32 protein-coding genes and 2 pseudogenes (1 of these 34 running past the window's edge) are annotated in these 45323 nt (G+C 46.5%); 10 read left to right on the top strand and 24 right to left on the bottom strand.

The annotated features are described in order from the left end of the window. Window positions 1-252 precede the first annotated feature (252 nt). From LC073_RS06625 to LC073_RS21905, 4 genes are read left to right on the top strand one after another with little or no spacing between them, the layout of a single operon-like run. Window positions 253-408 (top strand): hypothetical protein, encoded by a 156-nt coding sequence (locus tag LC073_RS06625; RefSeq protein ID WP_226645242.1) that lies wholly within the window; start codon window positions 253-255, stop codon window positions 406-408. Further along, window positions 345-587 carry a helix-turn-helix domain-containing protein gene (locus tag LC073_RS21910; RefSeq protein WP_413231436.1) on the top strand — a complete coding sequence of 81 codons (243 nt, stop codon included), beginning with the start codon at window positions 345-347 and terminating at the stop codon, window positions 585-587. The genes LC073_RS06625 and LC073_RS21910 overlap by 64 nt, the downstream gene beginning before the upstream one ends. Continuing rightward, entirely contained in the window at window positions 554-715 is a 162-nt protein-coding gene (locus tag LC073_RS06620) for a helix-turn-helix domain-containing protein (RefSeq protein WP_226645238.1), read from the top strand. Before LC073_RS21910 ends, LC073_RS06620 begins: the two co-directional genes overlap by 34 nt. Next, window positions 716-1018, top strand: coding sequence for a transposase (locus LC073_RS21905; protein WP_413231435.1), 303 nt, complete (start codon window positions 716-718; stop codon window positions 1016-1018). A gap of 262 nt (window positions 1019-1280) precedes the next feature. Here LC073_RS21905 and LC073_RS06610 read toward each other — a convergent pair whose 3' ends face one another. Then, entirely contained in the window at window positions 1281-2135 is an 855-nt protein-coding gene (locus tag LC073_RS06610; RefSeq protein WP_226645234.1) for a transposase, read from the bottom strand. A 235-nt stretch (window positions 2136-2370) separates the two neighbouring features. Between LC073_RS06610 and LC073_RS06605 the strand changes: the two are divergent. Continuing rightward, window positions 2371-2796 (top strand): annotated as a pseudogene (locus LC073_RS06605) (transposase). A gap of 182 nt (window positions 2797-2978) precedes the next feature. Further along, window positions 2979-3191 (top strand): hypothetical protein, encoded by a 213-nt coding sequence (locus LC073_RS06600; RefSeq protein WP_226645231.1) that lies wholly within the window; start codon window positions 2979-2981, stop codon window positions 3189-3191. A 44-nt stretch (window positions 3192-3235) separates the two neighbouring features. Here the strand turns inward: LC073_RS06600 and LC073_RS06595 are convergent, their stop codons facing one another. Together LC073_RS06595 and purU are read right to left on the bottom strand one after the other, a co-directional pair. Next, a complete protein-coding gene (locus LC073_RS06595; RefSeq protein ID WP_226645228.1) occupies window positions 3236-3658 on the bottom strand; it encodes a hypothetical protein in 423 nt (140 codons plus the stop codon). A gap of 66 nt (window positions 3659-3724) precedes the next feature. Beyond that, window positions 3725-4561, bottom strand: coding sequence for a formyltetrahydrofolate deformylase (purU, locus tag LC073_RS06590; protein WP_226645225.1), 837 nt, complete (start codon window positions 4559-4561; stop codon window positions 3725-3727). A gap of 83 nt (window positions 4562-4644) precedes the next feature. On the opposite strand from purU, the gene pepQ reads away from it, so the two are divergent. Next, window positions 4645-5958, top strand: coding sequence for a Xaa-Pro dipeptidase (gene pepQ, locus LC073_RS06585; RefSeq protein WP_226645222.1), 1314 nt, complete (start codon window positions 4645-4647; stop codon window positions 5956-5958). A gap of 91 nt (window positions 5959-6049) precedes the next feature. Here the strand turns inward: pepQ and LC073_RS06580 are convergent, their stop codons facing one another. After that, entirely contained in the window at window positions 6050-6235 is a 186-nt protein-coding gene (locus LC073_RS06580; RefSeq protein ID WP_226645219.1) for a hypothetical protein, read from the bottom strand. A 14-nt stretch (window positions 6236-6249) separates the two neighbouring features. Here LC073_RS06580 and LC073_RS06575 point away from each other — a divergent pair, with 14 nt between their 5' ends. Beyond that, window positions 6250-8301, top strand: coding sequence for an amidohydrolase family protein (locus tag LC073_RS06575; RefSeq protein WP_226645216.1), 2052 nt, complete (start codon window positions 6250-6252; stop codon window positions 8299-8301). Between the two features lie 80 nt (window positions 8302-8381). Here the strand turns inward: LC073_RS06575 and metE are convergent, their stop codons facing one another. Then, window positions 8382-10613, bottom strand: a complete 2232-nt coding sequence (gene metE, locus LC073_RS06570) for a 5-methyltetrahydropteroyltriglutamate--homocysteine S-methyltransferase (protein ID WP_226645213.1) — start codon at window positions 10611-10613, stop codon at window positions 8382-8384. A gap of 187 nt (window positions 10614-10800) precedes the next feature. Between metE and LC073_RS06565 the strand changes: the two genes are divergently transcribed. Beyond that, a complete protein-coding gene (locus LC073_RS06565; RefSeq protein WP_226645257.1) occupies window positions 10801-11733 on the top strand; it encodes a LysR family transcriptional regulator in 933 nt (310 codons plus the stop codon). 105 nt (window positions 11734-11838) lie between these two features. Further along, window positions 11839-12378, top strand: a complete 540-nt coding sequence (locus LC073_RS06560; protein WP_226645208.1) for a cytochrome b — start codon at window positions 11839-11841, stop codon at window positions 12376-12378. Window positions 12379-12460: 82 nt separating this feature from the next. On the opposite strand, the gene LC073_RS06555 is transcribed toward LC073_RS06560, so the two are convergent. From LC073_RS06555 to LC073_RS06455, 19 genes and pseudogenes are all read right to left on the bottom strand, one after another. After that, on the bottom strand, window positions 12461-14242 hold the full coding sequence (locus LC073_RS06555) for a DEAD/DEAH box helicase (RefSeq protein ID WP_226645206.1): 1782 nt from the start codon (window positions 14240-14242) through the stop codon (window positions 12461-12463). 221 nt (window positions 14243-14463) lie between these two features. Then, window positions 14464-15717: a capsule biosynthesis protein gene (locus tag LC073_RS06550; RefSeq protein ID WP_226645203.1), complete on the bottom strand. Its 1254-nt coding sequence runs from the start codon at window positions 15715-15717 to the stop codon at window positions 14464-14466. 712 nt (window positions 15718-16429) lie between these two features. Beyond that, window positions 16430-17497, bottom strand: coding sequence for a phytanoyl-CoA dioxygenase family protein (locus tag LC073_RS06545; protein ID WP_226645200.1), 1068 nt, complete (start codon window positions 17495-17497; stop codon window positions 16430-16432). Window positions 17498-17647: 150 nt separating this feature from the next. Further along, window positions 17648-19660: a capsular polysaccharide biosynthesis protein gene (locus LC073_RS06540; RefSeq protein WP_226645197.1), complete on the bottom strand. Its 2013-nt coding sequence runs from the start codon at window positions 19658-19660 to the stop codon at window positions 17648-17650. Between the two features lie 29 nt (window positions 19661-19689). Continuing rightward, on the bottom strand, window positions 19690-20610 hold the full coding sequence (locus tag LC073_RS06535; protein WP_226645195.1) for a glycosyltransferase family 1 protein: 921 nt from the start codon (window positions 20608-20610) through the stop codon (window positions 19690-19692). 34 nt (window positions 20611-20644) lie between these two features. Next, entirely contained in the window at window positions 20645-22375 is a 1731-nt protein-coding gene (locus LC073_RS06530; protein ID WP_226645191.1) for an SLC13 family permease, read from the bottom strand. 717 nt (window positions 22376-23092) lie between these two features. Next, window positions 23093-24042, bottom strand: a pseudogene (locus LC073_RS21900) (IS5 family transposase). Window positions 24043-24262: 220 nt separating this feature from the next. After that, window positions 24263-24520 carry an IS30 family transposase gene (locus LC073_RS06510; RefSeq protein WP_226645184.1) on the bottom strand — a complete coding sequence of 86 codons (258 nt, stop codon included), beginning with the start codon at window positions 24518-24520 and terminating at the stop codon, window positions 24263-24265. Between the two features lie 768 nt (window positions 24521-25288). Continuing rightward, window positions 25289-27505, bottom strand: coding sequence for a glycosyltransferase family 2 protein (locus LC073_RS06505; protein ID WP_226645181.1), 2217 nt, complete (start codon window positions 27503-27505; stop codon window positions 25289-25291). A 975-nt stretch (window positions 27506-28480) separates the two neighbouring features. Continuing rightward, window positions 28481-29827: a hypothetical protein gene (locus LC073_RS06500; RefSeq protein WP_226645177.1), complete on the bottom strand. Its 1347-nt coding sequence runs from the start codon at window positions 29825-29827 to the stop codon at window positions 28481-28483. A gap of 37 nt (window positions 29828-29864) precedes the next feature. Continuing rightward, entirely contained in the window at window positions 29865-32834 is a 2970-nt protein-coding gene (locus tag LC073_RS06495) for a glycosyltransferase (protein ID WP_226645174.1), read from the bottom strand. A gap of 23 nt (window positions 32835-32857) precedes the next feature. Beyond that, window positions 32858-36469: a hypothetical protein gene (locus LC073_RS06490; RefSeq protein WP_226645172.1), complete on the bottom strand. Its 3612-nt coding sequence runs from the start codon at window positions 36467-36469 to the stop codon at window positions 32858-32860. Window positions 36470-36523: 54 nt separating this feature from the next. Then, window positions 36524-37207, bottom strand: coding sequence for an O-methyltransferase (locus LC073_RS06485; RefSeq protein WP_226645169.1), 684 nt, complete (start codon window positions 37205-37207; stop codon window positions 36524-36526). 516 nt (window positions 37208-37723) lie between these two features. Next, a complete protein-coding gene (locus LC073_RS06480; protein ID WP_226645164.1) occupies window positions 37724-39358 on the bottom strand; it encodes a hypothetical protein in 1635 nt (544 codons plus the stop codon). Between the two features lie 591 nt (window positions 39359-39949). Beyond that, complete coding sequence (locus LC073_RS06475; protein ID WP_226645161.1) at window positions 39950-40492, bottom strand: sulfotransferase family protein; 543 nt, start codon at window positions 40490-40492, stop codon at window positions 39950-39952. A gap of 166 nt (window positions 40493-40658) precedes the next feature. Next, on the bottom strand, window positions 40659-41405 hold the full coding sequence (locus tag LC073_RS06470) for a sulfotransferase family protein (protein WP_226645158.1): 747 nt from the start codon (window positions 41403-41405) through the stop codon (window positions 40659-40661). A gap of 15 nt (window positions 41406-41420) precedes the next feature. Beyond that, on the bottom strand, window positions 41421-42992 hold the full coding sequence (locus LC073_RS06465; protein ID WP_226645155.1) for a heparinase II/III family protein: 1572 nt from the start codon (window positions 42990-42992) through the stop codon (window positions 41421-41423). Between the two features lie 124 nt (window positions 42993-43116). After that, window positions 43117-45126 (bottom strand): glycosyltransferase, encoded by a 2010-nt coding sequence (locus LC073_RS06460; RefSeq protein WP_226645151.1) that lies wholly within the window; start codon window positions 45124-45126, stop codon window positions 43117-43119. After that, window positions 45092-45323: the end of a glycosyltransferase gene (locus LC073_RS06455; RefSeq protein WP_226645146.1), read on the bottom strand. 2966 nt of this gene lie beyond the right edge of the window; the window shows 232 of its 3198 coding nt (coding positions 2967-3198); the start codon falls outside the window, past its right edge; it ends in the stop codon at window positions 45092-45094. The genes LC073_RS06460 and LC073_RS06455 overlap by 35 nt, the downstream gene beginning before the upstream one ends.

The following is a 45323-nucleotide window of genomic DNA, read 5'->3' as shown; positions in this document are numbered from 1 at the left end:
ATGGCCTCCTTATAGAACTTGCCGGTTCATGGAGGCCATATTTTTACTCTGCACGCCGGAACGGCAGAGCCCTGTCAAGTCTCACCGCCAGAGGCGGTGGTTTACCTATGTGTTAATTACAATTATTCATCAACAAATTCATCCCCCAAAAAAATAAATCAATAATTTTCACTTAACTCGGAGGAAACCTAATTTTTGCGGAAAAATTACATTATTAACTCGGCGATAATATAATTCTGTTATAATATCCAAATGGATATTATTGATGCAAGAAAATTACCCACTTCCGCGCTGGAAGAGAACCGCTGTGAAGCTTTGGAAGAAGTCAGGCTCTATAAGCAGAAATTGCGCGAACTCTGGACGTTTCCAGCCGAGCAATACAAAACTGGATCAATACTTATAAAGTAGGCGGCTTTAAAACATTAACTTCTACATTAACTTCTAAAAGGCGCGGCCGACCTGAAGGCATAAACCACAGGTTAACACCAGAGCAGGAAAAAATCTTCAAAAACAAATCGCAGACAAACAGCCAGATCAGATCAAGCTTGACTACGTGCTGTGGACACGCAAGGCAGCCATGGAGCTGATTGAGCACGAGTATGGCAAAAAGATGCCAATTCGTACCGTCGGTGATTATCTGAAGCGCTGGGGTTTTACACCACAGAAGCCCGCCAAACGGGCCTATGAGCAAAACCCTAAAGCCGTTAAAAAATGACTGGAAGAAGGCTATCCAGGCATTAAGCATCGCGCGAAACAGGAAAATGCGGAGATTTACTGGAGCGACGAAACAGGAATTCACAGTGATTACCAACATGAGCGCGGCTATGCACCAAAAGGAAAAACGCTTATTGTAAAAATGAACGCCAAGCGTGCTTCACTAAATATAATTTCTGCGATTACGAATCAAGGAACTGTCTGGTTTCAAATATATGAGGGGAGTATGAATGCTGACCAATTAATCGATTTTTTTCAAGCGACTGACCAAAACAACACTTCGGACAGTTTCATGCAGCTATAGCCGCGTAGTCACTGTACCGTTCGTAAATGCCTGTAACTTTTCCACATCTTAGGTTCAATTATAACTCTTTGAAAAGTCTGCCCATGAGATACTGGTTGAACTTGCGGCGCTACCAGCTGGCAATTGAAATAACCGTTGCTTCGTCTGCTTTTTTCATTTTTCTATCCTCAATTTTTAATAAAATTAGGACCGTTAATGATGCATTTACATGCAGATTGATCGCCTCTTTTCGAGTTGACCGGCAGTGAGTTAGATCTGTGTGCTACTTTGTATCCCTGAATAAAAATTCTACTTGAAACCTTGACTTGTAATAGGCGATCAGTGTCATCGCATCCAGTTCTGTGTCCGTCGAATACAGCAGTGCGTGACTCTCTTTGTCGCCGTTAGTCGACCTCAGCATCACAACGCGAATAACCCTTTTCAAAAAACTGGCATAGACAGCCTTTGTATAAACCTCAGTCGAATCATCCAGAGCGCCAACATGTTCAAAACGATCCGAGTCGGCAACAAAGTCAACCTTTCCATCGTGTTTACAGGGGCATCCAGTGCCGCTGTAAACGCCTTCATATAGCCACAACGGATTTGCATCAGCTCGCAACTTGCCAACGATGTGTAACCCCGCTGGAATGATGGCCGAAATGAATTTCACCTTGGTATAGTAGGCATCTGCAGCAAGATATCTAATATCAAGATCAAGGAGTGTTGGTGCAAGTTTAACGGCTTGGTTAGCATATAGCTCAATTCGTGATCGGCCTTCTTCGTCTATTGTCTGCTGAGCATCCAAAACATAGGCAGTATTCGACTTCAGGTCAGTGATGCTGATCATAGAGATTTCAAGGCCACGTTGTGAGACTCCGACACTACCATTGTAATACCTGCAGCCCAGGCCCTCCGTCTTTTTCCCTGACTTATTGATAAAACTGGCATCTATAGCAGCTACGCATTCATGATCGTTTGGGAACGTCTGCATAAACAATTCTGCATTGAACTTAACGAAGTCAAAATTCCGACGAGACCATCGACGATAGCGCTTCTCACTGGATAGACTGTACCGCTCCATGTTCAGAAATGTCGCCTTCCCCTGGAAAACCATCAGTACAGCAAATAGTGTGAGCATGAACTATCTTTGTGGTTTTTTGATATTGGACATTCGAACGAAAATAGCTTTTACTACGTCTTCCATGGGCAGGTACTGCGTTAATTAGATTTGAGAACCTTATTTTCTCAGCACCTGCCCATGGTTCCTACCCATTTCACTTCTTAAAACTGTCCGAAGTATTGATTAAGAATAAAAATAAGAAACGCGATCCAGAAATGTACCAACCAAGAAAGGGAATCAGCGGTATTTTGGAATGAAGATGCACATTGGTACAGATGATACTCTAGGGCTCATTCATAGTATCGATACAACAGCCGCTAATGAGCACGACATAACTGCGACAGGTAAATTGCTGCATGGCAAAGAAAAATGAGTCTGGGACGATTCTGGTTACACCGGTGCAGAGAAACGCGAAGAACTGAAGTCAAGAAATATGGAGTGGCACATTGCAGAGAAGCCAAACCTTTTAAGGCATCGTCCAGGACAGGATGAGTTACGAGCAATGGAAAAAAACAAAGCCCACATTAGGGCAAAAGTAGAGCACCCGTTCCGATATATAAAAAATATTTTTGGATATGGGAAGGTACGCTACCGGGGTTTAAAGAAAAACACCCAACGCATGAGCCTGCTGGCTGGCTTTACCAACCTGTTGATTGGGAAAAAATACCTGCTGAGCTAGGGCCAATGTGGCTGAAATCCGCAAGATGCGGATTTCAGGCAAGGAAAATAGCGTAAAATTCGGTTGAAAACTTGAATTTCGGCTAAAAGCAGTCATTTTTTTCCTGCGTGAAACGTAATCTAGGCGTAGATGCCTATTTTTCAGAGTTTCCCTAAGTCCTTTTTTGTGAAAATGGATATTCAATGGAGATTCCAAACACCTGGGCACCACTACTAATTTCTGCCGTTAGAGATGCCACCTTATATCAAGAAGGTTTTCTAAACAGTGAAACAATTCGGGATAAAACGGATTATGAAGAGCACCACCTGCAACTCACTCAGCTTCTTGAATTCCTCAAAGAGGAGTATAAAGAGGTTGAAAAAGAGGTAGGAATACCGCTGGAAAAAATTCTCTGAATGCATCATTTGTGGCGGGTATCTAACCGCCACAAATATTGTTCTTATTCCCCAGCTCCCTCACGGCATTCACCACGCACTTCACCCCCATATTCAGATATAACCCGCTCAATCTCAAAATAACCGCGTTTGCAGAAACCGGTTTCCAGCATCTTCTGCTCCAGAGCCCAATCGAAGTAAGCCTCCACCCGACGACTCGAAGGGCCTCCACTATCCATAGGCCCTCGCGGCATACGGGACTGCGCACTGGAGCCTGCCACTACCGGTGCCGGAATATCGCGTTGCTTTCCTTTTAGGGTGAAAGTAAAACGCTTGGCGCCATTAGGAGCAACTTCAGTTTCGAAGGATTCCTTCATCCCCGGTATCGGACTGTTACTGGTGCAGCCTGTCAATATCAGGACAAACGTCAGGCAAAATGACAACGGCAATAGGAATACGGAAAAGTTAAATTTATTATTATTCAGCACAACTAGCCCTCTTTGGCCCATAAATAGCTTCCACGAAAGGCAACTCGCCTCCGTAGACTTAATGAATTATTTGAAAACCACCGTTTTATTGCCATGGATAAATACCCGCTCCTGCAACACCAACTGCAGTGCGCGGGACAGAACCAGTTTTTCCACATCGCGGCCCGCATCCGCCATGGATTCCGCCGAATAGGCATGATCCACATGAATCACATCCTGCTCAATAATCGGCCCCTCATCCAGGTCATCGGTTACGAAGTGGGCGGTGGCACCGATAATTTTCACTCCGCGCTCATAGGCTTGCTGATAGGGCTTGGCCCCGATAAAGGCCGGCAGGAAGGAGTGGTGGATATTGATGATTCGGCCAGGATAACGGGCGACAAACTCCGGGGTGAGTACCCGCATATACTTGGCCAGTACCAGGTAATCCGGGTTGTACTCATCCACCAAAGCGGCCACTTTTTGTTCGTGCTCGCTGCGCTCCAGATCTTGTGCCGGTACACAGTGAAAGGGGATATCAAACTTCTCTACCAGTCCGCCCAGATCTAGATAATTGCCAATCACTGCGGCAATCTCCACATCCATTGCACCCGAGTAGCACTTCATGAGGATATCTCCCAGGCAATGGGGCTCTCGTGTCACCATTAGTACTAAGCGCTTGCGCTCAGCGGACACCAGGCACCGCTCGGCCCCCTGCGGTAGGGCCATATCCAAGTCTTCCAGGAATGTCGTGTCATTGAAGATACCTTCGAGGGCAGTGCGCATAAAAAAGCGGCCTTCGGCGCGGTCTACAAACTCATCATTTTTGATGATATTGAGCTGGTGCTTGTAGCAAATATTGGTAATCTTCGCGATCAGGCCCTTATCATCAGGGCAGTCGGTTAGCAGTATCTTCTTTTCCATGGTCGAATTTCAGGCCAAATATCCAGAGTTCAGACTATACACTATGCCGTCTTATCGATTCAGCGATCCATTCCGGGGAGAACATGGATAAAAACCTTTACGCAGATCATATGGCCACCCTGTGCCGCCGCTACGATGACATATTGGAGTCCTGCGGCTTCGACACTCTCAATGTGTTTAGCGGCGCACCCAGGATGCAGTTTCTGGATGACAACCCCTACCCTTTTAAGGTCAATCCCCAGTTCAAAGCCCTGGTACCGATCACGGACAACCCCAACAGCTGGGTGATCTATAGGCGCGGGCAGAAGCCCAAGCTATTGTTCTACCGCCCAGTGGACTTCTGGCACTATGTCCCGCCCGCTCCGCAGACTTTCTGGAGTGAGTTCTACGATATCGAGCTGTTGAGTATGCCAGCGGATGCTCGGGAATTCCTAAACGCGGATAACGCCGCCTTTATTGGCGAGGCCGACAGGTTCCAGGAATGGCCACTCGGCGAGATGAATCCCGAAATCCTAATCAACCGCCTACATTGGGCGCGCGCCTACAAGACTCCTTATGAAGTGGCCTGCCTGCGTGAGGCCAACCGCATTGCGGTAGCAGGGCATCAAGCCGCTGAACTGGCTTTTCGCGGCGGCGCCAGCGAGTTCGAGATCAATCAGGCTTACCTGAGTGCTACCGGCCAGGGCGAGAACACCATGCCGTACGGCAATATCGTGGCCCTCAACGAACACGCAGCCATTTTGCACTACACGCACCTCTCCACCCAGCGGCTACCCGGCACAGAATTAAAGACCTTTCTGATAGACGCCGGGGCCAATTGCAACGGTTACTGCGCGGATATCACCCGCACCTATAGCTATGCCGACAGTGAATTCGCCCAGCTGGTGGCAGCAATGGATGAAAAGCAGCTGCAGCTGGTGGACGGCCTCAAGCCTGGCCTGCCCTACCCGGATCTACACCGCCAGTGCCATCTGAAAGTCGGCGAGCTGCTGGCCCAGTTCAATATCATCAAGACCTCTGCCGAGAGTGCGGTGGAATCCGGGTTAACCCGACCTTTTATGCCTCACGGCCTGGGCCACTTCCTCGGTCTGCAGGTACACGATGTGGGTGGCCACCAGAGTGGCCCCGATGGCGGCACCACGCCCCCACCTGCGGAGTACCCCTTCCTGCGCACCAGCCGTACCATTGAGGAAAATCAGGTATTTACTATTGAGCCGGGGCTCTACTTTATCGATAACCTACTGACGGAATTGAAAGCCTCTCCACTTGCCAGCGAAGTGAACTGGAATAAAGTGGAGGAATTCCGCCCTTACGGCGGTGTGCGTATCGAGGACAATATTGTGGTGGGCACCGAAGCAAATGAGAACCTCACCCGTGCTTGCGAAGCGGAACATTGATACCTTAGGCAAGCAGACACTCTAATTCGCCCTGGTTCTCGCTCCCACCAAAAGTGCAACAGTCAGGCAGGTCTTGTTACCTGCCTGACTGTCAAATTCCCACGGATTTTCCTACACTATCAGCTAATAAAATAAAAAACCCGTAAGGTTTATTCCAACGCCCTATCGCCCCAATTAATCCTTCTGCCGAATTTACTCTAAAAGCGCCCATCCAGCGTTTCGACATCTCTTGCCTGAACATAAAAAAACAGCCAATCTCCCCTGCGTAAAATAACAAGCAGGGTTCACCCTATGAAAAAATCCAAGCTAGCAACACTGGTCGCCGCCGCAGTATTTACCGCTGCCAATTCCACCTATGCGAAATCGATCGAATATGTCTTTTACGACAAAGAAGGTATCGCTGGCAGCGAGGTGATCGAACAAAAAGGTTCGAAAATTTCCGGGGAATTAAAGCTCGGCTGGAATAATCGCCGACTGAACCTTAAAGAGAGTTTCACCATCGGCGCAGCCAAAATGCCCGAGCAAGTCCACATTGAAGGTATCAGCCCTTTTGGCGCACCCGTTAACGAAGAATTTACAATTAAAGATGGTGTAGCCACTTGGCAAGGCTCCGATGAACACGGTAGTGCAAAAACTTCCGAAGCGCAGTTTTATATTCCCAAAAATTCGACCCTAGCCGTGCAAACCCAGCTGGTAAAAGCGCTACTCGCCGACAAGGATCACAGCATAGGTTTGCTACCCCAAGGCCAGGCCCAGCTACACAAACTTGATCAACTCACCCTTAAGCAGGGTGATGAGGAAAAAACTGCATATCTCTACGGTGTGAGTGGTCTCGGTTTTACTCCTGGTCTCGCTTGGTACGACGAGTCCGGAGATCTGTTTGCCGCCGATGAAGGAAGCTGGTTCGCTATATTGCGCAAGGGCTGGGATAAATCCCATCTGCAACAGCTCAAAGAGCGCCAGGTTGCCGCTTCCGATCAATATTTGCAGGATATCGCCAAAAAATACACCCATGCCTCCATCCAGCCGATCCTGATTAGCAACGTCAATCTGGTGGATGTGGAAGAAGGCAAGCTGCACAAGCGCCGCCACCTACTGGTGGAAAACGGCAAGATCACAAAAATCAGCCGCCGCCCAATCAAAGTCCCTAATGCCACCCATATCGATGCCAAAGGACACACCCTTATTCCCGGGCTGTGGGATATGCACGCACATCTGTCACCCACTGATGGCACCCTGAATATGGCCGCCGGTATTATCAATGTACGCGATATCGGTAATACCCACGAAAATATTATGCGCATCTCCGAAATGTATGAGTCTGAACAGATTATTGGCGGCGACTTGTTCCGCGCGGGCTTTATGGACCGGGAAAGCGAAAATGCTATGCGCATGGGTAAAACCGCGAATAGCCTGGAAGAAGCCAAGGAAATCGTAGACTGGTATGCGGAGCGCGGCTACCAGCAGATAAAAACTTACAGTTCCATGGAACCTGAGTGGATCGCTCCCTTAGCCAAACACATCCATGAAAGCGGTTTGCGTTTATCTGGACATATTCCCGCCTTTATGACTGCGGAGGAAGCGGTGGATTCCGGCTTTGATGAAATCCAGCATATCAATATGCTGTTCCTCAATTTTATGGGCAAGATCGACACCCGCAAAAAACTGCGTTTTACCGAAATTGGCGAACATGCCCACGAGCTTGACTTGGAAAGTGCGGAAGTTGGTGAATTCCTGGATAAACTCGCAAAAAAAGGCACGGTAGTAGATGCCACCACCACCGTATTTAGCTCTATGTTGCTGCGCCAACCAGGCAAAGTGGATCCTGAGTTTGCAGATATCGCCGACCATTTACCGGTGAATATTCAGCGCTCATTTGTCGGTGCCGAGTTGGATGTGAAACCGGAGCACCGGGATGATTACGATCTCTCTGCCGATGCCCTGCTGAAAATGATGCGTAAACTGCATGAGCACAAAGTAACTATGGTAGCGGGTTCCGATGGTATTCCCGGATTTACCCTGCTGCGCGAATTGGAGCTCTATGCCAAGTCTGGTATTCCCGCAATGGATGTTCTGCGCACTGCCACATTGATTCCCGCCCAAGTCATGGGAGCCGATCAATATACCGGCAGTATCACCGTGGGTAAAAATGCGGACCTGGTTTTACTTGAGGGTAATCCACTGGAAGATATCAGTGCACTGCGTCGCACCGCATTGGTTATTGAGGGGCAAAACCTCTATCGCCCGGATGAGCTTTATCAGGCCCTGGGTATCAAGCCATTCCACCCCTCAGTGCCATTTGAATTAAATGGTACTACCACCATTGCAGCCAAGTCTGAATAAAAAAGGCAAAGCAGCAAGTAAAAAATGGAAAGTTAAAAAACCGGCAATCAAAAAGATTGCCGGTTTTTTAACTGCTAATATCAGGCAAACTCGCTGCGCACCGTGCGTGCCGCTTCAACCATGTTCAGTAGCGAGGACCCCACCTCTGCCCAACTGCGAGTTTTCAAACCACAATCCGGGTTCACCCAGAGTCGCTGTATCGGCACCACCTCGGCAATTTTCTTCAGGCGCTCTAACAGCTCCTCCCGTTCGGGTACATTGGGAGAGTGAATATCGTAAATTCCCGGCCCAATTTCATTGGGGTAGCCACCGTTCCTATCGGCAAAAGCACTGAGTAGGCGCAGGTCGGAGCGGGCGGATTCGATAGTAATGACATCCGCATCCAGGGAGACAATCGCCTCCATAATCGCATTGAAATTGCTATAACACATATGGGTGTGAATCTGGGTTTCCGCTTGTACCCCGCTACAGGTGTAGCGGAAGCAACCCACCGCCCAGGCAAAATAATCGGCATGCTCGGATTCCCGCAGGGGAACCCCTTCGCGTAAGGCCGGTTCATCAATCTGGATAATTCCTATGCCCGCATTCTCAAGATCCAATACTTCCTGGCGTAGAGCCTCGGCAATCTGCAGGCAGCTTTCACTGCGGTGGATATCCTCGCGAGGGAAGGACCAGTTGAGAATAGTCACTGGACCTGTGAGCATGCCTTTTACTGGCCGTTGGCTCAGGCTCTGAGCATAGCGGCTCCACTCCACCGTCATAGCCTGTGGACGGAAGATGTCACCGAAAATAATCGGGGGTTTTACACAGCGGGAACCGTAACTCTGCACCCAACCGTTGCCAGTATGCACAAATCCCTGCAGTTGCTCGCCAAAATACTCCACCATATCGTTGCGCTCGGCTTCGCCGTGTACCAACACGTCCAAGCCAAGAATTTCCTGGCGACGGATCGCCTCAGCAATTTCCGCGCGCAAATGCTGGGTGTAATCCGATTCACTGATCTCGCCGCTACGATATTGGCGTCGCACCTTGCGCAATAGGTCCGTTTGCGGGAAGGAACCGATAGTCGTGGTGGGCAACAGTGGCAACTGCCAGCGTTTTTCCTGTAGCACCGCGCGCTCCTGATAGCGTTGTGCCCGCCAACTATCTTGTAAGCGTTCGGTGATAGAGTTGCCGGGTACAGGATTCTTTACACTGGATTCAGTTGAGGAAACTGGCTCGGCCAGTAGTTTTTGCAGTTGAGCCAACTCCGCTAACTTCTGACGGCTGTAAGCGAGATTTTGTTTTTGCTCAGCCGGTAACGATGTTTCGGTATCCAAGTCCACCGGACTGTGCAGCAGTGAGCAGCTGGCCGAAATCCATAGGCGCTCGTCCAAACGGTCCGCCAGGGGCTTCAACTGTGAGTGCCACTTCGGCAAATCTACTCGCCATACATTGCGGCCATTCAGCACGCCCGCGGAAAGTACCTGATCTTCACCGAGCAACTGCGCGGCTTGCGCAAGCTCCTCTGGCGCACGTACACAGTCAATATGTACTCCCGCTACCGGCAGGAAAAAGGCCAGTTGCAGGTTTTCCCGCAGCGGGGAAAAGTAGGTTGTTAGCAACAATTTCAGATCCACAGCCTGATTGAACCGGGCATACACATCGTGAAACGCACTGCGCCATTGCTCTGGCAGATCCAGGCCGAGAATCGGCTCATCAATCTGCACCCACTCCACCCCCAGGCTTTTAAGCTGGGAAAACAGCTCTGTATAGCAGGGCAATAAGTTGGCGAGTAAATCCAAGGCATTATCAACACCCCGACCCAGCCATAGGTAAGTGAGCGGTCCGATAATGACAGGTTTGACCCTGTGCCCCTGGGACTGTGCTTCGCGTACTTCTTTCAATAGCCAATCACTATCCAGGGTAAAGGCTTGCTTCTCGTGAAGCTCCGGCACCAGGTAGTGGTAATTGGTGTCGAACCACTTGGTCATAGCGCTCGCTGCCACCGGCTGACCGGAAGGCGCGCGCCCGCGGGCCAGACGAAAGTACTGGTCCAATTTATTGCTCGCAGCCCCTTCGGCAAAGCGCTCAGCGACCACACCGAACATCAGCGAGTGATTGAGCACCTGGTCATACCAGGCAAAATCACCAACCGTCACTAAATTGAGCCCCTCACTCGCCTGGGCCTGCCAGCTCTCCCGGCGAATCGCCTCACCAACCTCTAATAGCTGCTGTTGGGATATCTCACCACGCCAATAGGCTTCCTGGGCTTTCTTGAGTTCACGATCGGCGCCGATGCGCGGGTAACCGAGGATATGCGTTTGCACCATTTCTGCTTTTCCAAGTCCGTTCCTGTGAGAGGGGCTAGGCCCTTTTATTCCTGCCTACACCTATCGGCGACATCTGCATCTACCAATAGCAGCTTCGCCACTTGTGAGGCTTCGGACTTGATTGTGTGCCCGCAGTGTTATTCAATCAATTTCATATTTTTTGCCATAAACATGAATAATTTTAATGATGATAGAAGTTCGCCATCTGCGCGCTCTCTCGGTTCTGCGCGAGACCGGCAGCCTGGTGCGTGCCTCCGAGCGCCTGCACCTGACCCAGTCGGCGCTATCCCACCTGTTCCGGGAAATGGAGGAGCGCCACAACCTGCCTCTATTTGTGCGCAAGTCCCGCCCTCTGCGCTTTACCAGCGCCGGATTGCGCCTGCTGCAGCTGGCCGATGACATATTGCCACGCACGGCACTGGCCCAGCGGGACCTGGCGCGACTGGCCTCAGGTCAATCGGGACGTTTGAATATCGCCATCGAGTGCCACAGCTGTTACCAGTGGTTGATGCCAGCTTTGAATACTTATCGCGACGACTGGCCCGAAGTGGAGCTGGATCTGTGCAGCGGCTTTCACTTCGCGCCGCTGCCAGCCCTGACCCGCGGTGATCTGGATCTGGTGGTCACCTCCAACCCGGACCGGGACTTAAAAGGCATTCACTATCAACCGCTGTTCAGCTTTGAGATGTGCCTGGCACTCAGCCGTAAACACCCACTACTGCAAGATGATGCCAAGCGCCGCTGGGTTAAACCCGAGGAGCTGGCCAGAGAGGTGCAGATCACTTATCCGGTGGAACGGGAGCGTCTGGATATTTTCCAGAATTTCCTGGAACCCGCCGGCGTCGAGCCCGCAGGTGTGCGCACGGCGGAGTTGACGGTTATGATGGTGCAGCTGGTGGCCAGTGGCCGCGGTGTCTGTGCCCTGCCCAACTGGGCCCTGCACGAGTATCTGCAAAAAGGATTTGTGGCCCAGCTGCGTCTAGGCGAAAAGGGGCTTTGGAGCACTCTCTATGCCGCCGTGCGCGAGGAAATGCTGGAGCAGGCCTATGTCGCTGACTTCCTGCAGACCGCCCGGGACACCTGTTTTACCCACCTAAATGGGATTCGTGCGGCGAATTAAGTAGAAGCTAATGCCACTGCTTTCAGCAACAAATAACTGGAGTGGGTGCACACACCCGCCACAATTAATCGCCCACTCTGGGTGCTGCTTTACAGGAGATGTTCTATGTCCACTACAAGTGATCGCTGGAATTCAGTGAGTAAGAGCCTGCATTGGCTATTTGTGATTTTACTACTGGCGGTATGGGGCGCCGTGGAGCTTCACGAATTCTTTGAGCGTGACGACCCGATGCGCGGTTGGTTTGTGCGACTGCACTTCTCACTGGGTATCACAATATTGATGTTACTGGCAGTTCGCCTCTATTGGCGCGCGCGCCACAAGCGCCCGCAAATTCAGGGCCGCTCCTGGCAAAAGGCCTTATCCAGCCTGACCCACGGTGCTCTTTACCTGGTTTTATTGGCGATGCCGGTTTCCGGTATCGCAATGCGCCAGCTGTTCGGTAGGGACACAGAGTTTTTCGGCCTCTTTGCCCTGCCGCGCTTACTAGCGGAAAACTCGGACCTGGGCAAGCAGCTCGCTTTTCTGCACAAGGATGTTTTGTGGCCGGCACTGCTGGTATTGGTGGGACTGCATATCGCCGCCGCGCTCTGGCACCACTTCGTAATGCGCGACAGCACCCTGACCCGTATGCTACCGCAACGATAAGCACAGCTACCCTAGCCTTGCGGAATAAAAAAAACGGCGCTATGAGCGCCGTTTTTTGCTTTGGATATTCGCTGGGAAAAGATTACTCCCCACCATTATCCCGTTTGAACTTGGGCTTGCCCTTAGGCTTGCCCTGTGGCTTACCCTTTGGCTTACCCTTGGGTTTCCCTCTCGGCTTGACCGCGTCCTCATCGAAACGGGAAATCTTCATCGGCTTACCGGCCACCCGCACCTTCTTCAGGTGCTGGAGTATTTCCTTGGGCATACCTTCCGGAAGGTCCACGGTAGTGAAGTCTCCATAGATCTCAATACGGCCTATATAGGAGCTATCCAGATCCACTTCGTTGGCAATGGCACCGACGATGCCACCCGGACGCACACCGTGCTCGCGACCAACTTCGATACGGTAACGCTCCAGCCCCTCATCCGGCCCTGGCATCTTGCGGTCTTTTTCAAAACCTTCTTTCTTGCGACGGCGACCGTCAAAATCATCGTCCCGCTCGCGGCGCTCTCTTTCTTTGCGCGGCTTGGGCTCTTGCTCCTTGACCAGCAGCGGCTGGTCACCCTGGGCCATAGAAGCCAAAGCGGCGGCGACATCCAGCGGGTCCACCTCATTCTGGGCGAGGAACTCCTCCACCAGCAGGCGGTAAGGCGCCAAGTCTGTCTGGCCTTCCAGGGTTGTGGTAATACGCTCGCGGAAGCGCTGCATACGGGCACTATTGACCATTGCTGCACTGGGTAAATCCAGCTTTTCAATGGGCTTCTTGGTGGCCTTCTCGATAACGCGCAACATGCGACGCTCGCGCGGTGCCACAAACAGGATGGCATCGCCCTCGCGACCGGCGCGACCGGTACGGCCGATACGGTGAATATAAGCCTCGGTATCGTAAGGGATGTCGTAGTTGATCACGTGGCTGATACGCTTTACATCCAGGCCGCGCGCTGCTACATCGGTGGCAACAACGATATCGAGCTTGCCGTTCTTGAGCTTGTCGATCACCTGTTCACGCAGGTTCTGCGCCATATCGCCATTCAGGGCGGCACTGGCAAAACCACGCGCAGCCAGTTTGTCGGCAAGCTCGACGGTGCTGTTTTTGGTGCGCACAAAAATAATCGTGGCATCCACCGGCTCCGCTTCGAGGATACGGGTCAGTGCATCCAGCTTGTGCAGACCGCCAACAGGCCAGTAGCGCTGGCGGATAGTCTCAGCGGTCTCCTGCTTGACGCGGATTTTGACTTCAACCGGCTCCTGAAGGTACTCTCGAGCAATCCGAGCGATCTCTTTAGGCATAGTGGCGGAGAACAGCGCAATCTGGCGTTCTTCAGGGATCTGCTCCAATACCCACTGAACATCGTCGATAAAGCCCATTCGTAGCATTTCATCGGCTTCATCCAGCACCAGGGTGCGCAGGTTGGAGAGATCCAGGGAGCCGCGGCGCATATGGTCCATCACCCGGCCGGGGGTACCCACCACCAGCTGCACGCCACGTTTCAGTTGTTGAATCTGTCCACGATAGTCGGCACCACCGTAGATCGGTGCCACGTGGAAGCCTTTCAGGTTGGAGGCATAGGCCTGGCAGGCCTCGGCCACCTGGATAGCCAGTTCGCGAGTCGGCGCCAGTACCAAAGCTTGGGGGCGGCGGTCTTTCAGGTCCAATTTGGACAGTAATGGCAGTGCGAAGGCGGCAGTTTTGCCGGTGCCGGTCTGGGCCTGGCCCAGTACATCGCGGTTCTCCAACAGAGAGGGGATTGTCTGTGCCTGAATCGGAGAGGGGGTCTCATAGCCTAGTTTTTCAATGGCAGTAAGGATTTCAGGCGGCAGGCCCAGCTGGTCGAAGCCGGCCGGTTTTGGGGTATCGGTCATTTCGGAATTCACTTGAAGCCTAAGTCCCTGTCGCGGGACCGGAGCGGTGGGTCAAAAGGTCGCGCAGTCTAACAGGTTAGACGTTCCAGATCAGCCTGTTTTTTAAACAGACCACTGAAGTGTGCCATATCTACTACAAGTCGATAGCATACCTAGAGGATGAATATAGAAGAGGGAGGGCCTCAAAGGGAGCGCGGCCAAGTGAAAAAATCACCCGGCGCTTACTTGGCATCAGTCTTGGCATCGGTTCCAGCAGGCTTTGATACAGGCAAAATAGAACCCTTTACACCCATTTCCTGTAAACGGTCACAAACTCCATCCACGGTAAATTTGATACCCCTGGAAAAACTGCCATCCACTTGTGTGCGTTCATACAAGTAAGTGTGAAAGCGCCGGAAAAAGCTGGTATCCACCGGTTCTGGCTTTTCCCAAAAACTCGAGAGACTGCCTTGATGCGTTAAGCCCGGCAAGTCATATAAACAGCGTCCCAATACCTTGGTAGGTACCTTGTGAAGCAGCGCAGAAATACCCACAGTACTGTTGATTGTCACTACTCCCTTTGCATGATCCAACAGAGTGGGAAGATGCAGGTCATGACAATAAATGACCCGCCCCCTAATCTGATAGCGGGCTTCTAGTACACTGATCAGCTTTTGATAATGGCAAAAGCCTCGATCCATGGGGTGATGCTTAATAACAATGGCTGTATCTTCAGGAGCATTTCGCGCGAAAGATTTGCACACAACATCTATTGCATTCTCGATTGAGAGCAAGTCGGAATGTTTGCGCAGCTGAAAATCATCACAGGTCTGTAGGGGAAATAGGTAAAAGCGGCCACTGAACTCTCTGGTCACCTGGCGGGTAAGACCGCGCTCCGTAATCTTATAAAGCCCTTTGCGATAAAAACTTCTAAGCCAGCAAACACCTTCCTTTAGCCAACTGCGATTCCGGTGATGGCGATAACGGGAAAACTCTGCTTGAGCAAGGCGCATCGCCACATAATATGCGGATGCAAAGTATGCTCGTCGCCAAAAAGTATGGCCAACAGGCGACGCTGGGGTAAGGCCTCTAGGTAGATACTGATGTATTGCCTGCTTAGACCAATTGGTAGAGGAAAAAGCATTGACCCCGCCCCACTCCATAGTGACGAAGTCGGGGCGCAGATAACCTTCCTCAAAAACGATAAAAGCGACCCCCATGGATTGGCATACTTTCTTTGCACTCTCATGGAGTCTTCGGCAGTCACCATATGCAAAAACTACATCAACCTTATACTCAGAAAGATAACGACGGAAAAAGGCCGGCCAGTCAACTTCTCGACCGGTGAAATCCACCTGGGCGTTTCCCCAGCCAAAGTAGCGATCCCCCCCATTAAAGTTGATCTTATGGGTGACAACACCAAGCTGAGAGAGCCGTTTTGCCAGGCTGGCAAAAAATGGGCCATGCGGTCCCTGTAGAAATACTGCCACAGACATGAATAGGCCTACTCCAGATTCACCCTGCTGGGTGCATTGAAACTTGATGAAGAAACATTATAGGGACGACCAGAAGCTCACTATAGATAAACCACAAGTGAAACCGTATCGGCATACATCACACACAAAAACCAACCTGATCGTTTAAATACCCCATAAATTTCCGAATAGAAAACAAACATTGAAGGTGTAGGCGCTAATTTAGATGCTTAAAGAAACTGTCAAAATACATTACTGCAAATTTATCCATCAGGCGATACCCTCAAAAGCCAACTTTAGAGACAACTTTGTGTGCTTGATTTTTGAATCAAGCCCTTAGCGAAGCTTCAAGCAAACTGGTACAAACTCAAAATTTATTCCAGTAATAGGATACGGAACGGACTTTTTAAGAAACATACACAACATCATTAGCCTTCGCTTTATATAGCAGAGCAGGAGGCTCATTAGGATTGTTCCAGGAAGGGAGTATGGCACACTTCACAGCCCGCCATTCTAGATGGCATAGGAAATTATGCCACGACAAGCTATTACACGAGGAAGGCTAAAAGCTAGGCCTCAGTTTAACTGGTTAAATTATCAACAGATAACGCAACAGAGCGCAGGCAGAAAGAGCCGTTACTTTATTACTTTTTGGCTAATGTCCCCTGTCTTTTACTCGGAGATATGGAAGAAAAGTCATGATAAATCCAATTTGACCCCACTTCGTCCCAAATTAATCAGATCCAACCATTTCAGAGGCTATGGAACATTCTGCACGAGTAAGGGTCCCAAAGTAATTCCTTTGTTCTCCCCCTTCAGTTTTCCGACAGTCAATCTTCATCAAAGCTTTCTTCCATACCCGCTCAAATAGCCACGCGGTGGACTTTGGAAAAGGAGTAAACAAAGGATTAAAAGGGTTATCCCGCGCCTGCATCCAAACTGTCATTCGGTGTGACTTTTGCTGTGCACGACCACGACAGTGAAAACCGTAAACATTGCCAATTAAAAGGGTATTTTTTGGAACAGAAAGCTTCTTTACCTCATATCCCATTTTAACCAGCTCCTCAGGACTAACACGAAATGAGCCATCCCAGTAACGCCCTGGAGCACGGTTAGGGCCTTTCTTACAAGCCTCCAGGCTCTGTTCGTACTCCCATTTGAGGCGTTTCCATGTCAACCGATGGGAGCCGGGGACATAGACAAATGGACCATTATCATCTGATGACTCATCCATATATAACCATGCCTTGACACATGGGTGGAAAGTATCTGCATGTAAATCCCGCTGCGGGTCTGGGCGTGGAGTGACATTCGCGTGGTTGCACAGATTTTCGATATAAAAGAGTGGTGGTCGGTTCTTTGACGAGCAGTAGCGCATCAACCGATCCAAACTTTTATGTGTGTATAATTTTTGGAAATTTGGTGTTTTTTTTCTTTCCTCTGAATCCATAAAGACACGCTGGGTAATGGTGGTTCCCTCAATGACTTCCCTTACTGGGGCTCTCAGCTCAGTCAGTTCTTGGGAGAGACACTCAAAATCCTCGTGCGAAAGAAAATTTTTCTTCAGCAAATAGCCATTACGAATGAATTCCCTTCGATCCTCTGAGGAGACCAAAGGAGATAACAGCAATAGACGAAACCGAAAAAGCAAGTGCGCCAGAATAACTCGAGTTACATGTAGCCCACAGCGATTCAAAAGATAATTACCCAATATAGGGTTATTCTTAAAACTCTTACCCCAGCTAAATAACTCAAATATCCACTTTGGCACTTTCCAGGCTATTCCAATCATATTACGCATAATTGCCCCCAAACTAGAGCCTGTTTCAAACAAGCTTTTTCGCCCCAATATTGACAAACAAACTGTAAAGGAGTGTCAATTCTAAGATTTATTTGCCCCTATCAATACAAGAATGAGTCACTGATAGATGACAATCTACTGAACCAGTGTTTAATACTTTAAAAATTGACTTCGATACCAGCGAAATGCCTTTAAAATAAAGTTCTCTCGTCGATCGGCCTTGCGGCATTGTTTTAAAATCTCGATGGTAGTTTCCGCATTGATAAATTCACCACTTCTTTGATCTACATAAACCGGGTAGAGAAGGAGAGCTCCAGCTATTAACTGATCCAGTTTAAGCCTCCTCTGCCGCCGAAGCTTGAAAGCGTGAAAATCGAATGCCTCGCTATCTCTATCAATAAGAAGTGTATCCTCTGTGAGCCCCCACCCGGCATAAAATGGCAACCCATACGTTACTACCCTGATTTCCCGCAACAGAGCCTCAAAACCACTTAACGAGCTCATGGTATGCACTTCATCAACTTTATCCAGTAACTGAGAAATCTCCCCACACTCAATTAAAGTGTTATACAGAGATCCAGCAACTTTTGGCACATCCCCCTTTCGTGCACCACAAACAACATCTGGATGAGGTTTGTAAATGATATAAGCATCAGGGTTCTTCGCCCTCACCTGTTTCAACAAAGATAAATTACTTTTTAAAACTGGTGAGCCGCAGGCTATAGATGCATCACTCTCGACTTGACCAGGAACTAAAATTATCTTTTTATCCTTGGGGAGTGCCAGCTCACAGGGCAGTTTTTCTCGACCAACATTATATTTTGTCACCCTATCCTTTACCAACTGATGCCGTAACTTCCTGGCCTGGGCCAAAATGATCGATGAGAAATTAACACTATTTAAGAGCGTTTCCAGATCACTAGGATTATGTGCATCAAAGTAGATTCCACGAGAATCCAACACTAGAGAGATCGGAGTAACTAAATCGGCACCTAAACCTACCGAGCGCAAAAAACCGTCTTCGATACGCCACAAATTCAATCGGGTTAGTTGGCATTGCTCAACCAGGGAGCCGTTAACCCGGTTGGCCCATACTAAAATATTGGTACCAGGACTAGCCTTAGGCCTCTTATTGAGTGACCTGGAAAAAGCAACCCTAGACTTCCCCCCTAAAAAATGAGGAATAAAACTACGTTTCCAGGGCGAAAACCCAACTCCTAACCAAATACCTTGAAAGCGCTTCCACTGCCTTTTTTGTTCGACTATTAGAGACAATGTATCCTCAAATTCGCATTTACGGTTCGTATAAGGATTGATATAGCGGCAATAACGAAAGTAAGCTGCATAGAAAATTTCGGCCAATGTTCGTTCTACATTGCGCCTTGCAACAGATTGGCGGTCTTTTGTAAGCCCCCAGCCAGAATAGAAAGGAACACCGAAACAATGCACCTCTTTACCAGCAATCAGTGCATCAAAACCCAACTGACTGGTGACCACGTAGACCTTATCAACACGATCAAACATCGACCAAGGAGATATATCCTGCCCGATAACTTTGCAGCCTTCTTGTTCTGCAAGCGCCTGCAAATAACCACGTTTTTTACCAGAAATGACATCAGGATGAATTTTGACAATTATTTCGGCATCTGGATTTTCTGAAATAGCACTTCGTAGCATTTGATGGAAATGACTTTCAGAAGCTAGTCCAGCTCTTATCGATGTATCGCCATAAGTCTGATCCACCACCAAAACTGCCGAGCGGTTATCTGCTAGTTCCAGGGGTGTATCAACTGACTTATTATATTTACACAATCGATGGGTCCGCAGAAGTCCAAGTCCTTTTTCAGCTCGATTTAGTTCTTCGACACTTAAACTACTAGTTTTAATCAAGTTTTCAAGGTCACTGGGACGGGAGGCGTCATAGTAAATGCCAGTATAATCCACTACCAAACTATGGGCTTGAGCTCCCTCAACTCCCAACCCCAAGGAGCGTAAAAAGCCGTCCTCAATACAAAAATAAGGAAGTCCGGTCCGAGAGGCAATTCGCTCTGCCTTAATTGCAGTATGCTTAAGCCCCCATCCAATCATTTGGTTAATAGTTTCATTAGGTCTTGAAACTACATATTGGCACTTAGCGCCTAGAAATCGCTCCAAAGTATGCATTCTGAGAAGTCCCAGGGAACAGTGCCCAATTACAGACATTTTTGCGCCCCGAGCAATAGTTTCTTTCTTAGTGCATCATCAGCAGCCAGCTGTAAAATGCCTTCAATCCAGGCTAATGGTTGCATAGGCAGTAGAATTCCATTCTCCTGATGGCGAACCACTCTGCTGTAAATATCCCCTTCCGCATAAATTCCCACCGCGCCAGCCTGTGTAATATCATAGAATTTGGTATGGGATCTGGCCCTATTAAAAGGTCTATCCAACAAAGGAGCTAATCCTATAGAACGGCCTGATCGTTGTATCATGGACAAATAAGTTGGCCATTTCATAGGATGTAATACTTGTACTCTCGTCACACCACGAAATAGACGGTTTACTCGTTTATCCCCGATAATTTCAAAATCCAGGTTTTGGTTTTCTTCTAGCACCTGCCTAATAATGGGGTAAAGCCAGTTAATATCCTCACTGTGAGATGCCGATCCATGATAGAAAATAGAAAGTGGCCGCTTTCTGTCCAAATCCAGCGGTTCGGCCGACAATAGCTGAGGGGACAAGTGACGATATTTTCTCTGTAGAAATGGAGTTGAAACTAATAATTTTGCCCCAATGGTTTTTAACCAGCGCTGCTTAGACCAGCTATAGCGTAGTATTTTAATCTGATAGCGGAGTGGCATCCCGGAGAACGCTGACCAATCAAATAAATCATCATCTAGAAATACTGAAACGCCAGATAGTTTATTTAGATTCTGCTGTATTAGAGATTGCCAGGCATGAGATATGTAGCGCACAAAAATAACCTGAGCTCCATTGAGTTCATCAACAGAGGGGAGATCGGTAAAGGTCAGGCGTTTGACATTCACTCCCAGATTTTTCAAATAAGGAATTACGAAGTAATCTGTCGAGGGATTTGGCCCTTCCTCTACAATAATCCAGCGGCTGATTACTTCCATTCATACTCCAACAGGTCAGGAAAATTTACAGTCATTACTCAAAAGGAAATACTATTGGTAATAATATTAGGACCGTTAATGAGTAGGCAATTGTCAAGGGTAAACCTGCACGTAGGAAGTCGCGCAAGTGATAACCACCTAGGTTTTGTACGATTAAATTGGTCTGATAACCAAAAGGGGTCAAAAAGCTTGCACTAGCCCCATAAGCTACAGCCATCACGAACGGCATCCAACTAACCCCGAAGCTATCGGCTAGGCTCCAGGCTAATGGGAATGTGAGTGCCGCTGCGGCGTTATTGGTCATCAGTTCTGTTAGCAATAGCGTCAATAAAAAAATACCGATAACTCCAGCCAATGGCCCAGCTCCCTGGAGGGTATCCCTCATTGAGCGCGCGAGACTATCAGCGAGCCCACTGCCGGAAAAAGCTTCGGCTAAAACTAACGCACTGGCAATAATGATCCAAATTTGGAAAGGAAAGCGTCGTTGAAGTTCAGAAGTGGTGACGATATTCAATATCACCATGAAGCCCAATAATACCACCAACCCCTTTAAAAGAGAGAAGAGCCCCAAAGCCGAACCCGCCACCACACTGGCAAATCCCAACCCCAGCAACCAGCTGTGCCTACGAGATAGTTGGCGCTGTACATCTGTGCCGCTGATCACGTAGAAGTTTTTATCAATATTACGATGGTGCTTAAAGTCCTGACCAACCGCCAAGAGGAGGGCATCGCCAGGTTGAAGCTGTATCTCCCCTAATTTGCCGGACAGGCGCTCACCACCTCGACGCATTGCCACCACCGCTGCATCGAAGCGAGTGCGAAACTGGCAACTTTTCAGAGTCTCACCAGTGATACTAGAGTTCGGGGTCAGTACGACCTCGGTGAGATCCATATGTAGGGCATCATCATCCAAGGCGAACAAATGCAACCCCTCAATAGACTGGAGCCTTTGCAGGTCGCGCACATCCCCACTGAATATCAGCTTATCGCCACTGCGAATTAATTCGGTGGGAGCCACAGGACTAATACTCTGTCCTCCGCGAACAATTTCTATTAGATAGAGTGTTTCGAGCTGGCGTAAGTTATTTTGCTCAACACTACGGCCATCCAAAGGCGAGTCTGCAATAACTTCGGCTTCCAGCAAATACTGTGCCGCCTCTTCTTCTACAGCGGCTCCCTCAGGCAACAGGCGATTGCATAGAAGCAATACCACAAGCCCAACCAAGACCGCAGCGCTGCCAATAGGAAGAAAAGCAAAAAAATCCAAGGATGCCACGCCTCTATCCAACACAAAGCTATTCACAATCAAGTTGGTGGAGGTACCAATCAAAGTTAACGTTCCCCCAAGAATGGCCGCATAGGACAGCGGTAACAGCAGCTTGCCTGAAGGGTGCCGCCGTTGGGCCTTAACGCTAGATGCCAGGGCCGCAACAATAGCCGTGTTATTCAAAAAAGCCGAACTTAAGGCAGTCGCACTTATAAGCCTGAGTAGGCTGGATTTCAACGTCCCTCCAATCAACCCATCAGATATCGCCCTGAGCCAGCGAGCCTTCTCCAGCCCAATTGAAATTAGCAGTAGAACAACCAGTGTAACCAGCCCGGGATTGACGGCTTTTTGTAATACAGACTCAACAGACACCAATCCGGTCAAAAAACAAACAGATGCGGCTGAGGCGAAGACCAAAGAGGGGCGTACACGAGTAAAAATCAGGGTAAAGATAACCAGAACAAAAGTGCTAGCAACAAAGAATTGGGAAAAAGTCATAACGTTGGGGGGCCACTTTGGTTACCGAAGTAGATACTTCGCCTGAAACATATCTTTGGAGAAGGCAAACTATACTAAATCTGATGCCGGCACCCAACGCTAACTGCTTATACCCTAATCTCGCTATTTACCTAGCTACCTCCATCAACGGAACGGGTAATAAACACTAATCCAGCAACTTCATTACATGTGACTACAAGAAAGGATACTCAGCAGTGCAGACACCATCAATATAGACTTATGAGCTTTATTTTGGTTGTTTTTCATACAGTGACTAGTATATCAGCTCCTTGGGGCTTATACACAACCTAGATTTATGTGCTTACTCACGCACTGACTTATATCTAGGGATTGACGAGCTCCTAGAAACCTTATCTGAGATTTGCTAAGGAGCTTGGCGCTGAACCCATGCAGGCTGATACCAGTAACTTTCAGATGCAATATATGCATAGACGTATCAATACCCACAAGTAAATTCAGGGCCTGAAAGACAGACTTCAGTCGAAACAGTTAATTTGATGTCCCAATTACACGACTAACCAACTCAATATGCCGAACCTCAGAACTAAGGAAGCTCTGATTAATAGGCTTCTACTCCTACTTTACGCCTTATACAGCTAAAAATGTTTTTTTTATTCGGGTTTTAATTTTTCATACCATCGATCACCATTTTCATGACCAAAAATCCAATTTTAGTAGATTTCAGGCGCACTAACCCTAGGTAAGCAGATATTTTTTACCGATTAAAAAATTGGTAAAGCCGGACAGCAAACATAAGCGCTGGGTGTTTTTCTTTAAACCTCGATAGCATACTTTTTCATATCCAAAGATGATTTTTATATATCGGAATGGGGGCTCTATATTTGCCCGAATCTGCATCTATATCTTTTCGACACTTCGAAACTCTTTCTTTACCGGATGGTATCTAAAGTGATTTCGCCTCTCTGCAATGTTTCACTTCACTTCTTTAGAGTTGTGCTCTTTAAGCATTTCGCACCTGTGTAGCCAGAATCTCCCCAAACTCGCTTCTTTTCACCATGCAGTAGCTTTCCCATCACAGTAATATCATGTTAGTTAGCGGCTATTGTGTCGAGGCTGTGGATGAGCCCGAGGACATCATCTGTACCGATATGCAGCTTCATTCGAAAATGTCATTGATTATTTTTTGGATTGATGCATTTCTGGATCGCGCTCCTTCTTTTTATTCTTAATCGAAGTTGGGGCGGAGATAATAATAGCATCTACTATGTTACCTTCACGCAACACCATACCATTGTCAGTAAGTTGTTTATTGATTTCCTCAAAAAGAGTGGTACCCAGATGATTCAACTCCAGAAGTGGCGAAAGTTAAGAATCGTTATCTCATCGGGAATTGGGCCGTTCAAAGTCAACCTGGCAAAATTACACATAGAATTAATCTCACATAGTGAATCTTCCATAGCAGGGTCACTGAGATTGTAAAATAACTGCATGCAATAGATGTGCAGCATGACACTCAATGGATACGGCTGTCGGCCATGCTTACTTAGTGGATAACAAGGCTCTATTTTGGCTTCTCTTCGCTTCCATGGGAAGAGAGCATGCACCTAAGAAAGAAACTTCTCAGGGCGAGTTTTGCAGCGCTTTAGATTATATTCTGCTTCAGCAAAGGTGGCTTGGCGCATGATTCATGCGTAGTCTTGACGGATAGCTGGGTACTACTAAATTAGCTCGAAATTATTCAGAAACTCCCTAGAACACTTAACACCTGAATTCAACTCTGAATTGCATCATTTTTTAGGCTGCTGCGGCAGCCGTATATTCTCCCATTCTCTGTCGAGGAGTTTTATACCCCAATATTTTTCTGGACCGATTATTTAAATGCTCAACAGTCGCTCCGACATCTGCTTATTTCATAAACTTGAAGTCCGCTTGCTTAGGAACGTACTGGCGTAGCAGGCCATTAGTATTCTCGTTCAGGCCCCTCTCCCAAGAGGAATACAAATACGCAAAATAGACCTGCGCATCCAGAGCCTCACTAATATTCTCATCTAGAGTAAATTCTTTGCCGTCATTGGCGGTAATGGTGTGTACTAAGTGCCTATATATACGGCTCAAGTAGTGCATTGGTAGCCTGAGCAACCAACTCTGCCGTCTTGCGTCCAACCTGCTGAGAGAGAATAAATTTGCTCTTACGATCTACATTAGTGACCAGGTCACCGCTATGGCCTTTACCTATAATGGTATCAATTTCCCAGTCTCTGATGCGAGATTTATCATCGACAAATTTTCGAGGCTGCTCGATGCTGATGGCGTTCTTTATGTACCCTCGAGCTGACTTCCATTAGTTCGTTTGTTGTAGGGTCTATCCCTGCGCCGTAAGTTTTCGTACAGAATCCCACCAGACTGCTTACCAGCCCAGATAAGCAGGTAAATGGTTTTATGGCTAATTGGCAAGCTTTCTTCCTGCTCTAACCAGCCGGAAATTCGCCCCTTGGCTCCATTTTGCTCTCTATCAGTGCACTGTATCTTTGCTGGCTTCCTCGCTTGTCTACATCATCCTTTGAGCTTGCTTATAACGGTAACCTTTTCTACCTCGATTACGAACTAGTTCTGGTTGGCTAACCCCAATCTCCTTGGCGATTGCCCTCTGGCTCCATTCACTTTTTTTAGTGCCTAGATATGGTATCGCCTCTCTTCAGTCAGCTGTCGGTAGCTATTGTTATCATTTAATCTTTTGGCGTAGAAGAAGGGGCTGATGTTACCTTCAGCTGACCATTCTTTTCCGGGTGATTAACTGATGCACTTCAAGGTTGAATGCAGGACATTTAGGATTCGCGTCCCATAAGCATAATAAAATTAAATATTGGAGCCTTGCTAGGCTGGCAACCGTGCCAACAAGCAGCTTAGACTTATGTTGATTGATTAAATCAGTCAGCGCCACAAGGGAGCTTTTGTTTTCTCGTTTAAACCCAGAGAAAAGTCTTCTCTAGTGTGAGTTAAAAATGGGCTATAGTATGGGTCTTGTCCCTCATGCGTCGACCATCTACTCTTTAGGCTCATAGCTTCCCGATCAAACCTAGCCCGCTTTTCCGGCGTATTATCAATACCACGGCTAATGGATTCATGGTGGTACATTTCAGCCCAAGGCGTCCATAAGTTGCGATAACCTGCCTCCTTCACTTTCAGGCAGAGATCAACATCGTTAAAAGCCACTTCAAAATGCTTTTCATCTAGCCCACCAACTGTTTCATAAACACTCTTACGTACCAATAAACAGGCTGCAGTAACCGCCGAAAAATTTTGTGTGCATATCAAACGATTCATGTAGCCCAATTCATGACGATAGTAAAATTTATGGGCATGGCCAGCTAATCTGCCAAGGCCAACCACGACACCAGCGTGCTGGATACGGCCATCGCCATAATAAAGCTTGGCACCCACACAGCCAATATCCGGCCTTATTACATGCGTGACCATCTCTTTTAGCCAGTCAGGTGTTATCACTTCAATATCATTGTTGATTAGACCAACAATTTCCCCGCGAACATGCTGCACGCCAAAATTATTGATCGCTGAGTAATTGAATGGTGCATCGTACTTAAGCACCCTCACATTGGGGAGAGTTTTCAAATCCCTAAAATATCTAAGTGTTTCTGGCTCAACGCTTTGGTTGTCCAAAACTAAGATTTCATAGTTTCTATAGGTGGTTTTCTCAAGAATACTATCGATACATTGCCGAAGAATAGTTAGCATATCCCGCGTAGGAATCAAAAGGGATACCAAGGGTTCTTCTTTTTGCAAAGGCCAACTTACTTTAAGCGCTCTATATTTTTCCTCAGTCTGCACTTCAACGTCCCTACACCCTATCCCAATAAAATATTTCTTCAAAATACGTTTACTACTTTCTAAGTACAACGTGGTATCGGAGGATTTCTGGCGATGAAAAAGGACCCTCGGAATATGAACAATTTCGCGCTGCGGATCCTTTAGCTTGCGTATCGCCTGAAGAAATAGCGAGTAGTCCCATGCTTCTTCACCAGCGATCTCTATTGGCATGAGTTGATCTAACATGCCGGGCGCAAAAAGAACAAATTCACCAATATAATTAAAGGAATAGAACAGATCTGGATTCCAGGCGGGCTTAAAAACTGGCAAGCATCGCCGCCCGGCTTCATTGAGTGTATCCTCATCGGCATAAATAATTTTGGCGTGTGGCATCCTCTGCAAGACATACTGCAAATAGGACAGAGCCTTAGGAGCAAGCACAGCTCGAGGTGGGCACATCAGCTGGTAGGCGTCGGCTCCCACTATCTTTGTATATTCATCACCATTTGCAATTACATCAATCAGCCTTATCCTATTATCGGCATTGATAAAAGCATTAAGCCCGGTAAATTCTTCTCTATTGCTGCTTTCGGACAAAATGATAAATAATTTCCAGCTTTTACAATTTTGAGCCAATATAGAATCGATTGTATTCCGTACATTATCTAATGTATCAGATTTATCAATCGGCATTAAAAGTGAAAAAGTTACAGTACCATAAGCTTCTAGCAATTCGGGCCAATAGGTTGGCTCTATTTTCTTGACCCAACCTCGGTAGGAGATTCGTACACCCGCGGGCCGAAAAGTCGCATCGTAACATGCCCAGCGGTTTGTCAGCCTGAGCGGCACTCGCAATTTACGGTTCTTCAAACGCGAGCGCATTCGATCGCGAGCAAACAGTAGGAATACTCGCACTAGAGTTAAGTGGCGAATAGAAAATTCACATTCACATTGCACTGGAGAAAACTGCAATTTTTCCCCACCCCGAGCAAACCAGATCAGACGCTTGGATACTCGGCCAGTACGAATAGGTAAGCGCAACTGCTGGAATTTGCGCCCCCCCTCGTGCTGAAGAACAAAGGCACTATCCAAGAAGGTTTGATCTGATTCAAGCAAAACTTCCACCATATACCAACCACGTGCAAAACCATTTTTTGCAATGGAGAATTTTGATTGTTTAGAGGTCGATTTCCAAGTAATACAACCATCAGCGCTAGGTATGGCTGTTAGCCCCTGAATCGGACGCAGCAGGGGCCGCAAATCATATCTGGTCAAGTGAGGGATAGCAATTTCAAGACGCTCAGTCCCCATATACAGTTTCATAAGCTCCCTTTTTATTTTTTATAGAGCTTTGACTGAAATTGTGATTTGATCTAAAGATCACTTAGCAGGCCGCGGAAAAACTTACACTTTTTCGACATTTATAACTTCCCAATAAAATTCCTTGGAAACAAACATTTCTTTTACTCAAAGATTCTTCCCAAAGGGTACAGCACTTTGAAGTTGATCCATAGCGCCCAATTGCCGTTATCACGCCAAACATTCTTTAGATTTTTCTCATTGATTATTCACAATAAATATCATTATTTAAGAAAATAATACGCGCCCGAAACAAAAAAGGTAGGCCGCTCTCTAACTAACAGGAAGATATTTACTAATCAAGAGTATAGCATCCACCTAAATATAAATTTGTTAAGCCTTTCATATTTGGATTGACTGCCGCCAAAGCCACCTTTTTATAGCACAATATTAATAACGCTGCTTTTCCATTTACTGTCAACATGAACCTTTTGCCGCCCCCTCTCAGTCCACAAGCAAACTACCTGTGCCGTATTCGTGCGCTATTAACTATTTACACAAACCTGCTTCTTGAAAATACCCAATAACTTTCTACCAACTATATTGACTACCACTCAACTAAGGCTTGCAGCAAGAACACGGATCTGTAAATTATTTTTATTCAAGCCTCAACTAACACAGCTGCAACTTATCAAAATACAAGACGACTTACTCCACAACCAACCTTCATATCGAACTACAAACATAAACTAAAATAACAATAAGAAATCAGTCATTCTAAAAAGATAGGCATCCAGCTACTACATGTATATATTTCATTAACAACAGATAGCTATCGATCACCAACAAACCTTATATGCTCGAAGATTTAACTGCAAGTGACTATTTAAAACAGAGCAGCCTTGCCTACAAGAATGTAAAATTGTAAACCTAATGACTCACCAAAATTACCATTATTAAATAATAATTAGCAATCTGTTATCGTTTTTGGGAAACCCATTAACTATTTAATAAAATCTTATTGGCAAACAAAGAATGATAGTAAGCGCCAGACTCCGGAATTCCACTTTTAACCCAATGAGCTTGATTACCTGCCACTTCTGCGTGATCTGTTTCGCCAAGTTCTGACCACTTCTCCATTATTACATCAGCAAGTTGATATCCGACTACTGGTGGGCGAATCACAAAACGACTATTTGTTTGGGCAATCAAAAAATCTGGTTTTTCTAATGTAACTAAAGAAATATCGATATTCCCAGCCGAATGCACGAAGACCAAGTCGGAAAAAACCCTAGCGATATAGTCCAACATGGTATAGCTGGAGGAGGAGCCAAAGATCAAACACTTGGCCGATATTAAGGCATCCTTTTTTTGTGTGATAATCACCCGGCCTATGTTAGGCAAGTGGTTATCGTATTGCACCCATTTTCGGTAGGAAATACCACTCAGCACCCATTCTTGCGCAGCCCTCTTCGGGAATATCTTGTTTCCTAAATCTCCTGCCTGTAAACACTTCTTGAACTTATCCTTTTCAAACAGTTTTTCTATGCCCGCGACATCCAACCCCAAAGTTTCCAGTATAGCCATTAAGCCACATAGAGCCCCCCTGTGAGTCCAGTGGGTGTCGCAAACTCGAAACATCCGCTCCTTTGATACCCGCATTCTTTCCGCCGGATTTACCACTTTGTGGTCTGGCCGTGCTAATTTCTCTACCTGCTCTATTGGGGTAACAAGCCCCTTTGGATAGGGGTAATAATCCGACATCACCATTTCTTTAGCTGGCGCAATCAGCACAGCGTAAGCACAGCAACACTTTTTTGCCAGCTCTTGAAGAGAGTCCAGGTAGTCTAACCATGCCTGTTGTCCAAGCCGGTCTAATAACAATTTCCCACAAAACTGTTCGACACTCTGGTTGGTATCATTGTCAAGAAATAGCCAACCATCCCGCCCCTCGAGGATCTTCAAGCTTCCTTCAACAGAAAAGTGAATAAGGTCGTATTCAATCCCGGCATTTTCGAAGCCGAAAACACCATTGTCCGTAGCAATCGGTATCGTCGTACGAAAGCCACAACGCAGTTGTGAGTGCCCTTCCGGCGCCTTGTCCAACACTTTGCGCACAACATCCGGACGAGAAAAATCTAGTCCTAAGTAGATTTTTTTCTCTGCGAGTTTTACAAAGGGTCTTAAGTTAGTCCTCTCCTCACCCAGTACCCATCCCTGAAACATCAAACCCGACCCCATTAATGATTTGGTATCGAAACGCTGCTCATGCCGAGGGTAGTCTAAGCACCACCGAAATACGCCCGGACAGGCATCAGTCAGTAGTTTTAAAGAAATGTGATACATATTTCGTTGTTTACCAGGGCCTAGTCAAACCGGTAATTCAAAATACTTCAGTGCTACGAGTACCCATACTTTGCATCCATTGTAGCGCTATAGCGAGCTGATCAAGCATTGTGGCCTCATTGAAAAACTGTGTTGCTCGCTTACGGCCAGCGTATCCTAAGCGTTGGCGTAGATTTTTATTCAAAACCAATTCAGTAACCCTATCTAGGACTGCATCCACGCTACCAAATGGCACCAAAAAACCGGTACTCCCATCCTCTATAAGCTCCGGCAGCGCACCCCAATGATAGGCTACTACCGGAAGAGCCGCAGCCATGGCCTCTAGCACCGTGCGCCCAAATGATTCATGGAAGTGTGACAGGTTCACAACTATATCAGCCTGAACCAAGGCCTCCTGAGGACCTGCGGCATAGCCAGCAAATTGTAAACATTGTGCAATCTCGCCACTCTGCTGCCGTGAACGTAAGTCCCTCGTGTAGTCATTCTCTGGCCCAATCAACACACAGGATACGGGAATAGAACGCTGCTCCAGTTTCTCGGCCAATTTCACAAAATCTGCCACCCCTTTTTTCGGTGAGTTACTGCTGATCAAGGCAATGCGTACAAGCCTATTTTCCACCGCATCCAACTTGCGAGGCTTCTTAAATTGGTTTATATCCACGATATTCGGTACTATTACACTTTTTCTTGCCGCTATTTCCCGCTCCACTGTCTTCGAGTTTGCAACCACAATATCGGCCAAGGCCTGAACACGAGCAACAATAGAAGCAGCTTCCGCTCCCAGCGTTCGGCAGAGTGCTTCATCTTGAAACGGCAGCTCACGCACATGGATTAAAGTAATTACTTTCAGGGCCCGAGCGGCCAATAATGGCTCATCAAGCACCAGTGTATTGGCGTAGACAGCCTGAATATCAAATTTCTGAATTAAGACTTCAAACTGCGCCAATGTTTGAGGACAGGGAATCCGTGCAGCCTTCCACCAACCATAGGGCAGAACTATTACTGCCATTGCTCTAAACCTAATGGCCTCGACATAGGCGGTATTCATAGCACTTGGCAAAGTTACGATTAGGTTGACATCCAACTTATTCAAGACAGCTAGCACATCTAGCAAGCTGCGCTCTGCACCATAAAGATACTCTCCAGCCTGGTGTCCACAGATCAATAAGTTTAAGGCACCCGGTCGTTGGGACTGCGCCCCCGATAATTCTTCCAGGGGCTTTACCCCTTGTGAGTGACCCACTGTTAAGTAGTGATGGAGCGCTGGTAGGCTATCATCTTTGGCTTCAGGAAAGCGGTACCCATAGCCAGTGGTACTGAACTCTGGTCCTGGGTCCCTCCCTTCTGCAGAACCCACTGACCAATAGTGCTCGAACAGGTCAACCTGTGAATCCTGTAAATCCGAATATCGCTCCAAATACCATGTTGGATCGAAATATCCTGACTGCTGCACTATATCCATAGGGTTGGGATTCAACACCGGCTTATCTTCGTAGCAAATTGCCGAGGGTGCCTGGAAAGGACGAAAATCTGGGTTTGCCGGCAAATAAAGGTCTTTTACAGATTCCGCTCTTGCATGCCAGCGTCGAGCAGCATCTTCGTAATCTTTTCGAACACCACAATAACGCGTAAAGAGATGAGTTTCACCACGTCGGCTCAGAGAACCTTCACTTATGCGACCAAAACTGAGCGGTACACCAGGTAAAGCCTCCACTAAAGCATTCTCACCGAAAGCCTTGAGTATTCGGTAATAATATTCAGTATCTGCATTAACCGAAACCCGATCCCAACAACCCAATATTTCGACTACTGATCGGCGAATCATCAATGAAGAGACATTGCGGTAGACCCAACTCTCCTCTGGCAGCCGGTGGGAAAAATGCAAATCGTCTGTGGTGCGCACCCAGTGAGAGGTACAGCCCACTTTATCGGGCCTCGAAATTAAAGCTCTAACCTGACACTCAATCTTTTGTGGATGGGACCAGTCGTCACTGTCATGCGTGGTAATCAAATCGCCGCTGGCTTCTTTCAGGGCAGTATTGCGGGCAGCATAAGCCCCTTGATTTCTTTCATGAAGCAGCAACCTAATTTCAAGTCCAGACCGCAAGCGGGTATTCCGAACAAAGTCTTCCAATACCTGCCAAGTACCATCATCGCTGGCATCGTCTACTACTAAAATTTCCAAGTCTCGCCAAGTCTGCTCGCACAATGAGCATAAGGCTGTCGTCAGAGTTCTAGCGGCATTATAAGTGGGAATAATTACTGAAACCCTGGGGCCTCCACTCCCCTCCAAAATTGGCAACCGCATTGCAGGGTAAATCGAATCCAGGCCCAGAGTTCCATTCTCCCCCCCCGCTAATTCACATAACCCGTGCCGTAAAAAAACCTGATTGATTGCATTCAAACGCCGACGACTCAACTGCCTATAAACTGCTCCATTGTTTCCCTTCGATGCGAGTAGGTTGGCCTCGGCTAATGCTACTTCTGCCTGTCCAGGAAAGCGCTGCGACAATGTACTCAATGTTTTCTGAGCAATACCCCATTGACCAAGCTGTAATGCGGCCTCTAGTAGCAACAGATAGGGGCCGACGTGGGCGGGATATGGGTATGCAGCACCTTGGTACTGCTGTAGGGAACTTAATACCTTCGACCAATCATCATTTGCGGCATACCAACGTGCGATAGCCCAAGCTGCATAATACCGCTCTTGACTTGTAGCGCCTGGCGTTACTGCCAACTGCTCGAGCTGAGGCAAAAGCAACTTATCTCCTCCTCGCCATAGATGGTATTCCCAGGCAAGGGAGCGATTGCGGTACGGCTGTCTGCCCTCGAAACGACCATGATTGATATAGTGCACCCATGGATCGACCCCGGCGGCAGCGACATCCGGATAGGTTTGTAAATACCACTGTGGATCGAACTGATCGGCGGCTATCGGTGCGCTGTCGCACTCCGAAGCAATCGCTTTGGAGCGCTTCCCATTAAAATTGCCCCAAAAACGCTTCATGCAAAGCACGACTTGAATTCCATTCAGCAAGGCAGCGGCTGTCGACCTTCCTTCCGCCCCATGGAAATATAGTGCACCAACGGATTAAAGCCGCTGTCTTTTACATCCGGGTTAGCGTCCAGGTACCACTGACTATCAAACTCTGGCCCTGGATTGCGCCCTTCAAAGGCACCAAGTTCCAAGTAATGCAAGGCGGGATTACTCGCTGAGTTTTTATCCTCTGCCACATCGGGATAGGAGCCTAGGTACCACTCCGCATTGAACAGGCCAGATTGATTGATCTGATCTACCTCCTTTTTTTGCTTGCGCAGTTTTTTGGAGCGCTTACCGAAGGGCAGGCTATATTTTTTAGCAGTTTGGCTACCACCCCCTGTTGCCCCCATCATATCCCCCGCCGCTTCCATACGCCGGGCAGCCATTTCCGCGTCTTTTTCCTCCAGCAACCGAGTCAACAAAGCCAACTCCCTGAAACGCTCATCGACCGAATTTTTTGCGTCTGAAAGCTCAGACTTTAGCGATTGTACCCGGAGCTGCAACTGCTGCTTCGTTTGCAGAAGGGCATCCCGTTCCCCTTCGATAGACTGCAAGCCCTGCTCCAAGCTCTGGCAACGGGAGTTCAGGTCTGCCCGAGCTTTATCTAAATCATGTTTAGTCTGCTGGGCTTTTTGCAGCTGTTCCTTTGCGGACTTAAGCGATTGCTCGAGTTCCTGAATGCGCCTCTTCTCTTGTTGACTCTGTGTCTCCCTCTCCGCTAAATTCACTCGCAAGCCATCGACAACTGCAGCCTGGCTTTCTTGGGATTTCTTTAATTGCCCGAGATCGGCGTTCCGCTCTTGCAACTGGCGCTCCAAGGTATCAACAGTACTCTCCAAATTCAGGATGCGCTCTGCTGATTCATGCCCTTTTTCATCATGAAGCGCCACCAAGTCTGCCTTCTTCTGCCCTTGTTCATCAAGCAACTCGGTGAGGACCGCTAGCTCCCTATAGCGCTCCTCAAGGGTTGCATTTTTTTCGACAAGCGTCTCCTCCAGAACCCGCACCCGTGTTTCAAGCTCATGTTTTTCATCAACCGTGCTCTTAGCCTTACGCTGGAGCTCTACGAGATCCCGCTCCAACTGTTCCGCACGACATTGAGCCTGTTGACGTAGTTGTTCTTCCACTTCCAGCACCTGCACCCGTTCTACAAGCTCGTGTTTTTCATCAACCGCGCTCTCAGCCTTACACTGGAGCTCTGCGAGATCCCGCTCCAACTGTTCTGCACGACATTGAGCCTGTTGACGCAGTTGTTCTTCCTCCTCCAGCAGCTGCACCCGTCCTACAAGCTCTTGTTTTTCTGCAACGGCGGTCTCAGACTCACACCGGAGTTCTGCAAGATCCTGCTCCAACTGTTCTACACGACTTTGTGCCTGTTGCCGCTGCCGCTCCTCCTCTTCCAGCGCCTGTATCCACTCATCAAGCTCGCTCTCTTCTGCCAAGACACTCTCCAACCTCCGCTCAAGCTCCGCGAGATCCTGCTCCAGCTGTTCCGTACGTTCTTGTGCCTGCTGCCACTGCTGCTGTTCCTCCTGCAGCATCTGCACCTGCTCTTCGAGCTTTAGCTTTTCCGCACTGATGCTCTCAGACTTGAGCTTGAGTTCCGCGAGATCCTGTTCCAGCTGTTCCGAGCGACTTTGTGCCTGCTGCCACTGCAGCTGTTCCTCCTGTAGCGCCTTCACCCGCTCTTCGAGCTTTTGCTTTTCCGCACAGATGCTCTCAGACTTGAGCTTGAGTTCCGCGAGATCCTGTTCCAGCTGTTCCGCGCGACTTTGTGCCAGCTGCCACAGATGCTGTTCCTCCTGTAGCGCCTGCACCCGCTCTTCGAGTTCGTTCTTCTCCAAAATAGCACTCTCGGAGTTGCGCTCAAGTTCCGCGAGTTCTCGCTCCAGTTGTTCCGCACGAACTTGCGCTTGCTGCCACAACTGCTGTTCCTCGTGTAGCGCCTGCACCCGTTTTTCGAGCTCTCTCTTCTCAACAAAAACTTTCTCGTAATTACGTTTGAATTCTAAGAGATCCAGGTCCAGTTGTTCCGCGCGATCTTGTGCCTGTTGTCGCTGTTGTTCCTTTTCGGCTAACTCGGATCTCAAGACATCATTCAGGGTCCGCTGTGTGTCCAGTGACTCTTCTCGCTTTTGGAGGATAACCTGCAACTCTGACCACTTCTGTTCAGTCTCTTCAAGTTGCTCAGCCAAAGCAGTGAGCTCTTCGATCTGCTGTCCGTGAGATTTCTGCTCAGTAGAAAGTTTGGCTTCTAGTAACTGTAACTGCTCTCCAAGCGAGTTAATTTCCTTCGCCTGTGACTGCCTTTTCTCAGCATTTCGAGTATTATCTTTCCGCAGTTGCTCAACCAACTCATTTCGCTCGGCCAACTCTTTTTCCAGATCGTCCAAACGAGCCAAAAGCACAGTCCTTTCCACCTGACCCTGCTCAGATAGTTCTTTCAGGCGCCGCTGCTCTGACTGTGCCTTGCTCAGTTCGTCTGCGCTGTATTCGGAACGGATCTGATACTTCGCCAGTTCCTGCCAATGTTCGGCACTAGTAGTCTGTAACTGCAAAAGCTGCTGACTACGCTCATTCACCTGCCGATACTGCTCATCCAAACGCTGACGAAGCTGCACTACTTCGGATTTCAACTCATCGCGAAGTTCTTGCAACATACTAACCCGCTCAGCTAATTGACCGCGCTCCTGGGCATGCCGATCCACTGCCTGCTCCATTCGCAAGCTGAAACCCGCCAACTCCTGTCGCTTGATTTCCAATTGAGTACGAGCACTTTCATAATCTGAACTCAATTGCCCAAGCTTATCTTTTTGCTCAGTTAAGTTGGCTTCCAACGTTTTTGCCTTCTGCTGGTACTCACCGGCCTGGAGAGCGTCTTTACAGGTCCGTCCCAAGCGGGCAAAAACATCCCTGACCACTTGCAGTGAGGAGTTCGTTTCGCCCCGCTCAAATAAATTGGCCAGCAACGGACCTAACTCTCCCCCCACAGAGATAGCTCCTAACCCTTCACCATGAAGAAAAGTAAAAGTAGAATACTTATGAGAAAGTACTTGAAAAGATCGGAATGCCTCGCATCCCGGAGCCCACCTTGAAATACCAGGCACTAGCACAAGGCTACAAGTGGATAATTTCGGCTGCCAGTATGTCAATAGACCTTCTAGATTCTCCTCGGCTGTGGGATTCAGTAACAGTAGGTCGACACCGCCATCTTCAAACTGGCTCGCGGCACTAGTTGATGAGCTATCAAGTAAGTAAGAACAACTGTCAAAATGCTGATCGTGGTAAGCTCGGATCTCAGCCAAGTCTGGAGGGATATCCCCCCCCTGTTGCTGACAAGTAACATAGTAACGGCCATCCAGCCTCAGGCGTTGCACGGCTTGGCAGAGGGAAAAATGAGCAACACCGGATTCCACTCCCAAAGTTATCGCCATCCGCGGCTGGTGCGCCTCCACTAACCAGAACAGAAACGGCACATGCTCCAGCCAGGGCGAAGGACGAAGGTAGTCTGGTCTCCAGAACATGGAGCTCTGGGCCAGGGAGTTGATTGCCGGTTTGATCGCCAGGTCAGCTTGCATTTTCGTCAGTTCCTTTGTCGACATGTATTGCTGCTCAAAATCAATCGAAATATCAGCCCGGTCTTGCCCAGGCAATAATCACTCAGCAGACTTGCGAGACAGACGCCCCAACCCCTTCTCATAATTCAAATACTCGAGGTCAAAACCAAACTGCTCGGCCCAAGCCTCGCAGATGTCACGCTCTTCTTTGCGAATGGTATCATCCATCCACACTTGGGCAGAGGTACTTAAGCGATCAACGATGGCTGGGACGGCAGGATAGCGGGCATACTGGCAGGTAGCCCCAGGCGGACCATCGATAAACACAAGGTCAATCGCTTCCAATCCCTCAAGCAACTGCTCAGGATACCAACTCACAGAGTCTTCATCCGATGCGAGATGACCGGCAGACCAAGATTCCAGAGCACCTATCCGTAAATCGACCCAATAATCCAGATTCTCCCGCTCAAGCGTACGACGAGTATTTTCACCGTAATAGGTAGAGTGATCGAAGGATACAAGCTTGCCAAAACCGTTCTGGCGAAGCGCATCTGCAATGACAAGAGTGGAAGCACCGCTACCAAACTCGACAACGATTTTTGGCCGATTCAAAGTTATATAGTCGTGCAGTTCCAGCAATACATCCGGGGACGCCGCCCATCCTCGTAACGGAGGAAGACGACGTTTGGTTCCCATTACCCTGGAGAGCCACAACAGGCTCTCTAGTTGCTTGTAATTTTTCAGTTCAGCCAACCGCACACTATCTGCATCATTATTTTTCATATTTAGAGATCACAACTTTTTTAACTAGATATTGTTGCCAGGACCATATCTTCCGAAGCTCCCTAGATCAGTAGTGTTCGTTACTTTGGTTCAATGAAAAGACGTACTTTTCGCCAGCAACTCGGCACTGCAGTGCCCGCCTCGCCCCGTTCTCGGCAGGTGTATAATAGAGGGGCCAGCTGTTACTTCCAAAGTCATCGTCATCTACGGCTGCTGGGCCAGGGACTTGAATGCAGGCTTAATCACCAGCTCAGCTTGCAATTGATTTAGTTCCTTTATTGGCATGTAAAAATACTCAAATTCGAGCCGCGTTCACCAAGCAAAATAATCACGTATCTCTTTCACCGCATGGTACCATCCAAACTGACTTCAGCCGAACGGCAAAACGACCAAAACCATCTATCTCCAGAAAGCCCACATAGCGACTGCCAGAAGTTTGATATACCTTCAATGTACACCTAGTCAAAATCTCAATACCATATATCAGGTAGCGAAAAACCAACTAATATAAACTCGTTATAAAACCATATTAACGCCCATACTTTCGAGCTTGCTAAAAAGAATCAAATGGCTCAACTTTCCATAACGCTTACGAGCATCCTCTTCCATATTGGACGATGTGACAAACCCTGGAGCCACAGTGGAAAAATACTTATCTATAAAATTCGAGTTCTTTGCCTTTTCCAGTTCAACTTGAAAAATATCATCTACATTGGCTCCCCCTTTATCCCAAGGGTATGAGACTGGTTCTCGCGAGCCACCGATAAAAATGTCCACCTCACCAGGTATCTTGGGAGATTTTGATTGCCATTTCGAAATATACAGCAACATGCTCTTAACATCTTCGTCAGAAAATGACTTCGCAGTTTCATCGAAAGGCACACTAAGCATTTCAGGGTCAACCAATAAATAGTACGCAAGATGCAAATATCGTTTTGATCGAGCAGCCGAAGATAAGGAAGCGAATTCCCGAATTAAATCCGAAGATATCAAAGGCGAAATTAGATTGGACTCATTACTTTTATACCAGCTTCGCCCAAAGTGAAAACGGCAGCGGAAATCCAGATAGTGATCATTCGCAGATGAGTACCCAAAAACATCAAGACAAGACCTATAGTTACTTTTCACTAGTGAAAAAACTGATTGATCCTGAAAAAATTTTTTGTACCGATCGATAAAAGAAATGAACTCCCCAGGATAATACTCCCGCATAAGCTCCCCTCCTCCTCCATGCAAGCGGAGTGATCCGGGGCGATTCCGAAATCTAGGGAAATACACTTTGTGATAAACGCCTAAGCACCCATATATATACAGCTCAAACTGCTCAAGTGCTGAAAGTCGCTCACCGTAGGCAGCAGTGCTCACACCAGAGGCCAAAGAGAAACCGTACTTTTTTGCCAGTAAACCAGCAACCCGATAATCGTCTTCAAGGGCTGCATTTGAAACAAAGTGCACGCCCGAAACATTCGCACTGGAATTCAATAACAGCGCCAACAACAACCTTGAGTCAGAACCTCCCGAAATGTCGATACTAAAATCGCGCCCTCCAGAATTCTCGACCAAAGCCTTTAACCTGCTCTTCCAGCGATCTATATGCCGTGTCAAAACATCCAAGTCAGGCATATCCCTATGGGAGGAGGCTAAGGGTGAAAGCGCAGAATATCTTTTTTCAATGGCGAACTTACCTGCGGATATTCGGATCTGGCAGCTTCTAGACAATACTTTGACCTGCTGGACAGCTGTATTTTGCGAGATCAAAGTTTCCCCAAATGCCCCCGGCAGGAAAAAAGATGCAGCGGCACCAGGGTCCAAATGCAGGCTAACCCCATGCAAAGTCAAGTGCTCAACTAGAGCCAAAAAACTATTACTGAAAGCCCAAACATCTCCGACATGATAATAAAACAACACATCCTGCCCACAATCATCCGTGCATATCCTAAAAGTATGGCCTACTTTATACACGAGCCAGAACCTCCCCTCACGAAGCTGATCCAGGCTATACTCAGGTTTATTCGACAAAAAGTCATCCAGCCCCTCCATACCGAGCACTATCGAATCAGACGCATAAGCAACTCCATCAAAATATAGATCAGGTAAGCTGCCTGAAAAAACAGAGCAGACCTTAATTACCGGGTATCTCGCATAACTCATTTCGAACCTTATGACGCCAAATTCTATGCCGAAGTGCAAGGGTGAGATACGGCTGTTTACAAGTCCTGCAGACTCACACAAAAAAGAATGTGTTATTCACCAAAACCATTTAAATGTCATTCAAGGCAGTAAAGAAACACATAAATACCAGATATCTGTCGCCCCAAAAGGAAATTCGCTAGTCTCGGCATACCTCAGAAAAGCAGGTAGCGCTAAACCAATAACGTAACAAACTTGTATTCGACCAAGATAATAGCCATTCCTACGTTACGTTATGCATCCAAGTTTTCTTCATCACAAACTACACATGCTTCTTCCAAATCCAATGGGTCCACACCCTGCTCCGTATACTTACGTAACAATATTCCCATCACGTGGTCAACGCCAGCCTGGCGAACTACCTTTTTGTCGCCAGCATAATACGCGCCCTTATTATAATGAGAAGATATTATTTCTAATGACCATGGTGAACGACAACCCCCCTCACAATAATTAAAATTACCTGCATTATTAACCCCAGATCCAAAGCACCTTCGCCACTGCATCAGAGTAACCTACAGCTTCGCTGATGGCCAAGGCCAGGATTCGGCCCTAACATCTGTCCAACGCTTTATTTGCATGAGGGAAAGGAATGTTAGGAATTTGCTTCTCTAAGAAACCACATAGCTCTTTCCAACCACTCCCCTTCGCAAGATCCATAATCAATAAGTCCCTTGGCCGAGCCTCAAAATAGTCTAAAACCTCGTTGTTATGGGCATTATATCGTTTCATATAAATACCTTCATTACCTTCCGGCATTCCGAGTCCATATATCCATTTTCTCATTGGCGTTTCTCGACGACCAAAATGCTTAACAACACTTTCAATCCAGGCTCTAGGCTCCCTAACGGTTAATATAAATTTACTTCCAGGACACTTTGCATCCATTATCTTAAATAATAAGGGCCATGGGTTATCCTGAAACGCATCAAACTTATCAACCAACTGAAAGGCCATCCGGTAAACATTATTAGAAATATCTGGATCACCTACACCATTGGGACCAGTTACCTTATAACCCAACATTTTAAGTGCTTCAGCAAGACTCGATGTACCCGTCTTATGGAACCCAATACAGAAAACCTTAGTAGTCATTAGCTCTTCCCGATTGCACTAATAGAACAAATTAGATATTTTAGTATCACACAATGAGTATCGACGGACGACCGCAGAATAAAATACAGGCATACAAAAACATTAATCTCAAATCACACAAAAAATAGAATTCCACCCTGAACTTACAATCAAAATAAAATAATTATTAATTTAATTGCATAGAGTAATTAAATTGTAAGAAATCTTTCTCGTATCGATTCAAAACACAATCAACTGTTGATTTATCACTATAATACTCCAACAACCTCTCACTGGAATTCGTTTTCATAGGAGACATGTCTAACTTAACCTTTTTAATTAGTTGATGTGCAATCTCCTTGTTATATATCAGAGAAAGTAGCTCTCCTAGGTCATGATCTATATTCTCTAGTTTGCCTATAAAATCATATTTTATATGGTCAACTGCAAGATCGTCACTCTGACATCTCCAGTGAGCTTCTTGATCAACAGAATTTTGACTGCAAATAATTTCAATAAACTCGTTAAAGGTAACATCCCTCCCTCCCCTTCCACCAGTTAATCGTTTTAGTACTTTATTACTCGGCGATTCTGGTTGGGCAACAATTCGATGTAGATAACAGGAAAGAAGTCTAGAAAATGGATTCCTAACAAAAGTTGTAATTTTGAAATCTGAACCCTTCTCAAAGATCTCCCCAAGAAACTCATCAGAAATCTGAAACGGCGAAATGTGTGGGCTATACCATTTATCATTTACATTGGTAACATTCCATGGTGTACCATGAAATTCAGCAGCTTGAATTAATGATTTAACATTACTGCTAGCTGCTTTGCTTATCTGAACAAAAACATATTTATTTTTAAGGGAGATATGAGTACTAATCTCAAAGTCCTTCCTTGGTTTGTTGTTTTCAAATATCTCTCTAACAGCCATTAAAAAACTCCTTTACTACAGCAATCTTAGCATCGTGAAAAGTTTTACATCTTTAGAACACCCTTTAATCAAAATGCACTTGCAATCATCAAGATCCATAAAATTTCTTGAAGACAACGCATCAATGATTTCAATTTCAAAGTCTCGACTTGAATACCAACTTAACCCTATACTCACTCCGGAAGATTCAATACTCAATGCATAGTTGTTTATTTTAACCTTACAATCACTGGGTATCATCCATTGTTGCTGCCACTTATTGCTTACCGAACTTTCTAAAAAGTCTTCGATGACTATATAATCGGTGCCTGCATAAAAAACATTCCTAGAAATAATGGCATTTTTATCAAGATAACTTTTCATGGAAATATTGAATCCGGAGCTACCCTCTAAACTTTTTATTTCTCCGAGATCAACTGCAGATTCAAAATTTTTGAATTTTACTTTTTTGCAGGCTTCCGTATAAAAACCACTGTGGCCAGAGCATGAAATCATATGCCGGCGACGAGGGCTTGACGAATCATAACTAAACATACCAGGATCAGTTATTAACTGTACTCCTCGATACCTTAGGGTTAGACTTGTATCATCAATATGACGATGAGAAAACTCACTACCGCCACAGCGGGCTGTTAAATGCAATTTCTCATCTTTAATTATCGCAAAACCGGCTTCTGGAAAAACCCCATAACCCATCTTGCCTTTATAAATAGATGTAGGAACAGTGACGGGCGGCTTTTCTTCTGAGTCTCCTACAAGGGGAACTGTTCCATCTTCATAGATGAATAAATAAGAAATTTCTTCAGCGAGATTTAGTTTTTTAGTTAACTTGATATTATCTTTAAGAAGTGGCACTAATGATTGGAATAGCGCTACATTCAACAAATGATAAGCTGCACTATTTTCTTTGCAGCAGCCATCACTATCAAATGTTCTGTCAATCATAGCCTCCAGACGCTCTTCTGCAGTCTTAACCCAAATACCAATTCTATTTTGGAACATATGGCTAACAGTATCGCATACTTTAAGTAACACACGATCCATCATCACACCATGGTTGTTGCTAACATAATTTTCATTATCACTCAACCAATTAGCATGCTCTTCAATTAACTGCAAAACTTTCTTTCGCAATCGAAAGTATTTACCCGGATCTGGGATCCTAGTAAGGCAATGATAAAATTGCAAAAGCACTAGGGTTCTATTAGATACAGCATGCTCATCACGATAGAAGGTACTGTCATCATCAGATAGTGCGGTCAGGCAGCTCAAGAAATCCTCAAAAATTTCAACTGCTTTATTCCAGTAAATATCGTTACCGTAAACCGCATAAGCTTTAAGTAAATAGTCCACAACGACCAAAGATTGAAACCATAGTCTTTTGCTATTTCCACCATCTTCGTCTTCAAAACTATTTAACCAATCTATACTTCCATCAGATTTATTAACATTGACTATTCCTACAATTGGTAAAATAATAATTCCGTCTAAGGCTTTATCAGCCGCACTCAACACATCAATTTTTGAGTATGGTGTCGCACCCTGAAGCAATCTGCCAGCACTATAGCAATCAGATAATTGATCCATAATATTTCAAAACTCAACTAGCAACAATTTTATTATTGTCGAAACATACCATTAAGGTTTCGATACTCCATTAAAACTCTTAACGAATAAAAACTATATCAATGGTTAAGAAATCTAAAACCCACTAGGAGAGCTCTAAAAACAAATCCTTCACCTTCTCCACGAAGCAATCGATATCATACCATTTCTTTATGAAGGATTCTCCATCTCTAGCCCGCCTAAAAAATTCATCCTTACTTTCTTTAAGATAAAGAATCTCATTGACGATTTCATTTACACTCTCCAGTATTGCTGATTTTGGCCAGATATATTCACAACCTTGCCAATGCAACAACAGCGACACACATCCTGCTGAAAACCCATCCGCAACAGCTAGATGGAAGCTTTCGGGCCCAGGAAAGTCAAATTCAGGATCACTCACTGAAAGTACATATCCAACTCTATGCCTTGCTAATTCTGTCTTTATATCAACATGACCAACAAAATCTACCGATTCACTTAGGTTATTCTTATCTATGTATTCACGACATTCAGAAAAATATTTCATTTCTGTAGAATTATTGGCAACCCAATGCAAGTCCTCAGCCACCTTACCAAATACTTTCAAGTTAAATCTGGCGTCGATATGTTTTAGCTTATTCAGAATTTCTAAAGCTCTTTTAAAGCCCTTACGACAGGGGAGAATCCCAATAATTCCTACAGTAAACAGGCGATCTGCATGCCATGTTTTGTCATAACCGTCAACTCTTACATAATTATGAATTAGCTTCGCTTTTTCGCGTGGAATATTTGGAAACTTTTCAAGCAGCCGTTCAAAGAAAAAGGTTGAAACGGCAATTACTCCATCTACTTTATTAATATCAATTCTTGTTCCATGATCGCGTCCAAGTTCCATACGGTGCATTCTAACCACGAGCCTTTGACATGGCTGCTTATGCCGTGCGTACCATTCTGCATTGCCGAGCAGCCATTCACACCAAATATAATCGGCCCACTCGAGGCAATCTTGACTATTCTTTTCATCATGAATTGCATGTCCTGACCACACATCAGTTCGAATAGTAAAATATCTTTCCAGTTCTGGAAATGCATCACTGATAAATTTTAAATCATGACCGGCTATGAGTAACCTAGGTTTTGCCAGTTCTCTAAAAGAAATGTAATCGCCTTCATAAACTGCACTTAACAGCTCCTTGAGTCTCTTAGAAAGTGAAATAGATTTGATAATAGACCAATGGCCTCGAATAAAATCAAACAAAGCATTAAACGATTCCTGATCTACATCACCACGATTACGATATATTAAAAACTCTAATGCAACTTTTAGGCCTATATGAATTCGTTTTTCGATATAGTTTATACCTTTCTTATTCAGTAGTAACTGAGCTTTTGACCAAACATTTAAATGATCAGAAAGCTCTTTTTTACCATACCTCTGTGTGCTAGCAGGTGTTAAGGACGGAAGTTTGAAGTAAACAAAGGTAGGTTTATTAAGATACTCTATTCGCTCCGCAGCAACCATGACCTCCGCTAGAAAGACCGTATCTTCACCCATACGTAGATGTTCAGGCCACCTTATATTATTCTCTACAAGCAATTCGCGCTTAACAAAATTTGTGACTACGGTACTTTGCTTAGAAATAATCATCTCAATGCGTTGCTTTAGCGTCAGACCAAAACTCCAGTCAGGAAGTTGATTCATCAACATCCTATTTTTTCCATCATCAGCTAGCAGGGCAGAGCGCACTAAGCAAGCATCCTCTTTCACGGCCAAGTTATAGAGATCATTCAGAGCATCAGGCAATATTTCGTCATCACAATCAAGAAAGTAAACGTACTTACCTCGAGCATGTTTTATCCCAATATTTCTGGGCATAGAAGGAGAGCCACTATTTGTTTCAAGCCGAAAGAAGTGCCAATTATCCTTCTTCGAACACTCTTTCCTTACAAAGGAATCAGTACCATCATTTGAACAGTCATCAATTATTAAGACCTCATATTGATTTTCAATAAAACGGACTTGCTCTAATGATGCCAGGCATCGACCGATTTTGTCGATGGCGTTAAAACAAGGAATAATCAAGGAAACTAGCATCATTTCATACCAAGTAAGCTTTAAAATTTTTGGATTCACGATGCAAATAAAGCCAATTGATAAAATTGGTAGACTTATCTAAGATTGTGCGCTCACCTCCAACTTCCTTTACTTTATATCGGTTCTCAAAGCAGCGCTCTAGCACCAGTGGATAATTATCCATGTACTGAAAATGAAGTAGTGCCTCTTCGACTCTCATGGGCTTTTCAAAAACTTCAGGAGTTAAAGTTATAAAA

Source organism: Microbulbifer variabilis (assembly GCF_020524905.1).
Classification (GTDB): domain Bacteria; phylum Pseudomonadota; class Gammaproteobacteria; order Pseudomonadales; family Cellvibrionaceae; genus Microbulbifer; species Microbulbifer variabilis_A.
This window is presented reverse-complemented; position numbering and strand designations above follow the sequence as displayed.

Excerpts from the sequence above, each read along its gene's own strand:
- LC073_RS06625 (WP_226645242.1), top strand. The coding sequence starts at position 253 with ATGGATATTATTGATGCAAGAAAATTACCCACTTCCGCGCTGGAAGAG.
- LC073_RS06610 (WP_226645234.1), bottom strand. The coding sequence starts at position 2,135 with ATGCTCACACTATTTGCTGTACTGATGGTTTTCCAGGGGAAGGCGACA.
- LC073_RS06600 (WP_226645231.1), top strand. The coding sequence starts at position 2,979 with ATGGAGATTCCAAACACCTGGGCACCACTACTAATTTCTGCCGTTAGA.
- purU (WP_226645225.1), bottom strand. The coding sequence starts at position 4,561 with ATGGAAAAGAAGATACTGCTAACCGACTGCCCTGATGATAAGGGCCTG.
- pepQ (WP_226645222.1), top strand. The coding sequence starts at position 4,645 with ATGGATAAAAACCTTTACGCAGATCATATGGCCACCCTGTGCCGCCGC.
- LC073_RS06575 (WP_226645216.1), top strand. The coding sequence starts at position 6,250 with ATGAAAAAATCCAAGCTAGCAACACTGGTCGCCGCCGCAGTATTTACC.
- metE (WP_226645213.1), bottom strand. The coding sequence starts at position 10,613 with ATGGTGCAAACGCATATCCTCGGTTACCCGCGCATCGGCGCCGATCGT.
- LC073_RS06565 (WP_226645257.1), top strand. The coding sequence starts at position 10,801 with ATGATAGAAGTTCGCCATCTGCGCGCTCTCTCGGTTCTGCGCGAGACC.
- LC073_RS06560 (WP_226645208.1), top strand. The coding sequence starts at position 11,839 with ATGTCCACTACAAGTGATCGCTGGAATTCAGTGAGTAAGAGCCTGCAT.
- LC073_RS06555 (WP_226645206.1), bottom strand. The coding sequence starts at position 14,242 with ATGACCGATACCCCAAAACCGGCCGGCTTCGACCAGCTGGGCCTGCCG.
- LC073_RS06550 (WP_226645203.1), bottom strand. The coding sequence starts at position 15,717 with ATGTCTGTGGCAGTATTTCTACAGGGACCGCATGGCCCATTTTTTGCC.
- LC073_RS06545 (WP_226645200.1), bottom strand. The coding sequence starts at position 17,497 with ATGCGTAATATGATTGGAATAGCCTGGAAAGTGCCAAAGTGGATATTT.
- LC073_RS06540 (WP_226645197.1), bottom strand. The coding sequence starts at position 19,660 with ATGCATACTTTGGAGCGATTTCTAGGCGCTAAGTGCCAATATGTAGTT.
- LC073_RS06535 (WP_226645195.1), bottom strand. The coding sequence starts at position 20,610 with ATGGAAGTAATCAGCCGCTGGATTATTGTAGAGGAAGGGCCAAATCCC.
- LC073_RS06530 (WP_226645191.1), bottom strand. The coding sequence starts at position 22,375 with ATGACTTTTTCCCAATTCTTTGTTGCTAGCACTTTTGTTCTGGTTATC.
- LC073_RS06505 (WP_226645181.1), bottom strand. The coding sequence starts at position 27,505 with ATGAAACTGTATATGGGGACTGAGCGTCTTGAAATTGCTATCCCTCAC.
- LC073_RS06500 (WP_226645177.1), bottom strand. The coding sequence starts at position 29,827 with ATGTATCACATTTCTTTAAAACTACTGACTGATGCCTGTCCGGGCGTA.
- LC073_RS06495 (WP_226645174.1), bottom strand. The coding sequence starts at position 32,834 with ATGAAGCGTTTTTGGGGCAATTTTAATGGGAAGCGCTCCAAAGCGATT.
- LC073_RS06490 (WP_226645172.1), bottom strand. The coding sequence starts at position 36,469 with ATGTCGACAAAGGAACTGACGAAAATGCAAGCTGACCTGGCGATCAAA.
- LC073_RS06485 (WP_226645169.1), bottom strand. The coding sequence starts at position 37,207 with ATGAAAAATAATGATGCAGATAGTGTGCGGTTGGCTGAACTGAAAAAT.
- LC073_RS06480 (WP_226645164.1), bottom strand. The coding sequence starts at position 39,358 with ATGAGTTATGCGAGATACCCGGTAATTAAGGTCTGCTCTGTTTTTTCA.
- LC073_RS06475 (WP_226645161.1), bottom strand. The coding sequence starts at position 40,492 with ATGACTACTAAGGTTTTCTGTATTGGGTTCCATAAGACGGGTACATCG.
- LC073_RS06470 (WP_226645158.1), bottom strand. The coding sequence starts at position 41,405 with ATGGCTGTTAGAGAGATATTTGAAAACAACAAACCAAGGAAGGACTTT.
- LC073_RS06465 (WP_226645155.1), bottom strand. The coding sequence starts at position 42,992 with ATGGATCAATTATCTGATTGCTATAGTGCTGGCAGATTGCTTCAGGGT.